Origin of the sequence: Arthrobacter sp. 2MCAF14, from assembly GCF_052115645.1 — a bacterium.
In the GTDB taxonomy this organism is placed as follows: Bacteria; Actinomycetota; Actinomycetes; order Actinomycetales; family Micrococcaceae; genus Arthrobacter.
In genome coordinates this window covers 1-41,214 of record NZ_JBFRHB010000037.1, presented here as the reverse complement: position 1 = coordinate 41,214, position 41,214 = coordinate 1, and the positions used below count along the sequence as shown (strand labels likewise).

Sequence of the window (41,214 nt, the reverse complement as noted above, 5' to 3'; positions counted from 1 at the left end):
TCGACGTTGCGGCCCAGGACGTGATGGCGGAGGGCTTCGATCGCCACCGCCTCCACCTCGTTCCCGCGCCCGATGGTGAAAACGAAACCGTGACCCTCATGACCGTCACCGGCGTCGGTACGGATCACCAAATATGCCGCCGAATAGTCCGGATCCGGATTCATGGCATCCGATCCGTCCAGTTCCTGGGAGGTGGGAAAGCGGATATCGAAGGTGTCCACCGCGGTGATGACGCTCATAGTGCTCCTTGCTTGGCAGCAGGTAGTTTGCTGGGACGAGCGTAAACATCCGATGTCTGCATTGTCAATGGGTCACATTTCCGTATTATGGAGAGCAACAGCAGACTAGAGCTCGGATGTTAGAGCCAGAGCACGGAGGAATACATGAACATGAAATTCGCCCGGCTGGGCACTGCCGGAAATGAAAAGCCGGTTGTCATCGCCCAAGACGCCAACGGCACCGAAAGATACTTCAGCCTTGACCCGCTGGCGAAGGACATCAATGGAGAGTTCCTCGCCAAGGACGGCCTCGCACGCACCCGGGAAGCCCTTGCGGCCGGGAATCTGCCGGAGATATCGGCCGAGGGACTCCGGATCGGTTCCCCCGTCGCCCGCCCCGGCAACGTGATCTGCATCGGCCTCAACTACACCGCCCACGCGGCCGAATCCGGCGCCACGCCACCGGAATCACCCGTAGTGTTCCTGAAGCCGAGCAACACGGTCAGTGGACCGTTCGACGCCGCGCCCATTCCGCCGTCGTCGGAAAAGTACGACTGGGAGGTGGAACTCGGAATCGTGATCGGCCGCGAAGCGTCATACCTTTCCAGCACGGACGAGGCTGCTGACTGCATCGCGGGCTACGTCGTCGCCAACGACCTCTCCGAACGGGATTACCAACTGCCCGGCGCCGCAGGCCAGTGGACCAAAGGCAAGTCGCTTCCGCAGTCCACTCCCCTCGGACCGTGGCTGGTTCCCGCGGATGAGCTCGACGCCGGACACCTCGCGTTGCGCACGTGGGTCAACGGCGAGATCCGCCAATCGTCGGACACTTCAGACATGATCTTCGATGCCCTTACCGTGGTCCACCACCTCAGCCAGTACATGGTTTTGGAGCCCGGGGACGTCATTCTCACCGGCACTCCGGAAGGGGTGGCACTCTCCGGCCGCTTCCCGTACATCCAACCTGGCGACGTGGTGGAGCTCGAGGTAGAAGGGCTCGGACGCCAGCGGCAAGAGTTCTACCGCGCCCGCTCCGGTTCGCTTGCAGCAGTGGGCCCTGAAAAGGCAACGCGGTGAGCACCGAGTTCGAGGGGCTCGTAGCCCTGGTCACCGGCGGGGCGTCGGGCATCGGCGCGGCCATCGCGGACCGACTCGCCGACGGCGGGGCGCAGGTCGCCGTGCTCGACCTCAACCCCTCCGCGACCCCGCATTTCGGGGTCGAATGCAACGTGGCCGACGACGCCTCGGTGCGCGTCGCCGTCGCCGCCGTCGTCAGGAAGTTCGGCCGGCTCGACGTGGTGGTCAACAACGCGGGGATCGGCGCCCAAGGGGACGTCGCGGCCAACGACGACGACGAATGGCACCGCGTGCTGGACATCAATGTGGTGGGCATCGCCCGCGTCAGCCGTGCGGCCCTGCCGTACCTGCGCGAGTCGCCCGCGGCCGCGATCGTCAACACGTGCTCCATCGCCGCGACCGCCGGGCTGCCGCAAAGGGCCTTGTATTCGGCGTCGAAAGGCGCTGTCTTGTCCCTCACGCTGGCCATGGCGGCCGACCATGTCCGCGAAGGGATCCGCGTCAATTGCGTCAACCCGGGCACGGTGGACACGCCGTGGGTGGGCAGGCTCCTCGAATCCTCCGCCGATCCCGCCGCCGAGCGCGCCGCGCTCAATGCCCGCCAGCCACACGGCCGCCTGGTGGAAGCAGCCGAGGTAGCGGGCGCCGTCGCCTACCTCGCGAGCCCGCTGTCCGGCTCGACGTCGGGCACATCCCTGGCGATCGACGGCGGCATGCAGGGGCTGCGGTTACGGCCGGTGAGGTAGCCGCGTAACGCAACGCCCGCGCAACCCCTCTCCACCACCGATTCGCCTATGCTCAACACCAGGCAATCGATGGCGATCCACCAAGGAGCAGGGCATGAGCAATTGGCGTATCAGGGACTTCCACTCCTCGGACATGGACGGCATACTGCACCTGTGGGAGTCGCTCAAAGCGGACAACGTGGACCCGGTCTATGCGCTCTCCGAGGTCCTGGCCTCGTGCGAGAAGGACCACGCCGTGGTGGCGGTGCAGGGTGAGCAGGTGGTGGGTGCCGCCGTCGGACGTGCGGCCCATGACCAGGGCTGGATCGTTTTCCTGGCCACGCTGCCCGAGTTCCGCGGACGGGGGATCGGCACCTCGCTGCTGGCCGCCGTCGAGAACCGGATGACCCCGCACGGGCTCAACAAGCTCTCGGCCCTCATGCCGGAGTCCGAAACCCGCGTTGAAGCGTTCCTGGGCCGCGGCTTCCTGCTCAAGCAAAACCTGCACTACTTCGAACGGACCATCCCGGTCCAGCGCCAGGAACTCGAGCCGTTGAGCCAGCTCGGCGGCCGCATCCTGGCCCGGGACCTGTGGGAAAACGTCGCCGGCATGCGCCGCGAAAAAGAGCTGCTCGAACGCCGCTTGGTCCTTCCACTGGCCGAGGCCGACCTCGCCGATCAATACGGCGTGGTGCCGCCGCGCGCCGTCGTGCTCTTCGGCCCTCCCGGGACCGGCAAGACGACCTTTGCGAAGGCGATCGCGTCCCGGCTCGAGTGGCCCTTCGTGGAGGTCTTCCCCTCGCGGCTGGCCTCCGATCCCAAGGGCCTTGCCGGCGCCCTGCGCGAGACGTTCCTGGAAATCGCCGAACTGGAGCACGCGGTCGTGTTCATCGACGAAGTGGAGGAGATCGCGTCGCAGCGCTCCGGCGAGCCGCCGTCCCCGCTGCAGGGCGTCACCAACGAACTCCTCAAGATCATCCCGGCCTTCCGCGAACAGCCCGGCCGCCTCCTGGTGTGCGCCACCAACTTCATCCGCGCCCTGGACACCGCCTTCCTGCGCCACGGCCGCTTCGACTACGTCATCCCCATCGGCCTGCCCGACGTCCACGCCCGCGAAGCGATGTGGCAGCGCTTCATCCCGGCCAGCGTGGTGGACTCCGTCGACGTGGCGCTGCTCGTCTCGCGGACAGAAGGCTTCTCCCCCGCCGACATCGAGTACGCGGCACGCAGCGCCTCCCAGCGCGCTTTGGAAAAAGCCGTGTACGACGACGGTGCCGGCACCTCCGCCGGGGGCGCCGCACCGGCGTCGAACGCCCGCAAGGGACCGGTCACCCAGGACTATCTCGACGCCATCGCCGACACCCGCACCACCGTCAGCGACGAAGTCCACCGAGACTTCCTCGAGGACATCGACTCTCTCGCCCGGGTTTAGAGCAACGCGGGGTCACTTACGGCCCATGTTTGGGACCTGGATGGGCGCTAAGTGACCCCGCGTTGGAGAAGGAGGAACCGTGAACCTGTTTCTGACAATCCTGAGCGGCGTCGCCTGGACGACGGTCTACATTTGCGCGATCCGGATCGGGTTTCGCGATAAGACGTACGCGATCCCGGCAGCGGCGCTTGGTCTGAACTTCGCGTGGGAAGTCATCTACTCGGTGCATTCGCTCAGCACGAGACTCTCCGTGCAGGGCGTCATCAACATTGCCTGGGCATTGGCCGACGTCGCGATTGTGTACACGTTCTTCGCGTTCGGCAGGCGGGAGCTTCCCGGGTTTGTCACCCGGCCGCTGTTCATCGGATGGGCGGTCCTGTTGGGCCTGGCATCCTTCGCCGTGCAGTGGCTGTTCATCGCCGAGTTCGACTGGGATCCCGCATCACGGTACGCGGCTTTCCTGCAGAATCTGCTGATGTCAGGCCTGTTTATTGCGATGTTCGCTGCCCGACGCAGCCTGCGGGGCCAATCCCTGGTGATCGCTGTAGCGAAGTGGATCGGAACCCTCGCGCCAACGATCACCTTTGGGGTCCTTGAGAGTTCACTGTTCATTCTGGGCATTGGCGGCCTGTGCAGCGTCTTCGACCTGACGTACGTCGGGCTGCTGTTGTGGGCCAAGAGGAACCCGGGTGCTCTCTCCAAGGATCGGGACTCGGGGGGCCTCCCGGCGGTACCCTGAACCATGTCCATGAATCCATTGCGCCATGCACTTTCGCGCATGGGCGGGCGCGATCCCCAGGAGCTGAATCGCACCGCCACACCCTTGGAACTTTTCTTTGACCTGACTTTTGTCATCGCCTTCGGGGTGGCCGGCAGCCAGTTCGCGCATGAGCTGGCCGAGGCCCATTTCGGCTCCGGTTTGATGGGCTTCACTTTCGCGATGTTCGCCGTGATGTGGGCCTGGATCAATTTTTCGTGGTTTGCCAGCGCCTACGACACTGACGACTGGGTCTTCCGGGTTGTCACCATGGTGCAGATGGTGGGGGTGCTCATCCTTGCCATGGGCATCGAACCGATGTTCCGATCGCTCGACGAGGGCCACCGTGTGGACAACTCCACCATGGTGCTGGGTTACATCATCATGCGGTTGGCGTTGGTTTTTCAGTGGCTGCGCGCCGCGAAGCAGGATCCGGAGCGCCGCAGCGCTTGCCTCACCTACGCGAAGTTCCTGGTGGTGGCGCAGGTTGGCTGGGTGGTGGTGCTGATTGTCCAGGCCGACATCCTGACGAATTTCCTCATGGCTGCCCCGCTCTTCCTGCTGGAAATGGCGACACCGTCCATCGCCGAGCGCAAAGCCAGGACGCCTTGGCACGCGCACCACATCGCGGAACGCTACGGACTCTTGGCCATTATTGCCCTGGGCGAGTGCCTGATCGGCGCCATCGAATCCCTTCGGGCGATCGTGGCCCTTCACGGCTGGTCCGTTGACGCCGCTCTCGTGGGTCTCGGCGGTACCGGGCTGGCCTTTGGAATGTGGTGGATCTACTTCATCCTCCCGTCCGGCCACGCCCTGCATCACCAGCGGCACCGGGCATTCGCCTTCGGATACGGTCACATGTTCATCTTTGGGTCGATCGCCGCTACTGGTGGTGGACTTCATGTGGCCGCGCTCTTCATTGATCATGCCGCACACATCAGCGCCACCGTTGTAGTAGCCACAATCGCCGTCCCGGTGGCCCTGTTCAAGGTAGCCCTGACTTCGCTGTATGGCTACCTGCTGGGCTTCGACCGCGCTCTCCTCGGAGTCACGGCTCTCGTGGTCGTGTTGCTCTGCGGCAGTGTGGGCCTGGCCGCCCTGGATGTCTCAGTTCCTGTCTGCATGATGGTGATTGTGGCGGCGTTGGGTATCTCGATCGTGATCGACGAACGGCGCGGGGCCCAACGCCGGGAAGCGGCACTGGAAAGGCTGAGGGCACACCCGGCCACTTAGGCGAATTCGTGGGTCTGGGCCCCAAATCGCTGTACCGGAACGCAGCGAACGGCCCGCACCCACGATGTCGACGTCGGCACACCGGCACGAACGTACCGTTTCCCGGCGACCAACCCTTGATTCGCCTCCAAAGTAAGCGGAAAATTATGAAACCGGCACGAACGTACCGGACGCGCACAACGTGCATGCCCACAAAAGGCTCGGAAGGATGGACATGTCCCCCAAGGAATTCACCGAGTCCCTCGGCGCCAAGGTCCGCGCCCGCCGCGCCTCCCTCAGCCTCAGCCAGTCCGACCTCGCAGACCTCGCAGGAGTCTCGGAACGGTTCGTCCGCTTCGTTGAGCAGGGGAAGACCACCGTCCAATTGGAACCACTCCTCGCGGTCCTCGGCACACTGGGCCTCGAGCTCTTGGTGCAACCCGCGGGCAGCCAGACTGCAAACAGCCAGCCATGACATTCCACCGCATCGCCGACGTCTACAAGCAGGGCATCCTGGCTGCGCGCATCGAGCGGCATGAAGGCGGCACCAAGTTCAGCTACTTGCCGCGGTACCTCGAATCAGGCGGCCCGGCCGTCGCCACAACGCTCCCGCTGACCCGCGAAGCAGTGTTCACCCCGAGCGGCGCAGTTCCGCCCTACTTCACGGGCCTCCTCCCGGAAGGCCGCCGCCTGAATTCACTGCGCCGGGCGGTCAAAGCCAGCGCCGACGACGAGCTCGCGCTCCTCATGGGCGCGGGCGGGGACGCCGTGGGCGATGTCCAGACGGTTCCCCACGGTGAGCCGCCCACGGAAGGAGGCTCCGCCGTCGTGCTCGATTCGAAACTGCCGCTCGACTTCGATGCGCTGCTCGGCGATTCAGGCCTCATCGATCCAGTGGCATTGGCGGGGGTGCAGGACAAGTTGTCGGCCGGAATGATTTCGCTCCCGGTGGCGCAAGCGGGCAAGCGCTTCATCCTCAAACTCAACGCCCCCGAGTTCCCGTTCGTGGTGGAAAACGAATTCCTCATGTTCCGCTATGCCCGCAAGCTCCGAATCCCGGTGAGCAGCGTCCAGTTAGTGCACGACGTCGGCGGGCGGGCCGGGCTGCTCGTCGAACGTTTCGATCGCCTCACCGGAGCCGACGGCACCCCCGCGCGTCTCGCCGTCGAGGACGGAGCCCAAGTGCTGGGCCTCTACCCCGCGGACAAGTACAGCGTGCCGTTCGGCGAGGTATGCGCAGCTTTGGCGGCGCACTGTTCCGCGCCTCTCCCGGCTTTGCGGAACCTCGCCATCCAGCTGGCTTTCGCCTGGCTCAGCGGCAACGGCGACCTCCACGCCAAGAACGTGTCGATGGTTCAGTCCCAGGCAGGGGTTCAGTCGCCGCAGGGCGAGTACACCATCGCTCCGGTCTACGACATCCCCTCCACGGTGGTCTACGGGGACAAGACGCTCGCGCTGGGCATCGGCGGCAAGAAGAGCGGAATCTCCCGTAAGCACTTCCTTGCCTGGGCCGGGAAGCTCGGGCTCACGGAGCGCGCAGCGGAAGGAGTTTTGGGACTCGCGCTCAAGGCCTCGGGCCCGCTCATCGCAGAGCTCGACGCCGACGCCTCACCTTTCGGGCCGCTGCAGACAAGGGACTGGATCAAGGAGCTCAAGCATCGGCGAAGGTTGATGGGCGGGTAGATTTCTCTGCACCGGACCGTCAAAGCGGCAGTGGAACTATCGCTTATTGTGTACCCGTTAACAGGAACCCCATCCTGACATAAAGTGAGGGCACCAAACGATATCTGCGCAGGCCGCAGACCAGCGGAGCGCGGAATCAGCATTTCCATTCGTACACAAAAGGGAGACCCTCATGTTGCTTTGGATAGCCATCATTATCGCTGTTCTCTGGCTTCTCGGCTTTATCGGCAATATCGGCGGCGGGTTCATTCACCTGCTTTTGGTCATTGCCGTGATCGTCCTGATCTTCCACTTCCTCCGTGGAAGATCCCGCGCGTAAGTACCAGGCGTTCGATCCTAGGTTCGCGCGCATGGCGACGCTAGGCTCGCTCTCAGAGGCGAGATGGGCTCGCCGCGAGCCAAGGGATTGAACGTATGGCACAGCAAGCCGGACACCAATCGACATCCACTGCGGGCACTCTTCCGCATTCACGCTCTTATCTGAGACCTACACGGTTGCTCTCTCAAAGCGAGCGGGAAAAGCTCCATCCATCGGTCCTGGCGGAGGCTGAGCGCCGGGCAGCAAGCATTCAGCTTCGAGTCGCGGATGCGATCACGGCCTTCGCCGGATCGATGAACTTCGTCTACTTGCATGTGTTGCTTTTCGCCGTATGGATGCTCGTGTTCGAGCAGAGCCCGTGGCCCACGTTGACGCTGATCGTCTCGCTCGAAGCCATCTTCCTCTCGACCTTCGTCATGATCGGCCAGAACCGTCAAGCGGTTTTCCAGCAGGTGAAGGCAGACCATGACTACACCGCCCAGGAGCGGCTGCTCGAGGAGAACACCGATCTCACGCGTACGATTCACGAGCTCACCCGCCAGATCCACGAGCGGGTTCTCACTGAAGTCACCGCATCCGCTAGCCGGGAAACGGCGGCCGCTGCCAACCCGGGGCAGGGTGACCCGACGAAACCGTAGACAGGCGAGACCTGCCGCGTCGAACTACTAGTCCGCCAGCCGGTCCATCTCGGACAGCAGATCCGGGTTGATGCGTTGCAGGACCAAGTGGATTTCGCCCCGTGGCACCGCCTTGTAGAGCACTTCCCGGGCGTCCGCGTAGCGCGTGCTGGGTGCCTTGTCCGGCCACTTCTCGGCGAGCGCCCGCACGCGCTCCGGCACGGAGTTGTGAGCGTTGCAGGCGATCTTGACCAGGGTGGCGTCATGGTCCTGTGCGATATGCAGGACGACGGCTTCATCGTTGTCCGAGTCATCCTGGAATCGGCGCGTTACTCGTTCGATGATGCCCACGGCACGCTCCGAAACACCCATGTCAAGCAGCGCCTGCTTGGTAATAGGCGTGTCCTTGGCGATGTCGTGCAGGTAGCCCGCGATCCGGATGTCGTCGTCGAAATCGGCTAGCGCATCCCCTACCGCCAGCACGTGCTCGCGGTACGGCCGCTTCAGCTTGTCCTTCTGGCGGTTGTGCGCCACTTCGGCAAGGACCATGGCTGTTTCAACGGTGAATCTCGGTTCGGTCATGGCTTCATCCTACTGAGCCAGTTCGGTGACTGCCTTCCGCACGGCGGCGCTCAGTTCGAGGTTGCGGCATCCCGCTCCACCCGGCTCGGCCTGTTGGGGCACGTACCCGAAGGCGAGTTCATACACAGGGTCAGCGAACCCCAAAGATGCGCTGGCGCCGTCGTGCCCGAACGCACGGTAGCTGCCGTATGGCGAGCGGGCGTGCGACTTCATGAACACGGTCCCAAAGCAGCTGGTCTCGCCGAACACGCGGTCAATGCCGAAGACCTGCTCGGCCGAGACAGCCTGGATGGTCTCTTCGCTCAGGAGGGGCGCGACGGCGGGACGGTCGCCATCGGCGGCAAGTCCCGTGAGGGCCGCCGCGTAAACGCGGGCCATGCCTTCGGCGCTGGCGACTCCGGCGGCCGAACTCAGGCCGGCTGCGCGGACCTCCCGGATGTTGGGCAGGTCAAGGATGTCCCCCACGGCGGAGTTTGCCGAAATGCCGAAATGGCTCGCAGGATCAATCCACGGCTGGGAAGGGTCCTCGGTCCAACGGAGAGTGGTGTAGCGAGGCTCCTCAGACTCAGGCAGTCCCAGGAAGAAGTGTGCGCCCGTGACCGAGCGAATGCGCTGCTCGTAGATTTCCTGGAGGGTGGACCCGGTGATCCTGCGGCAAAGCTCCTCCATGAAGACGCCGATGGTCAGGGCGTGGTACCCGAAGGCGGCCCCGGGCTTCCAGAGCGGCCGCATCTGCGCGAGTTTGGCGGCGGCCAGCTCGGAGTTGTTGTATTCCGTCAGGGTGAGTCCGCCTTCGACTCCCAGAAGGCCCGCCTGATGGGACAGCAGCTGGGCCACGGTGATCGTGGCCTTTCCTTCGGCCCCGAATTCCGGCCAGTACTTGACCACTTCGGCGTCGAGGTCCAGGAAGCCGTCCTGGACCAGGAGTGCGATGACAAGCCCGGATACTCCCTTGGAGCAGGAGAAAACACCGGTCACGGAATCGGGGCGGCGGTGCGGCCCACCGCTGATGTCCAATACCTTGACGCCGCGGTGGTAGGCCGCGAGCTGGGCTGAATATTCCGGATCCTCGCTGAGGAAACGGCCAAAGAGCTCGGCGACTGATTCGAATCCAGGGGCAATCGTCTGTGCATCCACCCGGACAGCCTAATCCCCGCCGCCCCCTAACCTCGCTACGCTCGGCCAGGGAACCCGGCAGCGTGGGCCCAGCCGCCCCCTAAGCTCGCTACGCTCGGCCAGGGAACCCGGCAGCGTGGGCCCAGCCGCGAGTGTCCATGGTCACCACGATCTTGCCCTTGGCGCGTCCCTGCTCCAGCGCGGCGAAAGCGTCGCCGATCTTTTCGAGCGGATAGCTGCTGTCCACCACGGGTTGCAGCTTCCCTTCGGAAACCAGGCGTGCCAGGAATTTCAAGTCCTCGCCGCTGGGGTGCATGAAAAGGTAGCGGTACCGGACGTTGGCTTCACGGGCGCGGCTCCGGATTCCGAGGCTGATTGCCCAGAACAGCGCGGTCATCCAGGCCGGGGCCGCAAGGTCCTTCAGGGCCGTCTGCGGTTCGGGCATCCCGGCGATGCTGACCACTTTCGAGCCCGGCTTGAGGATCTTGAATGTCTGATCGAGTGTCTCGCCGCCCACGAGGTCCAGCGCGGCGTCGAAGCCACTGAGCACTTCGGCCAGGTTTTCCTTCGTGTAGTCGATGACGGCGTCCGCCCCCAGCCGCCGCACCAACTCTTCTCCACGCGGGGACGCAGTGGTGGTCACCTCCGCGCCAAAGTATTTGGCCAACTGGATGGCGAGGGTTCCCACTCCGCCCGCGCCTCCGGAGATGAACAGCTTGGTCCCGGGCTTGACCTTGAGCTCGTCGCGCAATGCCTGCAATGCGGTGAGGCCCGCCAAGGGAAGGCTCGCGGCCTCGATGTAGCTGAGCGACCGTGGCATGAGCGCCACGAGATCCTCGTGGACGGCGGCGTGCTCGGCAAAGGCTCCCAGCAGGGTCTTGTCCACGCGGGCAAACACCCGGTCTCCCGTGGCAAAGCGGGTGACACCCGGCCCTACGGCTTCCACGATCCCGGCCAGTTCGCTTCCGGCCACCAAGGGCAACCTTGGCCTGGTGATCACCCGGACTGCGCCTTCGCGTTGCTTGTAGTCCACAGGGTTGAGCCCCGCGGCAAACACCCTGACCAGGACCTCGCCCGGACCGGCAATCGGCTTGGGGACGTCCTGCAGCTCCATTGCGTCGGCGCCGCCGTAGCGGGTCAGCACATAGGCGAGCACTTAGGCCCCTTTCCGGAGGGTTGATTGCTGAATGCCATTCCATATCCATGGCCCGTGTGGCAATCGGGCCGGATCAAATCTATCCAAGGCCTCGCCAAGCGGCCCTCCCGGCAAGCCGAGCGATTCCAGGATCACGTCCCGCACCTCCCCGGCAGAGAGCCCGACGGCGGCGAGGTCGCCGAGCGTCACTGCACCGTCGCGCTTGGCCAGGCGGGCGCCGTCGCGATTCAGTACCAAGGGGACATGGGCGTATTTCGGAACGGCTATGCCCAACAAGGAGGCCAAATAGGCCTGGCGGGGTGTGGAGGACAGGAGGTCGTCTCCGCGGACCACTTGGTCCACGCCCTGTTCCGCGTCATCCACCACGACGGCCAAATTGTAGGCAGTGACGCCGTCGTTCCGTCGGAGCACAAAGTCGTCCACGACGCCCGTGTATGACCCGTGCAGACCGTCCTCCACAGTCCATTCATGAGTTTCGGAGCGGAGCCGGATGGCGGCCGGGCGGGAGGCCCGGCGAATCTCAAGCTCCGCCGTCGAGAGGTTCCTGCACGTGCCCGGGTAGGCGCCTTGAGGCGCGTGCGGGGCGGACGGCGCGTCCTGGATTTCGCGTCGCGTGCAGAAGCATTCATACGTCAGCCCGGCGTCGGCGAGCCGCGTGATCGCGTCGTTGTACAGCCCGGAACGGTCCGTCTGGCGAACGACGGCGCCGTCCCACGTCACGCCGACGGCTTCCAAGTCGCGGAGCTGGACTTCCTCAGCACCGGCCCGCGCACGGTCGAGGTCCTCCACGCGCAGCAGGAAGTCGCGGCCCGTGGAACGCGCGAAGAGCCACGCGAGCATGGCCGTGCGCAGATTGCCCACGTGAAGCTCGCCGGAGGGGCTCGGAGCGAAGCGGCCAGCGGAAGTCATGGCACAAGACTATGCGGCGCCGGGCGCGCCTGCAGGATGCAGGGCAGGCCCCGGGACACTGGGAGAATTACGTACCATTAGTTTCCAAAGAGAGGACCCACGTTGAGCTCACCTCGAATGAAGGCGACGGTTTCCTTCTGGAAGGCCGAAGAAGGCTGGGGGGAACTTATTCTTCCCGACGGGAAGAAATGCTTCGGACATTTCTCGGTCATCGAGCAATCAGGCGGATACAGGTCCCTGAGGGCGGGTGATCTGGTGGACGTCGAGTGGACCACCGCCTCCCAAGATGAATACGACTATGTCGCCGTCTTGATTCAGCCTCTCTGAGAGCACAACCCGGGCAGCACAAGAGCCCCTCAGCTACCGCAACGCGTTCGGTGGCTCAGGGGCTCTTATGGTGGTGCCGGCCGCTGTCATGACAGTGCCGGACGGGGTGCGGAAAGACGATGCGTGAACAAGAGTCAATCAGCGGCTGCGTCTTTGCGGGACGTCTTTCCGGGTGGCCGGGTGGTGTACCGGAGGATCCGTAGCCTGTGGGGTCCGGCGGTAGCCCTTCCCTTCGTTGCCACTATTTCAACAGGAACACTACAGCTGGCGCAACGGACTCAACTGTCATTGGTCAATCTGACTAATTCCTGAACAGAAGACGAATAGCGGATGGTCACTTTGCCGAAGTTGGCTCCGCAGCAGCCCAGGCGGCCATCGCACCACGGAACGCAGCACAAAGCTTGGTGGACACTTGGTCCTTGTCCAGGCCGACCGTGTTGAGCAGATCGAAAATTTCCCGGGGGTCGAAGAGGATGTTCCACAGGAACATGGCTTCGTCCCCCAGGGGCGGGAGCCCGAGTTCCTCGCAGGCCTCGCGGAGTGGCCGTTCCAAAGCCTCGGCCTGGATGGTCAGGTAGTAAGCACCGGAGCGAAGACGGGCCAGGTACCCCTCGCCGGAACGGGTGTGGACCATGGAACCGCCGTGCTTGATGACGAGACCCACCCAATGCCGGCTGACACTCTCCAGCAGCTCCACCCCGGAGGTGGTCTGGGCAACGCTGAAATCGCGCAGCTTCTCGCCGACACCAAAGCGGAACGCGGCCAGCACGTCCTCCACGGAGGCGAAATGCCGATACGCCGTCGCGGGAGAGATCTCGGCTTCGCGGGCGATGTCCGTCATGCTCACCGGGCCCTTGGCTTTGGCGAAGAGCTTCCCGGCGGCCCGCACCAGCTGGCGGCGGTTGCGTTGGGTGTCGCTGCGCATGGGCGCCCCCTTCCGTGTCAGATCCCAGCGTATCGCCTGAGCGGCGGGCGTAACGCTGGCCACGTCCGTGGCACTCACCGGAGCTCGGCCAGTCCGGCCGCCAAGCGCTCCACGCCGGCGGTTATGGCCTCGGAGCTGGCTGCGTAGGACAAGCGCAAGTGGAACTCGCCGTTCCGGCCGAACTCGCTGCCGGGACGGACGGCGACACCGTGGTTGCGAAGGTGGGCCACCATCGCGGCCGCCGGCAGCTCGACGTCGTACTTGGGGAAAAGGTAGAACGCACCTTCCGGTGAGCTGACCGTGAGACCTGGAATCTGCTGGAGCCCGTTGGCCATGAGCTCCCGCCGCAACGCATAGGAGGCGTGCATGCGTTCGATGTCCGGTCCACAAGACTTGAGGGCGGTCAACGCCGCGTATTGCACGGCCTGGTTCATGGAGCCGTTGAAAGTGTTGTGGATCCGGGCGGCGGAGGCGATGACGTCGGACGGACCCCAGAGGTAGCCGACGCGCCAGCCGGTCATGGCATAGCTCTTGGAGAAGGTCTGGCAATAGATAGTCCGGCCCGCCAGGGCTTCGATTTCCAGTGCCGAGGTGAAGGGTTCGGGCGTATAGACGAGATCACTGTAGGCCTCGTCGGAAAGAATTAGCGTGTCGGCTCCAGCCACCATGTCGGCGAGGGCATCGAGTTCGCGGCGGGAGTGCACGATGCCGGTCGGGTTGGAGGGGTTGCAGAAGACGAACATCCTGGCGCCTTCAAGCGCGGTGGCCAGTGCCTCGAGGTCCCAGTGCAGGTCATCGGCCAGTGGCACCGGCACGGTGATGCCCCCGGCCATGCTCACGAGGTCCGCGTAGAGGGAATAGGTGGGGTCCGGGATGACCACTTTGTCGCCCGGGTTGACGATGCCAAGGATCGCCGCGGACAGGCCGGCCGTGCCGCCCTGCGTGATGAGCACGTCGCCTGGGCTGGCCACTCCGCCGAGGAGCTGGCCGATACGGGCGGCCAGCTCCTCGCGAAGCACCAGCTCGCCGAGCAACGGCGAGTAGTGGGTGAAGCCGTCCTCGAGGGCACGGGCCGCTGCTGCTCGAACCTGGGCCGGGGTATCGAAGTCCGGCTCGCCCATGGCCAAGGAGACAAGGTCCCCCTTGGATTGGGGCTGCTGCACCCGCAGCGATGTGCGCTGGATGCGCTGCACCGCCTCGGAGGGCTGGAAATCGGCGACGGCGGTGGCTGGCTCGATTGTCATGAGGGTCCTGATCTGGGTGGTTGCTGAGGTTGTTTTGGCGGCGGGCGACTTAGTAGCGGACCGGGAGGACGGCGCGTAGAGTCTGCGGGGTTTCATCGCTTCGGTGCCTGGTCTGCAGGTGATTGCTCGGCGGGGGCTCCGGCCCAGCGGCTGATCTCGATGTCGCCGGAGGTATCCCGCTGGATCGTCGGGGCGATGACCAATTCCTGGACGACGGTGCGCTGGGGCAGCGTGGCCACGAGGTGAATGGCTCGGGCCACGTCCTCGGGCTGCACCATGGCATCGCGCTCCTCTGCGCGGGGTGGCCGGGCGCGGTTGTCCAGGATGGGCGTGGCGGTTTCACCGGGCAGGATCGTCACCGCGCGCAATCCGTCGTTGCGGAAGGTGTTGTGGAGATACGTCATGAAATTCCGGACCGCGGCCTTGGCCGCGCCGTACGCGGCGCCACCCAGGAGGTTCGGGTTCACTGCGGCGAGCGAGGAGACGGTGATGATGGTTCCGGTCTTGCGGGCCAGCATGTCCGGAAGGACTGCCTGGCTGAGCAGGTAGACGGCGTTGAGGTTGACATCCAGGACGTCATTCCATTCCTGCTGGCTGATCCAGCGGACATTGAGGACCTTGCTGGCACTGCCGGCGTTGTTGACAAGAATGTCCACCTGGCCCAGATTCTGGTGGACCCAGTCCAGCAGCGCGTCTACGTCGTCTTTGGAAGTGATGTCCGCGGCCCGGGCAACGGCGCGGCCGCCGTCGGCAACGATTTCCGCCGCAAGTTCCTGCAGCACGTCTTCACGCCGCCCCACCAGCACCACCGCGGCACCCTCGGTTGCCAGCAGGGCCGCCGTCGAGCGTCCCATGCCGGTACCGGCGCCGGTGATGATCGCGAGCTTGCCGTCCAGAAGTCCCATGGTTTCAGTTCCTTGCGTTTTTAGTGTGAATCATTTGAGATGCTCATCACATATGAGAAGAGTTTCTCATTTTAGAAGTTTATGGTCAAGTGTTTTCTTCGGGGACTGCGAGTCACGCTGCGGCGGGACTCGGCGAGGCCGCCACGGAACTTGCGAAGAGAGGGAGCCCGACGGCGGCAAACAAGGCGTGCACGCGCTCTTCCAGATGTGCCAAACCGCGCTGCTGTTCCCGGTATTGCTCCACCGCCTGGTCGTTGCTGATCCAGTGGAAGGTCATCTTCCGGCCAGGGCTGGCCTGGCCAAGCATGGACAGGGAAGCTTTGGCTGCGACCGCCACAATCGGGTAGCCGGCGGTCAGCGTCCTTGAGCGGCCCAGGATGATGAGCTCATCGCCATGCGGGATTTCGAACGCCCCGATCGGCACGCCATGGGACACGATTTCCCCGAGCCCCTCCGGATGCACCACAGGCCCGTCCAAACGCAGGCCCACATGGTTGGATTTGGTGCCGACGGTGTAGCGGCTGGAGCTGAGCAGTTTCCGGATGCCGGGCGTCCGGTTCGTTTCGGGACCGTCGACGACGTCGATAGTCCACACCTCGGGGCTGAAGTCCGGCACGGGAACAGGCAGCCGGAACAGTGGCTGGGTCAGGAACGGGTGCGTGAATCCGCGGTATCGGCTGTGGAGGCTAAGCGTCTGACCGGGAGCGAGCTGTTGCGGGAAGCCCATGCGCGATTCGGGCGCCGCACTGCCCATGAAGCGGGCGGTTTCCAATTCGCCACTGAAGGCCAGATAGTTCCGCATGCCGCCGCTGGCCTTGGAGAGCACAACATGGGCTCCGGCAGGAACACAAAGGGGCTCCCACATGGCAACAGGATCCCCGTTAACCGTGACTTCCGCCGGGACCCCGGTCACAGCGCACATCACGTCGTGCGTGGCGGTGAACGCAAAACGTCCGCCCATGATTTCCAGGCACGCGGCCTTGCGGCTGTTGCCCACCAGGATGTTGGCCGCGGCCGCTGAGTGCTGGTCCGCGGCGCCTCCGCAAGGGACGCCCCTGAACTCGGAATTCTCGCGGCCCAGATCCTGGAAGGTGGACAGCCAGCCCGCTTCACTTACTTTGATGCTGATCGCGCGTTCAGGGAAGGTCACGTTCGCCTCCTTCCGCATCCGAGGCAGCGCCGTTCGAGCCAGCGCCGTCCGAGGCGGCCCGCAGGAACTTACCCTCAAGCCGCACCCATTCGCTCTCCGGCACCACCTCGAAGCGCACCAAGTCGCCCGGTTTGTAGGAGGTGGCGGGATCTTCCCGGATGTCGCAAACGGTGAGCGGAGTCCGGCCGATCACTTTCCAGCCGCTCGGCCCGGGAAACGGCTGGATGATGGCGTTGGTACCGGCCACCATGACCGACCCGGGTTCCACGTTGGTCCGTGGCTCGACGCAGCGGCTGACCTGGCCCGGGAATCGGACGCCGCCCATCATGGGGGCCATGGCCGCGGCCAGCAGGTTGATGGTCAGCACGGAGGACTGGAACTGCTGCAGGACGGCCTCAGGGCTTAGGCCCAACTCCTCGGCAACACCCGGGAGGTCCGGGGAGAATTCCTCGCTCACGACCATCGGGATGACAAATAGTGATTGCGAGGCGCTAGGTGTTCCCGGTGCCAGGCCGTTGCCGGCCACCGCCAAGCGGATGGTCTGGGCCAATTGTTCGTGGGTCACGGCGAGGCAATCGAACTCGACCAACAAGGACTCGACGCCGGCCACGATGTCCAAGACCCCGTACGGCCGCACCTCCAGCAGCACGTCGCGGAGCCGGCTGCCCGCCGCCCGGCGGAAGTCGGCGTCGTCGTTCTTGACCCGGAGCATGAGGGCTGAGTCGCCGAACGGCTCAGCTTCCAGTTCGGGCGGGTGGTGCAGCCGATCCGCGGGTGCTGTGTGCGTGGTCATGAGTCCTGCTCGGTGGTACGGGTGATGGATCCGGGTTGTTGCTCAGCTTCAGACCGTGGCGAGCCGGGCCTTTTCGGCGAGGACTTCCTGGAGTCCCGTGGCTTTGATCCCCGCCTTGTCCAAGGCCGCGCGAAGAGCCGTACCGTTCTGCAGGACTTGCGGGTGGTCGCCATGGAGGAGCACGACGTCGGCATCGTGGCCGAGCGGGACCACCTTGCCAGTGACGGCGCGGACGGTCCCCTCGGTCACCACCTGGACCACGCGGCGGCCGATTTCCTCGGGGTCGTGCAGGAGAGCGCCTTCGCTGTTTCGGGAGACAGGCATGCCGTCTTCGCCGTAGCCGCGGTCCGCAAGGAAGACGTAGCCCACCTGGAGGCCGCGCTTCCGGGATTCATCGACCAGGAGACCGTTCTGGCAGATCACGATATAGGAGGGGTCGTAGGCCTTGATGGCATCCGTGATGGCGCGGGCGTGCTTGGCGTCGGTCTGGGCGATGCTGCCCATGCGGCCATGCGGGGCCACGTGGCTGATCTTGCCGCCGTGGATGCGGGCGAACGCGTCCAGGGCACCGATCTGGTAGAGCACGTCGGTGCGGATTTCTTCTTCGCTGGCTTCGATGAGGCGGCGGCCGAAGCCGACCAGGTCCGGGTATCCGGGGTGTGCGCCGAGTTCGATGCCGCGCTCCACGCAGGCCTTGACAGTGGCGTCCATGACCCGCGGATCGCCGGCATGGAAACCGCAGGCGATGTTGGAAGCGGTGACGAGGCCCAGGAGGGCGTCGTCGTCGCCGATCGTGTAGTTGCCGTAGCTTTCGCCGAGGTCTGCGACGACGGCGACTGAATTAATGGTCAAGGTGACTCCCGCTTCTGTTCGTTACTTAGGGTTCGACGGCGGCGGCTGCCGTTTGGGTGGCTGGCGGCCACCGCCGTCGGGGTTCTGGTGGTCCGTTGCTAGTGCGTCTGCAGGGGCTGGCCCTTGGTTTCCTTCAGGAAATAGACCGAGACGAGCGTGATGACGGCCGTACCGATCGAGGCGTAGGCGGGAACCATGCTGTTGCCGGTGGCCTTGATGAGTTCGGTCATGACCAGCGGGGCGCTGCCGCCGAAGATGATGGTGCTGATGCTGAAGCCGATGCTGTACGCGCTGTAGCGGACGGTGGTGGGGAACATTTCGGTCAGCACGGTGTGGACAACGGCGGCGTGGCCGGAGAACGCGATGGCCATCACGACGGTGGCAACGCAGGCCAGCGGCATGTTGCCGGTGGTGATCATGGCAAACATCGGGTACGAAACCACGGCCATGAGCACGGCGGAGAGAGCCAACACGGGCTTGCGGCCGATGCGGTCCGACAAACGGGCCATCAGCGGGATCGCGATGATAATGGCCACGAGGCTGACGGCAGTCACGAGGAGGGCCTGGAGCATGGTGAAGTTGTGGCCCGAGCCGAGCTGGGTTTTCAAGTACGTGGGCATGTAGGCGAACAGCAGGTAGTAGCCGGGGCCGTTCAGTGCAGGGAGGAAGATGGTCAGGGCGATGGCCTTGAGGTGACGCTTGGAAGTGAAGACTGTGCGCAGCGGGTTGCGTTCCACCTCGTTGCGTTCACGGAGTGCCGCGAAGTGCGGGGTGTCTTCCATTTTGGAGCGGATGTAGAAGCCGACGTAGCCCAGGGGCAGGGCGAAGAGGAACGGGATCCTCCAGGCCCAGGCCTCCATGGTGGAATCCCCTAGAGCGGTGATCAGGCCGGCGGAAATGGCGCTGCCGAAGAGCAGTGCGCAGAACGAACCGACCGCGATGAAGCTCATCGAGTAGTTGCGGTGCTTGTTGTGGGCGTACTCCCCCACGAAGGCCATGGCGCCTGCCACTTCGCCGCCGGCAGAGAACCCCTGAAGGATGCGGAACAGGATCAGCAAGACGGGAGCGGCCCAGAAGATGACCGAGTACGACGGGATGAGGCCGATGCAGGCCGTAGCCCCGGAGATGAGGAGCAGGAGGACGGCGAGGAGGTTCTTGCGCCCCAACCGGTCACCTAGGAAACCACAAATGACGCTACCGAAAGGGCGGGCCAGGAAGCTCACCAGGAAGCCGACGTTGGTCAGGAGCAAGGAGCCGACGTCCTTGGAACCCATGATGTTGATGGCCAGGTACGTCGTCAGCAGGCCGTAGATGCCGTAGTCGTACCATTCCACGAAGGAACCCATGGTGCCGGCAAAGGTTGCCTTGCGCACCATCCTGCCGTCAGCGGTTACGACTTTGATTTGAGCGGTGTTCAGTTCCACTGAGTCCGTCGATTGCTTTGTCATGGTGGGTGCTTTCAGTCTATGAGGGGGCTGGGGTGGGGGAAAGCGCTAGCTGTATTCGCGGGTTATTTCCGCGGTCATCTCGGCCTCGTGCGCGGCCACGGCGATGACTCGTTCCAGGATTTCCGCGGCACGGGCCTGGGGGATGATGACCACTCCGTCGTCATCGGCAGCGACGATGTCGCCCGCCGAGCAGACGATGCCGCCGATTGCGACGGGCTCCCCGATGACTCCCGGGCCGTTCTTGAACGGACCGGCAGGGGTTACACCGCGGGCAAAGACGGGGAACTTGATTTCGGTGATGGTGGCGCGGTCGCGGATGTAGCCGTCAATGACGGCTCCGGTGGCGCCGGCGGCTTCGAAGCGCTGGGACAGCTGCTCGCCCACCAAGGCGCGGTGTTCGTGGCCGAAGCCGTTGATCACCACCACGTCACCGGGCTGGATGTAGTTCAGCGCTTCGATGACGGCGGCGTTGTCTCCCGCGGCACCGAGGACGGGCAGGGCCGAGCCGACGCAGCGGGCGCCTTCCCAGACCGGGCTGATTCCGCCGTCGACGATTCCGAGCCGCTCCATGGCGTCACCGATGTTTGCTACGGGGAACGCTTCGAACGCGCGGACCAGCTCGCGGGGCGGCCGGGTCCAGGATGCGGTGCGGACGGTCAGTTCGAGTGTTGTTGCCATTTTCTTCGCCTTTGGTTTCTTCCCAAGAGCCGGCGCTGTGGGCGTCGATCGTCTTGAGACGTCAATCACATATGAGAAGAGTTTCGCGTTTTAAATTCATGTCGTCAAGGGTTTCCCGTTACGGGCATGTAAATGATTCGCAACCATGGCTCGCGGGTGACCTTGTCCCGCTGGCGGACCGCTCGGCAGGGATTGTGCGGGAGAATAGCTTCGGTTGGACATTCTGACCAGTCACACCTTCGGCAACTAGGCAGAAAGCGGCAGCGATGCAGGAATTGGATTCAACAGACAAGCGCATCCTTGCCGCGCTCGACGACGACCCCCGGGTGCCGATCATGGTCCTCGCCCAGCGCTTGGGCTTGGCTCGCGGGACCGTCCAGTCGCGCCTGGAGCGCATGACGGCGTCGGGCGCTTTGCGTCCGAACAGCAGCCGGGTACTGCCCTCAGCGCTGGGCCGCGGCGTTGCGGCGGCGGTGAGTGCGGAGCTGGATCAGAGCCGGCTGAACGAGGCGATCGCTGCCCTTCGCAACATCCCCGAGGTGCTTGAATGCCATGCGCCGGCCGGGGACACCGACCTCATCATCCGTGTGGTCGCGACGAGCCCGGACGATCTATACCGGGTCTCGGAAGAGATCAGGCTGTGCCCCGGAATCGTGCGCACGTCCACCAGCATGTTCCTGCGCGAGGTGATTCCGTACCGGACGACGGGGTTGCTGAGGGCGTGAGGGGTCAGGAGCGCGTCCTCAATTAGGAGCCTAGATTTGGCCGATGGAAAGAGCGCCAAAAAGACCCACTTCCCCAGAGTGTTGGCCTAATCCTGTTAGATTTAGACCGCACGAGAAAAGCCCCAAGCGGATCCGCTTGGCTCGGACGGAAGGCTGGTGCTATTCAATGACATTCCCCTCTGAGCTAGCATCAGTCCTTAGCGGCGCGTCAATGGCCCAGCTGCGCCATTGGCGATCGACGCCGACTGTTCTCGCCCCTGAAATCGCTACTAAACCCAGAGCTCTCTATTCGTTCCGGGACATCGTTGCGCTTCGTACCTTTGTCAGACTGCGCAAGGAACTGTCCCTCCAAAGGATCCGCACTGCCCTCAACACCCTCGAAGATTACGACCTGACCGAGCATCCATCCAGCTACCAACTCGTGACGGATTCCAAAACGGTCTTCCTCGTGGACGGGGAAGGCCCTGAAGTCGTGGATTTGGTCAAACGCCGCGGGCAGACCCTACTCCTTTCCATGGCTGACGTATTCGCTCCGTTCACCAATCTTCAAGGCCAGGATGTCGTTGATTTCCGCTACCCCCGGACAAACATCGAAGTCCGCGAGCGTCGAATGGGCGGCTGGCCTACGATTGCCGGAACCCGCCTGCGATATGACACAGTGGCTCTCCTGCTTGGGGACGGATCCGTCGACCCAGAGGATGCCCACTACTACTATCCTGCGGTAACCACCCAAGCGGCCTTGGACGCCGCCGACTTCGATTCAGCAGTGCGGGCACGACGGACAGCACATTGAAGCTGTATCTCGATGAGAATCTGCCCTACACGACGTTGATCGAACCTCTGACAAAGCTCTTTCGAACGCACGTTTTCAGACATCCCGGGCAGGAAAGCCTGGCCGGGATTGAAGACGTCGACCTGTTCGGGTGCCTTGCTGAGAAGGACTTCGACGCCATCATTACGCAAGATGCGAACCAACTGAATAACCTGGATGAGCGGGACGGTCTACGGTCAGCCGGACTTCACTGGATTGGGGTTCCCCAGCTTAACGAGGCGGGTCTCCACGGGCTGGGTGCAGTTGCCGGAATGGTTATCGCCGGCTTGCCTTATTTTTTCGATGATGCCCGAAGCGTTCCGCACATCTACAAGCTCAAGCCGATGGCAAAACGGGAATTACGGGGCCCGGACGTCGAACCAGTTTAGACCGCACGGCGCCACACACGGCACCACACCCGCGGCGAGGAAGCACCAACCGAACTCAGACCGGCGGCCCAGCGTTCGGCTTCAGGTTCTTCATCACCAACGTCGAGTTGAGGCGCTCGACGGCGGGAAGAGCCGAGAGCTGGTCGTCGTAGAAGCGCTGGTAGGCCGGGAGATCGGCGGCGATCACGCGGAGGAGGTAGTCCGGCGAGCCGAAGAGCCGCTGGGCCTCGACGATATTCGGAATGGCCGCCACGCGGTCTTCGAACTCCGACATCGTGGCGCGGTCAGCCTGACGCAGGGTCACGAAGACTATCGCCTCGAATCCCAGGCCGATCGCACCCGGATCGATGTCTGCCCTGTACCCCCGGATGACGCCGGAAGCCTCGAGATCCCGCAGCCTCCGATGGCACGGAGCCACGGTCAATCCCACCTTGGCGGCGAGCGCGGTGGCAGTCATTCGGCCATTCTCTTTGAGGTGGCGCAAAATAGTTCTATCTATTCCATCAATCACGCAAATATCTTACCGAGATCCCGGCAAGTCTGGCTAAAAATGGGAACACTTATGGGCCGATTTTCCATAAAGTTCATGGTGTAACCGCCAGCCAGGAGCCACCATGAATCCCCAGCTTTTCATCGCCTTCGTCATTGTCGCCGTCACCTTCGCGTGCACCCCGGGCGTCGATTGGGCATATTCGATTGCCGCAGGCCTGCGGCAGCGCAGCTTTCTCCCCGCTGTGGCCGGTCTGTGCAGCGGCTACGTGTTGCACACGGCCCTCCTGGTGGCCGGACTCGCGGCCCTTTTGACGGGCGTTCCGGGGCTTCTTGGCTGGCTGACGATCGCGGGCGCAGCCTACTTGCTCTGGCTCGGCGTGAGCACCATGCGCTCGTGGCGCGGTGCGAGCTTCAGTGCGGATGACGCCGTCGGGCAGTCCCGAAACCAGTTGCGCACCTTCCTGCAAGGCATGGGCACAAGCGGCATCAACCCCAAGGGCCTGCTGTTCTTCCTGGCGCTGGTACCGCAATTCGTAAGCCCGGACGCGTCGTTGCCGGTGCCGGTGCAGTCAGGCGTGCTGGGCCTCACGTTCGTCCTGTTCGCGGGCATCATTTACACGGCGGTGGCTCTGACCTCGCGAAAGCTGCTGCAATCCCGGCCTTCCGCTGCACGCGTGGTGACACTTGCGAGCGGCATCATCATGGTGGGGCTCGGGGCTGTTCTTCTGGGCGAACAGTTGCTTCCGATGCTCCGGTGACGGGGCCGTCAGGTGAGATCTCTGGCGTTCTTCGGCGGGGCGGCCTATCGTCGGCTTCATGTCCGATGACTTTTCAGCTCTCGTGGAGGCCTTCAAGAAGGTCGGCGTATCGAGGGCGTACGGCCCTCCACTTCAGATCGGCGGCGAAGAACTGATCCCGGTGGCCCTGGTGTCCTTTGGGTTCGGAGGAGGCAGCGATGGAGGCCATGCTGCCGGGGGCGGTGGCGGCGGTTTCGTGCTCCCCGTCGGGGTCTATGGCCACAACGCCGGCGGACGCGTGACATTCCAGCCGAACACAGTGGTTGTCCTGGCGATGCTGCTCCCGCTTGTCGCTGCCGCCGGGCTCTCCATTAGGGGAGTCGTCCGCGCGCTTCGCGCTTGACCGTCCGGCTCGCCGCCCTAGTCGCCGGGTTCCCCGAAGTCCTTGTTCCACATCCGACGGACCTCGATGTCCTTGCGGATCCCATCGACCGCATCCAGTTCAGCCTCCTCCGGCTTGCTGCGCCCCCGGCGCGCAACCACATGCGGAACGAGCGGCCGCGGGTTGGGCCGCCGCCTGACCTCAAGCTTCGACAGGGCCCTGTCCGTGAGCGCGTCATTGCGCAAAGCCAAACTGGTCTTCTTCCTCCGCAGTACCTCCACGAGAGCGGCCTGGGCCGCCTCCCGCTCCCCCAACATCCTGAGCGACTGCGCGCGTATCAGCAGCAGCGCCGCCGAGAGGTCGTCCGTGTTGCGCAGGCCTTCGGTCCAGGCGACGACGTCGGCGTGCCGCTCGAGCGCCGCTGCCGCGGTGCAGCGGGCCAAGGCAGAGGGCAACGATGGCGGCAAGCTGGCCAGGATGTCCAGGGCCTCCGCCGTCTGGCCCGTCTCCCGGAAGCAATGCGAGAGGGCAAGGAACACGGATTCCTCGCTGAACAGGACGGAAACGTCAATCCGCTCCGCTACCTCGACCCGCGTGACCACCCTGCGAAGGTAGCTGGCGGAAAACTGACTGGCGGCGTCGTCGATCCGAATGGACAAGCCCCGCTGCAGCAGCTCTGACGCCCGGAGATATCCGCCGTGTTTGTACACAAGCAGCCCGGCGATCACGTAGCACAGGCCTGCCCAACCGGGGTAGGTGCGCGCCAGGGTGATGAGCCGGTCTGGTTCCGTGCTGGTAAATACGGAGTCGTACACCGATTTGGCGGTCTTACCGGACAGGCGTTTGAGCCTGGGAGCATCCCCGGCGACGTCGATCCGGCCAGCCGTTTTTCCTGTCAGGACGCCCCAAATCGCACTACTCAAGCCCTCAGCCAGTCCGCCCACCGATGTGCGGACATGTCCATTCCGGAACGGTGTGATGTCCCTGCTGTCGCAGAAAATCGCTCCGCTGACTCCGGGAGCCGATGGCTCACTCACGGTTGCCCTGCCATCGCAGGATAAAGCGTCGCAGAATTGGGCATCACAGAACCATGCTAGCTGCGCTTTGTCCCACCGCTCCCCTCTATTTCCGGGGTTTTCGGGAGTAAGATATCCTCGTCGGCAGGGTTCCGACTCCTTGCCGCGATACGGCCCTCCATTTGAAGGGCCGATGGAAATCGTGATCGGGAGGAGCTATGACCACTGCTTCACACCCCGCGCAGCACCACGCTATGGGGCTGACGCTCCACAACACAGCACTGGGTTTGGGCTGGGTTTTCCTGGCTGTTGGCGTCTTGGGATTTATCCCGGGCATCACCAGCAATTACGGCGCCATGACCTTCGCAGGACATGACTCGGGCGCCATGCTTCTTGGAGTCTTCCAAGTATCCGTCCTGCACAATATTGTCCATTTGCTGTTCGGCGCAGCAGGCCTGTACTTCGCAAGGACTGGAAGGATGGCGCGCGGTTACCTCATCGGTGGCGGCGCAATCTACCTCGTCCTGTGGATCTACGGCCTGATCACCATGTCGAACATGAGCGCTGACTTCGTGCCCATGAACGCCGCGGACGACTGGCTGCACCTGGTTCTCGGTGTTGTCATGGTTGCCCTTGGCATTTGGCTTGGACGCGACGTAAGGGAGGAGTCGAAGGGCCGTGCCATGTAGCGCCCCCTGACTCTGCAGCACTCTGCAGTTGCACGACGGCGACCGCCCCTTTTCGGGGCGGCCGCCGCCTTTGCGTCCGGGGCGCCTACCCGAGGAGCCTGCGTTCGTAGGCGAATGCCACCAGTTGAAGCCTGGTGCGCAGCCCGAGCTTGCTGAGCACACTGCGCAGATGGGATTTCACTGTGGCCTCGGAGACAAACAGGCTCTGCGCCATCTCGGCGTTTCCCAAGCCTTTGGCTGCCAGGAGGAACACATCCCGTTCGCGCGGAGACAGCTCGTCCATCACGGCAAGGTCCGGCCCGGCCACCGGCACCGTCCTGGCCGCGTGCTGGAAGAGTTCGTGAACCGAACCGGGCGCGATCACCGAGTATCCCGAATACACGGTTCGGATGGCAGCCAGCAGGAATTCGGGCTCGGCGCTCTTGAGGAGGTAGCCACTGGCGCCTGCCTGCACGGCTTCAACCACGGCTTGGTCCCTGTTGAAGGTGGTCAAGGCGATGATCTTGGGCTTGTCCACTCCTGCCGCATCGGCTTCCTCCGTGATGCGCCGCGTGGCCTCGACTCCATCCAGCACCGGCATCCTGAGGTCCATCAACATGACGTCCGGCCGCTGCTTGGCCGCGAGCGCCACGGCTTGTTCGCCGTCATCGGCCTCCCAGGCCATGTCCATGTCCGCTTGGCTCTGCACCAGCATGCGGATGCCGGAGCGGAACAGCGGCTGGTCGTCCACTAGGGCAACCGTGATGGGTGTTTCAGCCATGTCCAGCGCTTTCTCGCTCACGGCCCGACGACGGCGGGGCGCCTTCGAGAGCCAGCGCCGATTCGCGCTCCAGCCCCTTGGCGGACGGAACAGCTTCCTCTTCCGAGCCGCCTTCCGGAAGGAGCGCTGCCGGACGCGAACCGTAAGGGATGAAGACCGTCACGCGGAACTGCTCGCCGTCGGGCCCGGAACTGAGCCAGCCGCCGGCAAGGTGCGCACGCTCACGCATTCCCGGGATTCCGCGCCCCACGCGCCGTGCGGCACCGCCGTCGTCCGTCCCCCCAATCGAAACGGACGCCGGCAATTCCGACGCAACGTGCATGGTCAACCCTGGGCCGCTCCAGTCGAAGTGAAGTCGCACGGCCGTGCCGCGTCCACCGTGCTTGAGCGCGTTCGTGAGGCACTCCTGGACAATCCGGAAAACTGCGAGTTGCTGGCCCGCGCCAAGGTCCACCGGGGTTCCGGTTTCGCTCTGCTGGACCTTGAGGCTCCCCTGACGCATCCGCTCGACAAGAGGCCCGACGTCGGTGAGCCGGGGCTGCGGGGCCACCAGGCCGTCGTCGCGCACTCCTTCAATGACGCGCTGGGCGTCCACGAGGGCATGGCGGGCGGATACCGCGATGTTCTCCAAGGCGTCGAGCACTGCCTTGGGTTGGTCCTGACTGAGATAACGGGTGCCATCAGCCTGCGCGGCGATCACTGCGAGCGAGTGCGCCAAGACGTCGTGGAGGTCACGGGCGATCCGCGTGCGCTCCTGCTCCACGACGAGCTCGACCTCGGTCTCCTTGAGGTTTGCTTGGGCGAGGACCCGGGCTTTGAAGAGACTTCCGCGTTCTTCGTAAAGGCGCAGGGCGACGCCCGCTGCGGCGCAACCGGCTCCGATGAGGAAAAGGAACGAGAAGAGCTGCCAGCCATAGTAGCTAAGGGCGCCCCGGTCACCCGCATATATTGGCCTGAACCAACCAACCCCATAGCCGTAACGCCATGACAGCATCAAAAAGGTTATGACGGCCGTGAACACGACGTTGGCGACTCCAGCGATGACCCGCTGCCTGCCGGATCCGGTCCACAGAATAAACGCCAGCGCAACGAACGAACCGATGTAGATTGCCCAATGATTGGACAACGGCGGACGGATGAAATAAGTCAACTGACCGAGCAAAAGGATCGCCGCGAGCCCGAGTGACATATAGGGCTTCCACACCGCCGTAGCTATCGCCAAGGTCATTAGAACCAGCATCCAGGTCCCTGGCCAATAGTTCAGCCCCGGCCACGGCCCCATCCTCCCTGCTTCCGCCGTGCACCACAGCGTGAAGAAAATGACGGCCGCCGCGGGGGCGCCCCAATGCCGTGCAAATTTCAGTGTCTGTTCCATGTCAGCCACCCTATCCACGGCTAAGGACCGGCGACGCCGATTCTGCCCTCCAGCGTCCGATCTCCACCCGGAAGCCAGCCGATTCATCCTTCGAGCCAACGCGAGAGGTGAGCGAGGGTTTGCCAAAAGGGCGTCAGATGTGAGCGAGCGTTTGCCAAAAGGGCCGGCATAAGTGAGCGAGCGTTTGTCGTCCCCAAACGCCCGCTCACATATCCCGGCCAAATCCCAAACCCTCCCTCACATATCAGGCCCAAATCCCAAACCCTCGCTCACATATCCCGAACCTCGGAACAAAAAAACGACGGCGACGCTCCCCAGCACGGGAGCGTCGCCGTCGTCGGCTATTCGGGTTGGGTGCGCGGCCTTATTCGGCCGCAGCGGCAACCGCCGCCGTGACCGCCGGAGCAACACGGGGATCCAGGGGGCTGGGCACGATGTAATCGGCGGAGAGTTCGTCCTCGGCCAGTGCGGCGATCGCACGGGCCGCGGCAATCTTCATGGCCGGAGTGATGCGGCGTGCACCGGCGTCCAAGGCTCCGCGGAAAATTCCGGGGAAGGCCAGGACGTTGTTGATCTGGTTCGGGAAGTCGCTGCGGCCCGTGGCCACGACGGCCGCGTACTTGACGGCAACCTCGGGCAGGACTTCCGGGTCCGGGTTGGACAGGGCGAACACGATCGAATTGTCGTTCATGAGCTTCAAGTGTTCCTCGGCCAGCTTGGACGAGGAAACGCCGATGAACACGTCAGCGCCTTGCAGGGCCTCCGCGGGTCCGCCGGAAAGGGCGCGGGGGTTGGTTCGCTGGGCGAAGCGGGCCTTGACGCTGCCCGAATCGGCCACCAAGTCGGCGCGCTCGGAGTTAATGATCCCCTTGGAATCCAGAAGAACGACGTCCTTGACGCCCGCGGTCAGCAGGATCTCGGAGACGGCGATGCCCGCGGCGCCCGCGCCGGAGACCACAACTTTCAGTCCCTCAAGTTCGCGGCCGGTCACCTTGGCGGCGTTCGTCAACGCTGCGAGAACCACGACGGCGGTGCCGTGCTGGTCATCGTGCATGACGGGACAGTCGAGGGCTTCGATGAGACGCTCTTCGAGTTCGAAGCAGCGGGGCGCGGAGATGTCTTCGAGGTTGACCGCGCCGAAACTCGGACGCAGGCGGACCAGGGTCTCGATGATTTCGTCCACGTTGGTGGTGTTGAGGACCAAGGGGATGGAGTCCAGATCGCCGAATGCCTTGAAGAGCGCGGACTTTCCTTCCATGACCGGGAGGGAGGCGCTGGGCCCGATGTCGCCCAGGCCGAGGACCGCGGTCCCATCGCTGACGACCACCACGAGGCGCTGAGCCCAGGTGTGCGTGCGTGCAAGCTCCGGGTTGGCGTGGATCGCGCGGCTCACCTCGGCGACGCCGGGGGTGTAGGCGATGGAAAGGTCCCGCTTGTTCAAAAGCGGCACGGTGCTGGAAACGGAGAGCTTGCCGCCTTCGTGGGCGGTGAAGATTTCCTCTTCGCTCAGCGCCAGGGCAGTCAGATTCTGTTCAGGGGTGATGGTCTCGACGGACACGTCGTTGTCTCCTCAGGCTAGCCGTGATCCCACGGCACAATTCGGGCAGGTATAGAGGCTTCGGTGCCGGACCAAGGGTGGCTGGTCCGTGCGGTGAAACTCCTGCGGATATGGGCTGCTAGCCGCTTGGGTCCTGTCTTCGTAGACAGGGGCCTGATAGGAAGACTAGAGACATCCAGCCATAAACTCATACTTTTGGTCGTAGTGGTCTAGACCAATTACGGTGATTCCCGGAAAAGCTACGCGTCCGCAATCAACTTGCAGGCGTTCTTGAGGTCCTTCTCTGCGTCGAAAAGTGAGATCCGGCGGCAGTTGACGGACTGGACCAGACCACTTATGACGTGGAGCAGGATCCTGGCCCTCCCGGCGTCGCCGATCGCAGCCCCGACCATCTCGGCGGAGAGCGCCTCGATATCGCGCAAGAGCACGGGGATGTCACCATCGCGGGTATCCCATGTGCGGGACAGACAGTGTTCGACGGCGGGCTGCATGACCCGCATATGGAAAATCTCCATCCCGAGACCGGTGAGCTCTTGCTGGCTGCACCTCGAAGACGCCGGCTTTGAGCCGTTGAGCTCCCGCAGTTGCTGCCGGTAGACCGCAAGCATCAGATGGACCGTGGACGGAAAGTATCGGTAGAGCGTCCCAAGCGGAACATGGGCTCTGGTGGATACGTCCGAAAGGCTCACGGTATCGAACTGCCGCTGGGCGAATCCCGCGGCAGTCTTCAGTATCCGGGCGTAGCGCAATAGCTGTCTCGGCGTGGTGGGAGCGGCCGCCATTTGGGGCAACCCCGCGGCCAGATCCAGCGAATACGGTTCCAAGGAGTTCGGTTCGGACATTTCCGGCGTTCTGTTGGTTTGGGCTTCGTTCGGGGAGATTGCGCGGCCCCCCATAGACCGAGCGCGTCCTGACAATGATACGGCAGCAAGTTGTCAGTTCCCTGAGAACCGATTCCCAGGGCTACGCGACGCCCTTGATCTTCACCACGAATACCGCCCCCAGCAGGCCGATGGCAGCCGCGGCCACATAAAGCGAGACGTAGCCACCCCAGAACACAACGAAAATGGAGGCAATCGCCGGCGCAATCACTTGCGGCAAAGAGTTGGCCACGTTGATGATCCCAAGGTCCCTGCCCCGGTCCAAGGCCGCAGGCAGCACTTGGGTAATGAGGGCGAAGTCGACCGCCAGATACGCACCGAAGCCCACGCCAAGCACCACGGCACCCGCAATGGCCCCTGTCCACGTGGGTTCGAACGCGAGGATCAAAGCAGCTATAGAAATGACGACGGACGAGACAATGACGAGCGGTTTGCGTTTGCCCATGCGGTCGCTGATGGCACCGCCCACCACGCTGGTGATGATCACCATGACGGCATAGAGGCCTGTCAGGACGAGGACCCCGAACTCAGGCTTGATCCCCTGCGTTTCCTCGAGATGCACGGCATCCTTGAGGAAAAAGAGCAAGTACAACGTGACCAGGTGGTTGCCGACATTGACCAGAAACCTCGTCAGCCAGGCCCACGCGAAGTCCGGATATTTAACGGGCGAGATCCAAAAGCCCTTGACGAATGTCCAGAGTCTGAACGGTGGCCTGGCCTCCCGAACGAGGGGCACGTCGGCATTCTTGAAAAGATAGAGCACGACGCCGGCCAGCAGCGCAACAGCGCACACGATGTAGCCGAGGGCAAAGTTCCCGGAAACCACGGACGCGATCACCGCGCCCGCGAGAATGCCCACGGTCTGGCCCATGGCCGCAAGGCCGCCGACCGCGCCGCGCTGCGGCACTGGTACTCGATCCGGGATAGCCGCTGTGATGGCCGCATAGGCTCCGTTACAGCCGGCCTGGACAAGGCACCACAGAATAGTCATGACCGCCACATTGGGAGCTCCCGCCAGGGCCACCAAAGCTGCGGCACCCAGGATGGCGCCGAAAAGCACCCACGGAACACGTCGTCCAAGGCGGGACGCGGTGCGGTCGCTGAATGCACCGAACAAGGGATTCGCGACCATCGATACCGCAGCACCGCATGCCGTGACAAGCGCAAGGATGGCTTCCTTCTGGCCTTCGTCAAAATGGATGGCCTGCTGGCCGAGCAACACCTGGATAGGACCGAAGAAGGCAGCGTTGATGCCAACATTGACGAGCACCACTCCGGTGACCCACAGCGATCGGACGCGGTCCACGGGCTCGGCGAGCGCCGTCGTCGGGCCTTGAGTTGACGCAGGATCGAGAGCAGGATCCGTCACCGGTCTTTCAGGCAGTGAACCGGGCAGATCGGACAGGCTCATGACTGTGCTCCCCTAGCATCTGGACGTGTGAATTCAGCCTAGCGCCGAGGGAGTCCGTCCGGCGGTCATAAATCCGCGTATGTGGACAACTGCCCCGTCCAGGACCCGAAAGGCAAGGCCCCACGCGTTAGGGTAACTCCAACGGACCGAGGAGGATCAACGATGAACAGCCCAGCGAACCCCATCAACACCGCCGATCTCTACGACGAACGTGCCGAGGATCTTGAGTCGATATCACTGCAGTTCCAGGACCTCGGCGGGGTTTCCCACTTCAGCGGCCCCGTTCGCACCATCAAGTGCTTTGAGGACAATGCCTTGGTGAAGACGATTCTGGCGACCCCCGGCGAAGGCGCCGTGCTGGTGGTGGACGGCTACGGCTCGCTGCGCACAGCCCTCATGGGGGACATGATCGCCGAGAGCGCCGTCGCGAACGGCTGGGCCGGCGCCGTGATCAATGGGGCGATCCGCGATCGCGTGGCGATCGCGAAGCTGCCTTTGGGCGTCAAAGCCCTTGGGAGCAATCCCAAGAAGAGCTCCAAAGTGGGCCGTGGCGAAGTGGACATCCCCCTGGTGATTGACGGAGTGCACATCGAACCCGGGAACCTGATCTACTGCGATCCTGACGGGATTCTCGTGGAGCGGTGACATATTTCTCGCCAATCGGGTAGGACAGGGAATACAGGAGCGATTAGGATAGTTACTGAAAGCAACTATCCTGCTTAGTCCCCCTTTTCATCCACCTTTGGAGAAGCAATGTCCAACGCCACGCCTGTGCGGGCCGCCGGAGAGGTCCTGACACACCGTCAGACGCTCACCGTCATGGTGGGCCTCATGCTCGGCATGTTCCTGTCCTCCCTGGACCAGACCATCGTGTCCACGTCCATTTACACCATCGCCAACGACTTGGACGGCCTGTCCCTGCAGGCGTGGGCCACTACGGCCTACCTCATCACCTCCACGGTGACCACCCCGCTGTACGGCAAGCTCAGCGACATCTTCGGCCGCCGCCCGCTGTACCTGGCCGCGATCCTGATCTTCCTCGCCGGTTCCCTGTACGCCGGTTCCGTGCACTCCATGACCGAGCTCGCCGTCGCCCGCGGCATCCAGGGTATGGGCGCCGGCGGTCTGCTGGCCCTCGCATTGACGATCATCGGCGACATTGTTGCCCTGAAGGATCGTGCCAAGTACCAGGGCTACTTCATGTCCGTCTTTGGCGTTTCCTCGGTCCTCGGTCCCGTGGTCGGCGGTGCTTTCGCAGGCTCGGCCAACATCCTTGGCTTCGACGGCTGGCGCTGGGTCTTCTTCATCAACCTGCCCATAGGCCTGGCCGCACTGGCCGTGGTGTTCTTCTACCTGCACCTGCCCGCGAAGCACGTCAAGCAGAAGATCGACTACTGGGGCGCTGGAGCCATCACGCTGGCAATCGTCCCGCTGCTGCTTGTGGCCGAACAAGGACGCAGCTGGGGCTGGACTTCCGGAAACTCTTGGATCTGCTACGGGCTTGGCGTCATCGGCATCATTGTGTTCCTGCTGGTTGAGCGGCGCGCCGGCGACTACGCGCTGATCCCCCTCCGGCTCTTCAGGAACATCACCTTCGGCTTGTCTTCCCTGCTGAACTTCATCATCGGTATCGGCATGTTCGGGGCTATCGCGATGCTCCCGATGTACCTGCAGCTGGTCAAGGGCCTCACCCCCACCGAAGCAGGCCTCATGATGATCACCTTCACGGTGGGCATCCTCTTCGGTTCCATTACAGCGGGACGGACCATCTCGGCGTCGGGCGTTTTCCGGATCTTCCCGATCCTCGGTACGGGCATCCTGACCGCCGCCGCAATCGTCATGGGCCTGTCCCTCGGCGTCGACACCGGCCTCTGGGTTCCCGGCCTGATCGCCGTATTCTTCGGCATGGGCCTGGGCTTCTGCATGCAGCCGCTCACTTTGGCGATGCAGGTCTCCGTACCGCCGAAGGACATGGGCGTGGGCACGTCCACCGCGGCATTCTTCCGTTCGATGGGCGGCGCCGTGGGTACCGCGGTGTTCATCTCGATGCTCTTCAGCCTCGCCGCTGACAAGATCGCCTCGGGCATGAAGGATGCCATGGGCAGCGCGGACTACCTCAAGGTGCTCAAGGATCCTGCAGTGGCCGCGGATCCCGCCAACGCCAAGCTATACGACTTCTTCAAGAACGGCGCCACAAACGATTCGCTGAACGACACCAGCTGGCTGCACCACGCCAACCCGGCGCTCACGCGGCCTATCGTTGAAGGCTTCGCGCAGTCGATCGACACCGTGATGCTGACTGCCGCGGCGCTGACCGGCCTCGCGTTCCTCATCAGCTTCGCCCTGCCGAACAAGAAACTGACGGATCCGAAGGCGGCGGCGAAGGAATCCGTTTCCGCCCACTAATATCTCGAACCGCGTCACGGCAGGCAGTCTTTTGGACTGCCTGCCGTTGTCGTTTCCAGTGTTCGCGCGGTGGAGTGCCCGACGGCGGCGCGAAAGTTTGCGTGGCGTGACACGTCCGGTGTGGCTGGCCGCGTTCTGGCTGGCAGCGTTGACTGGAAGTCACGCTGGCACCGTGCCACACTGTGTAGCGCGAGTGCACCGGCGTCCCCGTCGGAACCAGCTGCCGACGACGACCGCGCCGCACAATCCACTACATTTCCTCAAGGGAGAGCCATGCCCAATTCCAGCTCCGACAGCCGTTCCGGCGTCCCACGCAAGGTAATTGGCCTGGCCGTTGCCGGAGCTGTGGGCGGTTTCCTCTTCGGCTTCGATTCCTCCGTGGTCAACGGCGCCGTCGATGCGATGAAAGACGAATTCATGCTGAGCGAAGCCGTCACGGGCTTCGCTGTGGCGGTCGCGTTGCTCGGCTGCGCGGCTGGGGCGTATCTCGCGGGCAAGGTGGCCGACCGCTACGGCCGCATCCCCGCCATGAAGCTGGGTGCCGCCCTCTTCCTGGTCAGCTCCATCGGGACCGGCTTTGCTTTCAGCATCTGGGATTTGGTTTTCTGGCGCTTGGTCGGCGGCCTGGGCATCGGCCTCGCGTCGGTGATCGCGCCGGCGTACATCTCGGAAATCTCACCGCGCCAGGTCCGCGGCCGGCTCGGGTCGCTGCAGCAGTTGGCGATCACCACCGGTATTTTCGCGGCCCTGCTGTCCGACGCCGTCCTGGCAACGTCCGCGGGAAGCGCCCACCATGCGCTGTGGCTCGGAATTGAGGCCTGGCGCTGGATGTTCATCGCGTGCGCCGTGCCTGCCGCGGTCTACGGCCTGATCGCGTTCCGGTTGCCTGAGTCGCCGCACTTCCTGGTCCTCAACGGCAAGGAAGACACGGCGCGCAAAATCTTCGACACCCTGATGCCCGGCGACGATACCGAACGCCACATCCGTGAAATACGTGACTCCATCAAACAGGACGAGCTCTCCACCAAGAAGGGCTCGCTCCGCGGCAAGGCGTTCGGCCTGCAGCCCGTGGTGTGGATCGGCATCATCCTGTCGGTGCTGCAGCAATTCGTGGGCATCAACGTGATCTTCTACTACTCCACCACGCTGTGGAAAGCAGTCGGCTTCCACGAGCAAGACTCCCTGGCCATCTCGGTGGCAACCTCCATCACCAACATCCTGGTCACCCTCGTCGCCATCGCCCTCGTGGACCGCATCGGGCGCCGGCCTATCCTGCTGACGGGCTCCATCGGCATGGCTGTGTCCCTGGGTGCCATGGCGCTGGCCTTTTCCTCCGCCAGCGGGACGGGTTCTTCGGTGTCCTTGACCGGCGCTTGGGGTCCGGTGGCCCTGGTGGCCGCCAACGTGTTCGTAGTGAGCTTCGGCGCTTCATGGGGACCGTTGGTGTGGGTGCTCCTGGGCGAGATCTTCCCCTCACGGATCCGTGCCCGCGCGCTCGGGCTGGCCGCCGCAGCCCAGTGGATCGCCAACTTCGCCATCACCTTGAGCTTCCCCATCATGGCAGCCGGTTCGCTGCCGCTGACTTACGGCATGTACGCGCTGTTCGCCGCGGCGTCGTTCTTCTTCGTCATGTTCAAGGTGCCGGAAACCAATGGCATGTCCCTTGAGCAGGCCGACACCTTGTTTGTCCCGAAAGGCTCCAAGCCTGCGGAGCTCGCGATCACCGAACCGAAGTAGCCTCACCCAAGTAACTAGCAGTTGTTGTCGTTTTGAGCCCTCATAACGACAACAACTGCGAGTCAGTTGGGCCCTCCTACACGAGGTGCGGTTCGTGTGACTTCAGGTAGCGGCGGCCGCCGGCGGCCACGAGGATTGCGAACGCGAGGGCAAGGGCCGCGGCGAAGAACGGGACCTGCGGGCCGAAGTGCTCACCCAGTTGTGCCGCGACAAACGGAGCCAGCGCGCCGCCCATCCACCGCACAAAGTTGTAACCGGCCGAAGCCACGGGACGCGGCGAATCGGAGACTTCCATGGCCAGTTCGGTGTAGAGCGTGTTGTTGATGCCCAGCAGTGCGCCCGCCACAATGACGAGCACGACGACGGCAGTCACCGAGTGCCCCGCGGCCAGTCCCAGCCCGACGAGGTCCAGCAAAAGGGCCCCGAGGGTGCCGACCAGGACGTTGGTGGTGCCGAATCGACGCTGCAGCACGGGTGCCACGAAGACCGAGAACACGGCCACGGCCACGCCCCAACCAAAGAACACGGAGCCGATACCGTAGGCGTCCATCCCGAGGATGAAGGGCGTGAAGGCCAGGATCGTGAAGAAGCCATAGTTGTAGAACAGGGCGCTGGCCGCGGTGGTGCGAAGGCCTTTGTGGCCCAAGGCAAGGAGCGGGTCACGCAAACGGGCCTTCGTGGCTGGCGTCGGGGTCTTAGGCAGCAGGGCCAGCAAGGCGATGAAGGAAATGGCCATGAGGACCGCGGTGCCGAAGAACGGTGCGCGCCACTGCCAGCCGCCGAGAAGCGCGCCGAGCAACGGGCCGAGGGAAATGCCCAGGCCAAGGGCGGCTTCGTAGAGAATGATCGCAGTTCCGGTTCCGCCGCTCGCGACGCCGACAATCACGGCAAGCGCGGTGGCCACGAAGAGGGCGTTGCCAAGTCCCCAACCCGCGCGGAATCCGACCAGCTCACCCACGCTTCCGGACATGCCTGACAACGAGGCGAACACGACAATCAGGGCCAGGCCGATCATGAGCGTCTTCTTGCCACCGATCCGCGAAGAGACGAAGCCGGTCACGAGCATCGCGACGGCGGTCACCAGGAAGTAGCTCGTGAAGAGCAGCGACACTTGGCTGGGGCTGGCCTGGAGGTTCTTGGCGATGGCTGGCAGGATCGGGTCCACCAGGCCGATACCCATGAAGGCGAAGACGGCGGCAATCGCCGTGGCCCATACAGCCTTGGGCTGCTTGAGGAACGAGGCCTTCTCGGCCTCGAGGGTTTCTTCCGCTGGCTGCAGTTGGTCTGCGAGCTGGCCTTTCATGGACTGCTCTCCTAGTTTTGGGTTGTTCAGTTCTGGACAGTTCAGTTCTGGACTGAGTGATTGATCTTGTCGAACACCGGAAGGGCGGCTTCGACGGCGTCGCGTTCCGACTGGCTCAGCGATCCGAGAATCCCGGCGATGAATTCGTTGCGGCGGCGGTCTGCATTCTCGACGGCGGCACGTCCTGCCGCGGTCGCGGCGACGCGGACGGCACGGGAGTCGTCCGGATCTGCTTCGCGTTTGACCAAGCCCGCGCGCTCAAGCTTGATGATCTGCTCCGTGGCGCTGGGGACCTTGACCCCAAGGTTCCGGGCGATCCCCCCGACGCGGGCACCGCCGTCGAGCGCCATCTTGAGGACGCCAAGCTGGGCCGAGCTGAGTTGCTCCTCGGAATCGAGGCGGCGCATCACGTAGACGCTCTGCCGCAAAGCTTCCCGGAATGATTGGGCGAGGGCGAGGAGCGCGTCGTCAGCCGGATTAGTGTTCATATTTAGGCATCCTAACAGTTAGGATGCCTAAATATCAAGGGGTGCATGGTCCGCCGGGCGCCTCTGGCTACAGGGCCAGCTTCATTCCCTCGTGACTGGCTACGAAGCCCAGGCGCTCATAGAAGCGATGGGCGTCCTTGCGGGACTTGTCGCTCGTGAGCTGGACCAGGGTGCAGCCCCGGTTCCGCGCCTCTTCGATGGCCCATTGCATCATTGCCGCACCGACGCCATGGTCCCGCAACTCTGCGGCGACGCGCACGGCCTCGATCTGGCAACGCAGCGAGCCCTTCCGGGCCAAGCCCGGGATGAAACTCAGCTGGAAAGTTGCGACGCAAGCGCCGTTCAAGTGGCCAACCACCAACAGTTGGGCCGGATCCTCGCTGATCTGCTGAAACGCCTGCAGATAGGGGCCGACGTCCTCGGCGTTTTCGCGGGAACTGCCCAACTGATCCGCGGCGAGCAATCTCAGAATGGCGGGCAAGTCCTCCCAGTGGGCCCGGCGGAGCGTGAAGACTCCCTCGTCCAGAACCATGCTCAACAGCGGCTTCACGCCTGGATTTATGTGACTCATAGCACCAGCCTGACACAAGCTGGCGGCTTCGTTTTACGAGCGTTCATGAATTCTGGGTGAAACGATCAATCACAAATTCTCGGATGGTTCGAGTTAGTTTGGACTAGCAGATTTGTTAGCCACGTCACCATGCGGCGAATCACCCGAAGGATGCAGATATGTCTCACCAGACAACAACAGGGCAACGCACTGCCTCCAGCAAAGACAGCGAGCCGCATCTGGCGCGCTCACTGAGCAACCGCCACATCCAATTGCTTGCCATCGGCGGCGCCATCGGCACAGGCCTGTTCATGGGCTCCGGAAAGACCATCTCCGTCGCCGGGCCGTCGGTGATCTTCGTGTACATGATCATCGGCTTCATGTTGTTCTTCGTCATGCGCGCCATGGGCCAGCTCCTGCTGTCCAACCTGAACTACAAGTCCTTCAGCGACTTCGCCGGCGACCTCCTTGGTCCATGGGCAGGCTTCTTCACCGGCTGGACCTACTGGTTCTGCTGGGTAGTAACAGGGGTGGCCGATGTCATCGCCATCGCGGGCTACGCCAATGAGCTCTGGCCGGGGGTGCCCCTCTGGATTCCGGGCCTCGCGACCATCGCCATCCTGCTCCTCCTGAACCTCCCCACGGTGAAGGCTTTCGGCGAGACTGAATTCTGGTTCGCCCTCATCAAGATCGTTGCCATCGCCGCTTTGATTATCGTGGGCATCGTGATGATCTCCACCGGCTTCAAGTCAGACGCCGGAGCCGCGAGCTTGACCAATCTCTGGAGCCACGGCGGCTTCTTCCCCAAGGAATTCATGGGCTTCGTTGCCGGCTTCCAGATCGCGGTCTTCGCCTTCGTGGGCATCGAACTGGTAGGCACAGCCGCGGCCGAGACAAAGAACCCGGAGCACAACCTGCCCCGCGCCATCAACGCCATCCCGGTCCGCGTCATGCTGTTCTACGTCGGCGCGCTCATCATCCTGATGTCCGTCATCCCGTGGACCGAGTTCAAGGCCGGCCACAGCCCGTTCATCGCCATGTTCTCCCTGGCCGGCCTGGGTATCGCTGCAACCGTGGTGAACCTTGTGGTCCTGACCTCCGCCATGTCGTCTGCCAACTCGGGTATCTACTCGACGTCGCGCATGGTGTTCGGTCTGGCGAACGACGGCGATGCCCCCAAGATGTTCGGCCGCCTCTCCAGCCGGAAAGTTCCGCAGAACGCGCTGTTCCTGTCCTGCGTGCTCCTCCTTGGCGGTGTCACCCTGCTCTATGCGGGCAAGGACATCGGAGCAGCCTTCGACATGGTCACCACCGTGTCCGCCGTCTGCTTCATGTTCGTCTGGTCCATCATCCTGGCCAGCTACCTTGTCTTCCGGAAGCGCCGGCCCCTGCTGCACGAAGCTTCGACGTTCAAGATGCCCGGCGGCATCGCCATGGTGTGGGTGGTCTTCGCCTTCTTCGCGTTCCTGGTCTGGGCCCTGACGACGCAGCCGGACACCCTCACGGCTCTGCTCGTAACGCCCATCTGGTTCGCGGTCCTCGCCGTGGCCTACGCCTTGGTCCGGAAGTCGCCGCTGCACCAGGCCCGGGTGGCCGAGTGGAAAGCCATGGCCGAAACCGAGACGACCGCTGTCGAAACCGCCGCCCGCTAGGACGCCCGCTCACATATAGCGGCCATTCTTCCGACGCTCGCTCACAAAGGAGCCTTTTCGACGTAACGCCCGCTCACATATAGCGGCGAAACCCGAAACCCTCCTTCACGTCATCATGTGAAGGAGGGTATCGGCTTTCCCACCGAGGTTCACGACCGGTTGCCCTCAGGGACGCTATCCGGCGCGGCCTTCTTGCTGTTGGCCTCGCGCAAAAGGAGCTGGACGAGGCTCGGCTTCTGCGAAAAGGTTGCAACCGCGACGTTCTTGCGCACGAACTCGTCCGAAGTGAGTTGCCACAGCATGGAGTCCGCAAGGTCGGCCCGCGACGTGAAAGTGCCGTTTATGTAGTCAACGGCCATCTTGTATTCGGTGACGGATTCGGTCTCGAAAAGACCGGAGGGCCGCATGATTGTCCAGTCCAGGCCGCTCGCGGCGACGGCGGACTCCATCCGCCGCATGTCCTCGTACAGTGTCTTACCCAGCAGCTTGGTAACGAGGGGCTGCAGCACTTTCTCGAAGAGGAACCCGCCATGCGGGCCGGCCGAGATGTCAGTGGCGCTGGAGCTCACGCAGACCAGCCGACGGACGCCGTGGTTGCCCATTGCCCGGATGATGTTCCCCGTGCCCACGGAATAGACCGTGATCGGCTGGCGGCTGTATGGAACACCGAGGGTTGAGAGAACCGCATCCTTTCCTTCAACGACGGCACTTACGTCCGCGAAGTTGTAGGCATCGGCGCCGACAACACTCAGGCCGGGAGCGGATAGCGGGAAGTCGTGCGGCCTGCGCGTGACAGCGGTGACGATGTGTCCGGCGTCGAGCGTTTGTGCGGTGAGAATCCTTCCGGTGGGGCCATTTGCCCCGAATACTGCGATCTTCATGTGATGCGGGCTCCGGTAGTCTTATTCTAGGAAAACCATACAATAAAGAAACGATATCATATGAGTTCCATATCAAATCAAGAGGCCGCGACCCCTCGCCTTCGGCGGCGTGCTGTTGCTGCGCTCAAAGGCGAGCTTCGCAGCGTACGCGTGCAACTATCCGTGCTCAATCACCAGGTCGGCACCCAAGCCGAGCTAAAGGATGTTGACCTTGATTGTCTTGACCTGATCTCGAGCCGGGGGCCGCTCAGCCCGAGCATGTTGGCCAAACACGCCGGCCTGCACCCAGCCACCATGACCGGAATCCTCGACCGGCTTGAACGCGGAGGCTGGATTGTCCGGGATCGCGACCCATCCGACCGGCGCGCCGTGGTGATCCGGATTCTGCCCGATAGAAACGCCGAGATGTTCCGCCTCTACTCAGGAATGAACAGCCTCATGGACACCATCTGTGCAGACTACGACGACGCTGAAATCGCCGTCATTACAGACTTCCTACGGCGCGTCCAAGCGGCCGGACGGACGGCGTCGGAAGAACTCGGCAACTAGTTGACGCTCGCTTACTTTTACAGCCCAAAGCGCTCACCCTCCTCCACATCATGTGAAGGAGGGTGAGCGAGCGTTCGGGAAAACCCCGACATATCTGAGCGAGCGTTCGGGAAAAAGCCCGCATATCTGAGCGAGCGTCCGGGAAAAAGCGAAAGTTGTCAAGCTGTGTGGAGTCACTGGGCTGGTTTTTGGGGTGTTTTGGTCTGGGGGAGGTTGATCCCGGCGTGTGTGGCGGGGGCCGGTGTGGTGGGTCGTTGGCGGAATCTTCCTCGGTGTCGTTCGTAGTAGTCCTGGTGG

General features: G+C 63.6%; 44 protein-coding genes and 1 pseudogene. 21 read left to right on the top strand and 24 right to left on the bottom strand.

Features of this window, described 5'->3' with window-relative positions; genetic code table 11:
• Positions 1-239 (bottom strand): annotated as a pseudogene (locus AB4074_RS20475) (fuconate dehydratase); the annotation flags it as partial.
• Positions 240-383: 144 nt separating this feature from the next.
• Between AB4074_RS20475 and AB4074_RS20470 the strand changes: the two are divergent.
• From AB4074_RS20470 to AB4074_RS20430, 9 genes are all read left to right on the top strand, one after another.
• Positions 384-1,295: a fumarylacetoacetate hydrolase family protein gene (locus tag AB4074_RS20470; protein WP_441415035.1), complete on the top strand. Its 912-nt coding sequence runs from the start codon at positions 384-386 to the stop codon at positions 1,293-1,295.
• Positions 1,292-2,041 (top strand): SDR family NAD(P)-dependent oxidoreductase, encoded by a 750-nt coding sequence (locus AB4074_RS20465; protein WP_441415034.1) that lies wholly within the window; start codon positions 1,292-1,294, stop codon positions 2,039-2,041. Before AB4074_RS20470 ends, AB4074_RS20465 begins: the two co-directional genes overlap by 4 nt.
• Before the next feature lie 94 nt (positions 2,042-2,135).
• Positions 2,136-3,452 (top strand): ATP-binding protein, encoded by a 1,317-nt coding sequence (locus AB4074_RS20460; RefSeq protein ID WP_441415033.1) that lies wholly within the window; start codon positions 2,136-2,138, stop codon positions 3,450-3,452.
• A gap of 79 nt (positions 3,453-3,531) precedes the next feature.
• Positions 3,532-4,191: a transmembrane-type terpene cyclase gene (locus tag AB4074_RS20455; RefSeq protein WP_441415032.1), complete on the top strand. Its 660-nt coding sequence runs from the start codon at positions 3,532-3,534 to the stop codon at positions 4,189-4,191.
• A gap of 3 nt (positions 4,192-4,194) precedes the next feature.
• Positions 4,195-5,442, top strand: a complete 1,248-nt coding sequence (locus AB4074_RS20450) for a low temperature requirement protein A (RefSeq protein WP_441415031.1) — start codon at positions 4,195-4,197, stop codon at positions 5,440-5,442.
• Positions 5,443-5,656: 214 nt separating this feature from the next.
• Positions 5,657-5,896 (top strand): helix-turn-helix transcriptional regulator, encoded by a 240-nt coding sequence (locus tag AB4074_RS20445; RefSeq protein WP_441415030.1) that lies wholly within the window; start codon positions 5,657-5,659, stop codon positions 5,894-5,896.
• Positions 5,893-7,104 (top strand): type II toxin-antitoxin system HipA family toxin, encoded by a 1,212-nt coding sequence (locus AB4074_RS20440; RefSeq protein WP_441415029.1) that lies wholly within the window; start codon positions 5,893-5,895, stop codon positions 7,102-7,104. Before AB4074_RS20445 ends, AB4074_RS20440 begins: the two co-directional genes overlap by 4 nt.
• Positions 7,105-7,276: 172 nt before the next feature.
• Entirely contained in the window at positions 7,277-7,423 is a 147-nt protein-coding gene (locus AB4074_RS20435; protein ID WP_113990647.1) for a lmo0937 family membrane protein, read from the top strand.
• A 176-nt stretch (positions 7,424-7,599) separates the two neighbouring features.
• Positions 7,600-8,061 (top strand): DUF1003 domain-containing protein, encoded by a 462-nt coding sequence (locus AB4074_RS20430; RefSeq protein WP_441415028.1) that lies wholly within the window; start codon positions 7,600-7,602, stop codon positions 8,059-8,061.
• 27 nt (positions 8,062-8,088) lie between these two features.
• Here AB4074_RS20430 and AB4074_RS20425 read toward each other — a convergent pair whose 3' ends face one another.
• The 4 genes from AB4074_RS20425 to gluQRS all read right to left on the bottom strand — a co-directional run bounded on the left by AB4074_RS20425 (position 8,089) and on the right by gluQRS (position 11,803).
• On the bottom strand, positions 8,089-8,622 hold the full coding sequence (locus AB4074_RS20425) for a phosphohydrolase (protein WP_234754429.1): 534 nt from the start codon (positions 8,620-8,622) through the stop codon (positions 8,089-8,091).
• Positions 8,623-8,631: 9 nt separating this feature from the next.
• Positions 8,632-9,759: a serine hydrolase domain-containing protein gene (locus tag AB4074_RS20420; protein WP_441415027.1), complete on the bottom strand. Its 1,128-nt coding sequence runs from the start codon at positions 9,757-9,759 to the stop codon at positions 8,632-8,634.
• 88 nt (positions 9,760-9,847) lie between these two features.
• Positions 9,848-10,894, bottom strand: a complete 1,047-nt coding sequence (locus tag AB4074_RS20415) for an NADP-dependent oxidoreductase (protein ID WP_441415026.1) — start codon at positions 10,892-10,894, stop codon at positions 9,848-9,850.
• Positions 10,895-11,803 (bottom strand): tRNA glutamyl-Q(34) synthetase GluQRS, encoded by a 909-nt coding sequence (gene gluQRS, locus AB4074_RS20410; RefSeq protein WP_441415025.1) that lies wholly within the window; start codon positions 11,801-11,803, stop codon positions 10,895-10,897.
• A 102-nt stretch (positions 11,804-11,905) separates the two neighbouring features.
• Here gluQRS and AB4074_RS20405 point away from each other — a divergent pair, with 102 nt between their 5' ends.
• On the top strand, positions 11,906-12,130 hold the full coding sequence (locus tag AB4074_RS20405; protein WP_441415024.1) for a hypothetical protein: 225 nt from the start codon (positions 11,906-11,908) through the stop codon (positions 12,128-12,130).
• Between the two features lie 334 nt (positions 12,131-12,464).
• On the opposite strand, the gene AB4074_RS20400 is transcribed toward AB4074_RS20405, so the two are convergent.
• From AB4074_RS20400 to AB4074_RS20365, 8 genes are all read right to left on the bottom strand, one after another.
• Positions 12,465-13,055, bottom strand: coding sequence for a TetR/AcrR family transcriptional regulator (locus tag AB4074_RS20400; protein WP_441415023.1), 591 nt, complete (start codon positions 13,053-13,055; stop codon positions 12,465-12,467).
• A gap of 74 nt (positions 13,056-13,129) precedes the next feature.
• On the bottom strand, positions 13,130-14,299 hold the full coding sequence (locus AB4074_RS20395) for a pyridoxal phosphate-dependent aminotransferase (RefSeq protein WP_441415022.1): 1,170 nt from the start codon (positions 14,297-14,299) through the stop codon (positions 13,130-13,132).
• Positions 14,300-14,391: 92 nt separating this feature from the next.
• Positions 14,392-15,204 (bottom strand): SDR family oxidoreductase, encoded by an 813-nt coding sequence (locus AB4074_RS20390; RefSeq protein ID WP_441415021.1) that lies wholly within the window; start codon positions 15,202-15,204, stop codon positions 14,392-14,394.
• A gap of 112 nt (positions 15,205-15,316) precedes the next feature.
• A complete protein-coding gene (locus AB4074_RS20385) occupies positions 15,317-16,354 on the bottom strand; it encodes a biotin-dependent carboxyltransferase family protein (protein ID WP_441415020.1) in 1,038 nt (345 codons plus the stop codon).
• Positions 16,341-17,147 (bottom strand): carboxyltransferase domain-containing protein, encoded by an 807-nt coding sequence (locus tag AB4074_RS20380; RefSeq protein WP_441415019.1) that lies wholly within the window; start codon positions 17,145-17,147, stop codon positions 16,341-16,343. The genes AB4074_RS20385 and AB4074_RS20380 overlap by 14 nt, the downstream gene beginning before the upstream one ends.
• 48 nt (positions 17,148-17,195) lie before the next feature.
• Complete coding sequence (locus tag AB4074_RS20375; protein ID WP_441415018.1) at positions 17,196-17,999, bottom strand: LamB/YcsF family protein; 804 nt, start codon at positions 17,997-17,999, stop codon at positions 17,196-17,198.
• A 98-nt stretch (positions 18,000-18,097) separates the two neighbouring features.
• Entirely contained in the window at positions 18,098-19,447 is a 1,350-nt protein-coding gene (locus AB4074_RS20370; protein WP_441415017.1) for an MFS transporter, read from the bottom strand.
• A gap of 45 nt (positions 19,448-19,492) precedes the next feature.
• Entirely contained in the window at positions 19,493-20,125 is a 633-nt protein-coding gene (locus AB4074_RS20365; protein WP_184741514.1) for an RraA family protein, read from the bottom strand.
• A 266-nt stretch (positions 20,126-20,391) separates the two neighbouring features.
• Here AB4074_RS20365 and AB4074_RS20360 point away from each other — a divergent pair, with 266 nt between their 5' ends.
• From AB4074_RS20360 to AB4074_RS20350, 3 genes are read left to right on the top strand one after another with little or no spacing between them, the layout of a single operon-like run.
• The gene (locus AB4074_RS20360; RefSeq protein ID WP_441415016.1) at positions 20,392-20,850 is read left to right on the top strand and encodes an Lrp/AsnC family transcriptional regulator; all 459 of its coding nucleotides are present in this window, start codon (positions 20,392-20,394) and stop codon (positions 20,848-20,850) included.
• 43 nt (positions 20,851-20,893) lie between these two features.
• Positions 20,894-21,643 carry a DUF433 domain-containing protein gene (locus tag AB4074_RS20355; RefSeq protein ID WP_441415015.1) on the top strand — a complete coding sequence of 250 codons (750 nt, stop codon included), beginning with the start codon at positions 20,894-20,896 and terminating at the stop codon, positions 21,641-21,643.
• Complete coding sequence (locus AB4074_RS20350) at positions 21,640-22,050, top strand: hypothetical protein (protein ID WP_441415014.1); 411 nt, start codon at positions 21,640-21,642, stop codon at positions 22,048-22,050. The genes AB4074_RS20355 and AB4074_RS20350 overlap by 4 nt, the downstream gene beginning before the upstream one ends.
• A gap of 55 nt (positions 22,051-22,105) precedes the next feature.
• Here the strand turns inward: AB4074_RS20350 and AB4074_RS20345 are convergent, their stop codons facing one another.
• Entirely contained in the window at positions 22,106-22,561 is a 456-nt protein-coding gene (locus AB4074_RS20345) for an Lrp/AsnC family transcriptional regulator (protein WP_441415013.1), read from the bottom strand.
• A gap of 103 nt (positions 22,562-22,664) precedes the next feature.
• Between AB4074_RS20345 and AB4074_RS20340 the strand changes: the two genes are divergently transcribed.
• Positions 22,665-23,300, top strand: coding sequence for a LysE family translocator (locus tag AB4074_RS20340; protein WP_441415012.1), 636 nt, complete (start codon positions 22,665-22,667; stop codon positions 23,298-23,300).
• Between the two features lie 58 nt (positions 23,301-23,358).
• A complete protein-coding gene (locus AB4074_RS20335; RefSeq protein WP_441415011.1) occupies positions 23,359-23,682 on the top strand; it encodes a hypothetical protein in 324 nt (107 codons plus the stop codon).
• 17 nt (positions 23,683-23,699) lie between these two features.
• Here AB4074_RS20335 and AB4074_RS20330 read toward each other — a convergent pair whose 3' ends face one another.
• Positions 23,700-24,698 (bottom strand): hypothetical protein, encoded by a 999-nt coding sequence (locus AB4074_RS20330; protein ID WP_441415010.1) that lies wholly within the window; start codon positions 24,696-24,698, stop codon positions 23,700-23,702.
• A gap of 197 nt (positions 24,699-24,895) precedes the next feature.
• Here AB4074_RS20330 and AB4074_RS20325 point away from each other — a divergent pair, with 197 nt between their 5' ends.
• Positions 24,896-25,366: a DUF4383 domain-containing protein gene (locus tag AB4074_RS20325; RefSeq protein WP_441415009.1), complete on the top strand. Its 471-nt coding sequence runs from the start codon at positions 24,896-24,898 to the stop codon at positions 25,364-25,366.
• An 85-nt stretch (positions 25,367-25,451) separates the two neighbouring features.
• Here the strand turns inward: AB4074_RS20325 and AB4074_RS20320 are convergent, their stop codons facing one another.
• From AB4074_RS20320 to AB4074_RS20300, 5 genes are all read right to left on the bottom strand, one after another.
• Entirely contained in the window at positions 25,452-26,126 is a 675-nt protein-coding gene (locus AB4074_RS20320; protein WP_284982545.1) for a response regulator, read from the bottom strand.
• Entirely contained in the window at positions 26,119-27,501 is a 1,383-nt protein-coding gene (locus AB4074_RS20315; protein WP_441415008.1) for a sensor histidine kinase, read from the bottom strand. Before AB4074_RS20315 ends, AB4074_RS20320 begins: the two co-directional genes overlap by 8 nt.
• Before the next feature lie 364 nt (positions 27,502-27,865).
• Complete coding sequence (locus AB4074_RS20310; protein ID WP_441415007.1) at positions 27,866-29,059, bottom strand: NAD(P)-dependent malic enzyme; 1,194 nt, start codon at positions 29,057-29,059, stop codon at positions 27,866-27,868.
• A 239-nt stretch (positions 29,060-29,298) separates the two neighbouring features.
• Positions 29,299-29,901, bottom strand: coding sequence for a TetR/AcrR family transcriptional regulator (locus tag AB4074_RS20305; protein WP_441415006.1), 603 nt, complete (start codon positions 29,899-29,901; stop codon positions 29,299-29,301).
• 121 nt (positions 29,902-30,022) lie between these two features.
• On the bottom strand, positions 30,023-31,351 hold the full coding sequence (locus AB4074_RS20300) for an MFS transporter (RefSeq protein ID WP_441415005.1): 1,329 nt from the start codon (positions 31,349-31,351) through the stop codon (positions 30,023-30,025).
• Between the two features lie 162 nt (positions 31,352-31,513).
• On the opposite strand from AB4074_RS20300, the gene rraA reads away from it, so the two are divergent.
• The 3 genes from rraA to AB4074_RS20285 all read left to right on the top strand — a co-directional run bounded on the left by rraA (position 31,514) and on the right by AB4074_RS20285 (position 35,494).
• Positions 31,514-31,996: a ribonuclease E activity regulator RraA gene (gene rraA, locus AB4074_RS20295; protein ID WP_441415004.1), complete on the top strand. Its 483-nt coding sequence runs from the start codon at positions 31,514-31,516 to the stop codon at positions 31,994-31,996.
• 108 nt (positions 31,997-32,104) lie between these two features.
• Positions 32,105-33,757 (top strand): MDR family MFS transporter, encoded by a 1,653-nt coding sequence (locus tag AB4074_RS20290; protein WP_441415003.1) that lies wholly within the window; start codon positions 32,105-32,107, stop codon positions 33,755-33,757.
• Positions 33,758-34,030: 273 nt separating this feature from the next.
• Positions 34,031-35,494, top strand: a complete 1,464-nt coding sequence (locus AB4074_RS20285) for a sugar porter family MFS transporter (RefSeq protein ID WP_441415002.1) — start codon at positions 34,031-34,033, stop codon at positions 35,492-35,494.
• A 76-nt stretch (positions 35,495-35,570) separates the two neighbouring features.
• Here AB4074_RS20285 and AB4074_RS20280 read toward each other — a convergent pair whose 3' ends face one another.
• From AB4074_RS20280 to AB4074_RS20270, 3 genes are all read right to left on the bottom strand, one after another.
• Positions 35,571-36,797: an MFS transporter gene (locus tag AB4074_RS20280; RefSeq protein ID WP_441415001.1), complete on the bottom strand. Its 1,227-nt coding sequence runs from the start codon at positions 36,795-36,797 to the stop codon at positions 35,571-35,573.
• A gap of 41 nt (positions 36,798-36,838) precedes the next feature.
• Positions 36,839-37,285 carry a MarR family winged helix-turn-helix transcriptional regulator gene (locus tag AB4074_RS20275; RefSeq protein WP_441415000.1) on the bottom strand — a complete coding sequence of 149 codons (447 nt, stop codon included), beginning with the start codon at positions 37,283-37,285 and terminating at the stop codon, positions 36,839-36,841.
• Between the two features lie 67 nt (positions 37,286-37,352).
• Positions 37,353-37,856, bottom strand: coding sequence for a GNAT family N-acetyltransferase (locus AB4074_RS20270; protein ID WP_441414999.1), 504 nt, complete (start codon positions 37,854-37,856; stop codon positions 37,353-37,355).
• Positions 37,857-38,014: 158 nt separating this feature from the next.
• On the opposite strand from AB4074_RS20270, the gene AB4074_RS20265 reads away from it, so the two are divergent.
• A complete protein-coding gene (locus AB4074_RS20265) occupies positions 38,015-39,487 on the top strand; it encodes an amino acid permease (protein ID WP_441414998.1) in 1,473 nt (490 codons plus the stop codon).
• A 149-nt stretch (positions 39,488-39,636) separates the two neighbouring features.
• Here AB4074_RS20265 and AB4074_RS20260 read toward each other — a convergent pair whose 3' ends face one another.
• Positions 39,637-40,368 carry an NAD(P)-dependent oxidoreductase gene (locus AB4074_RS20260; protein ID WP_441414997.1) on the bottom strand — a complete coding sequence of 244 codons (732 nt, stop codon included), beginning with the start codon at positions 40,366-40,368 and terminating at the stop codon, positions 39,637-39,639.
• Between the two features lie 60 nt (positions 40,369-40,428).
• On the opposite strand from AB4074_RS20260, the gene AB4074_RS20255 reads away from it, so the two are divergent.
• The gene (locus tag AB4074_RS20255; protein WP_441414996.1) at positions 40,429-40,917 is read left to right on the top strand and encodes a MarR family winged helix-turn-helix transcriptional regulator; all 489 of its coding nucleotides are present in this window, start codon (positions 40,429-40,431) and stop codon (positions 40,915-40,917) included.
• The last annotated feature ends 297 nt before the right edge of the window (positions 40,918-41,214 follow it).

Coding starts and splice junctions, on each gene's coding strand:
- AB4074_RS20335 (WP_441415011.1), top strand. CDS start 23,359: ATGTCCGATGACTTTTCAGCTCTCGTGGAGGCCTTCAAGAAGGTCGGC.
- AB4074_RS20290 (WP_441415003.1), top strand. CDS start 32,105: ATGTCCAACGCCACGCCTGTGCGGGCCGCCGGAGAGGTCCTGACACAC.
- AB4074_RS20450 (WP_441415031.1), top strand. CDS start 4,195: ATGTCCATGAATCCATTGCGCCATGCACTTTCGCGCATGGGCGGGCGC.
- AB4074_RS20280 (WP_441415001.1), bottom strand. CDS start 36,797: ATGAAAGGCCAGCTCGCAGACCAACTGCAGCCAGCGGAAGAAACCCTC.
- AB4074_RS20285 (WP_441415002.1), top strand. CDS start 34,031: ATGCCCAATTCCAGCTCCGACAGCCGTTCCGGCGTCCCACGCAAGGTA.
- AB4074_RS20440 (WP_441415029.1), top strand. CDS start 5,893: ATGACATTCCACCGCATCGCCGACGTCTACAAGCAGGGCATCCTGGCT.
- AB4074_RS20255 (WP_441414996.1), top strand. CDS start 40,429: ATGAGTTCCATATCAAATCAAGAGGCCGCGACCCCTCGCCTTCGGCGG.
- AB4074_RS20435 (WP_113990647.1), top strand. CDS start 7,277: ATGTTGCTTTGGATAGCCATCATTATCGCTGTTCTCTGGCTTCTCGGC.
- AB4074_RS20445 (WP_441415030.1), top strand. CDS start 5,657: ATGTCCCCCAAGGAATTCACCGAGTCCCTCGGCGCCAAGGTCCGCGCC.
- AB4074_RS20270 (WP_441414999.1), bottom strand. CDS start 37,856: ATGAGTCACATAAATCCAGGCGTGAAGCCGCTGTTGAGCATGGTTCTG.
- AB4074_RS20260 (WP_441414997.1), bottom strand. CDS start 40,368: ATGAAGATCGCAGTATTCGGGGCAAATGGCCCCACCGGAAGGATTCTC.
- AB4074_RS20265 (WP_441414998.1), top strand. CDS start 38,015: ATGTCTCACCAGACAACAACAGGGCAACGCACTGCCTCCAGCAAAGAC.
- AB4074_RS20315 (WP_441415008.1), bottom strand. CDS start 27,501: ATGGAACAGACACTGAAATTTGCACGGCATTGGGGCGCCCCCGCGGCG.
- AB4074_RS20360 (WP_441415016.1), top strand. CDS start 20,392: ATGCAGGAATTGGATTCAACAGACAAGCGCATCCTTGCCGCGCTCGAC.
- rraA (WP_441415004.1), top strand. CDS start 31,514: ATGAACAGCCCAGCGAACCCCATCAACACCGCCGATCTCTACGACGAA.
- AB4074_RS20355 (WP_441415015.1), top strand. CDS start 20,894: ATGGAAAGAGCGCCAAAAAGACCCACTTCCCCAGAGTGTTGGCCTAAT.
- AB4074_RS20470 (WP_441415035.1), top strand. CDS start 384: ATGAACATGAAATTCGCCCGGCTGGGCACTGCCGGAAATGAAAAGCCG.
- AB4074_RS20425 (WP_234754429.1), bottom strand. CDS start 8,622: ATGACCGAACCGAGATTCACCGTTGAAACAGCCATGGTCCTTGCCGAA.
- AB4074_RS20395 (WP_441415022.1), bottom strand. CDS start 14,299: ATGACAATCGAGCCAGCCACCGCCGTCGCCGATTTCCAGCCCTCCGAG.
- AB4074_RS20340 (WP_441415012.1), top strand. CDS start 22,665: ATGAATCCCCAGCTTTTCATCGCCTTCGTCATTGTCGCCGTCACCTTC.
- gluQRS (WP_441415025.1), bottom strand. CDS start 11,803: ATGACTTCCGCTGGCCGCTTCGCTCCGAGCCCCTCCGGCGAGCTTCAC.
- AB4074_RS20275 (WP_441415000.1), bottom strand. CDS start 37,285: ATGAACACTAATCCGGCTGACGACGCGCTCCTCGCCCTCGCCCAATCA.
- AB4074_RS20390 (WP_441415021.1), bottom strand. CDS start 15,204: ATGGGACTTCTGGACGGCAAGCTCGCGATCATCACCGGCGCCGGTACC.
- AB4074_RS20300 (WP_441415005.1), bottom strand. CDS start 31,351: ATGAGCCTGTCCGATCTGCCCGGTTCACTGCCTGAAAGACCGGTGACG.
- AB4074_RS20320 (WP_284982545.1), bottom strand. CDS start 26,126: ATGGCTGAAACACCCATCACGGTTGCCCTAGTGGACGACCAGCCGCTG.
- AB4074_RS20370 (WP_441415017.1), bottom strand. CDS start 19,447: ATGACAAAGCAATCGACGGACTCAGTGGAACTGAACACCGCTCAAATC.
- AB4074_RS20460 (WP_441415033.1), top strand. CDS start 2,136: ATGAGCAATTGGCGTATCAGGGACTTCCACTCCTCGGACATGGACGGC.
- AB4074_RS20365 (WP_184741514.1), bottom strand. CDS start 20,125: ATGGCAACAACACTCGAACTGACCGTCCGCACCGCATCCTGGACCCGG.
- AB4074_RS20325 (WP_441415009.1), top strand. CDS start 24,896: ATGACCACTGCTTCACACCCCGCGCAGCACCACGCTATGGGGCTGACG.
- AB4074_RS20305 (WP_441415006.1), bottom strand. CDS start 29,901: ATGTCCGAACCGAACTCCTTGGAACCGTATTCGCTGGATCTGGCCGCG.
- AB4074_RS20380 (WP_441415019.1), bottom strand. CDS start 17,147: ATGACCACGCACACAGCACCCGCGGATCGGCTGCACCACCCGCCCGAA.
- AB4074_RS20400 (WP_441415023.1), bottom strand. CDS start 13,055: ATGCGCAGCGACACCCAACGCAACCGCCGCCAGCTGGTGCGGGCCGCC.